The organism is Streptomyces sp. NPDC127177 (assembly GCF_042672475.1).
Lineage (GTDB): Bacteria > Actinomycetota > Actinomycetes > Streptomycetales > Streptomycetaceae > Streptomyces.
On record NZ_JBHXUW010000036.1, the window covers coordinates 1 to 56533 of the forward strand.

The 56533-nt window shown below is 72.4% G+C and carries 49 protein-coding genes (1 of these 49 cut by a window edge); 29 read left to right on the plus strand and 20 right to left on the minus strand.

Annotated elements, in window-relative coordinates; translation table 11 throughout:
* Window positions 1–49: 49 nt before the first annotated feature.
* Window positions 50–1033: a GDP-L-fucose synthase family protein gene (locus ACFVJX_RS22150; protein ID WP_384128898.1), complete on the minus strand. Its 984-nt coding sequence runs from the start codon at window positions 1031–1033 to the stop codon at window positions 50–52.
* 112 nt (window positions 1034–1145) lie between these two features.
* On the opposite strand from ACFVJX_RS22150, the gene gmd reads away from it, so the two are divergent.
* From gmd to ACFVJX_RS22175, 5 genes are read left to right on the plus strand one after another with little or no spacing between them, the layout of a single operon-like run.
* A complete protein-coding gene (gmd, locus tag ACFVJX_RS22155) occupies window positions 1146–2159 on the plus strand; it encodes a GDP-mannose 4,6-dehydratase (protein WP_384128900.1) in 1014 nt (337 codons plus the stop codon).
* Window positions 2156–4945, plus strand: coding sequence for a LamG-like jellyroll fold domain-containing protein (locus ACFVJX_RS22160; protein WP_384128902.1), 2790 nt, complete (start codon window positions 2156–2158; stop codon window positions 4943–4945). The genes gmd and ACFVJX_RS22160 overlap by 4 nt, the downstream gene beginning before the upstream one ends.
* Window positions 4945–7200, plus strand: coding sequence for a LamG-like jellyroll fold domain-containing protein (locus tag ACFVJX_RS22165; protein ID WP_384128904.1), 2256 nt, complete (start codon window positions 4945–4947; stop codon window positions 7198–7200). Before ACFVJX_RS22160 ends, ACFVJX_RS22165 begins: the two co-directional genes overlap by 1 nt.
* Window positions 7197–7895 carry a hypothetical protein gene (locus tag ACFVJX_RS22170; protein WP_384128906.1) on the plus strand — a complete coding sequence of 233 codons (699 nt, stop codon included), beginning with the start codon at window positions 7197–7199 and terminating at the stop codon, window positions 7893–7895. Before ACFVJX_RS22165 ends, ACFVJX_RS22170 begins: the two co-directional genes overlap by 4 nt.
* Complete coding sequence (locus tag ACFVJX_RS22175) at window positions 7892–8719, plus strand: glycosyltransferase family 2 protein (protein WP_384128908.1); 828 nt, start codon at window positions 7892–7894, stop codon at window positions 8717–8719. The genes ACFVJX_RS22170 and ACFVJX_RS22175 overlap by 4 nt, the downstream gene beginning before the upstream one ends.
* Window position 8720: 1 nt before the next feature.
* Here ACFVJX_RS22175 and ACFVJX_RS22180 read toward each other — a convergent pair whose 3' ends face one another.
* Window positions 8721–9881 carry a glycosyltransferase gene (locus ACFVJX_RS22180; protein WP_384128910.1) on the minus strand — a complete coding sequence of 387 codons (1161 nt, stop codon included), beginning with the start codon at window positions 9879–9881 and terminating at the stop codon, window positions 8721–8723.
* A 104-nt stretch (window positions 9882–9985) separates the two neighbouring features.
* Here ACFVJX_RS22180 and ACFVJX_RS22185 point away from each other — a divergent pair, with 104 nt between their 5' ends.
* Complete coding sequence (locus ACFVJX_RS22185) at window positions 9986–11503, plus strand: hypothetical protein (protein WP_384128912.1); 1518 nt, start codon at window positions 9986–9988, stop codon at window positions 11501–11503.
* Here ACFVJX_RS22185 and ACFVJX_RS22190 read toward each other — a convergent pair.
* From ACFVJX_RS22190 to ACFVJX_RS22200, 3 genes are read right to left on the minus strand one after another with little or no spacing between them, the layout of a single operon-like run.
* On the minus strand, window positions 11472–12716 hold the full coding sequence (locus ACFVJX_RS22190) for a hypothetical protein (RefSeq protein ID WP_384128914.1): 1245 nt from the start codon (window positions 12714–12716) through the stop codon (window positions 11472–11474). The genes ACFVJX_RS22185 and ACFVJX_RS22190 overlap by 32 nt on opposite strands.
* Window positions 12713–14479 (minus strand): lipopolysaccharide biosynthesis protein, encoded by a 1767-nt coding sequence (locus tag ACFVJX_RS22195; protein ID WP_384128916.1) that lies wholly within the window; start codon window positions 14477–14479, stop codon window positions 12713–12715. The genes ACFVJX_RS22190 and ACFVJX_RS22195 overlap by 4 nt, the downstream gene beginning before the upstream one ends.
* On the minus strand, window positions 14476–15738 hold the full coding sequence (locus ACFVJX_RS22200; RefSeq protein ID WP_384128918.1) for a glycosyltransferase: 1263 nt from the start codon (window positions 15736–15738) through the stop codon (window positions 14476–14478). Before ACFVJX_RS22200 ends, ACFVJX_RS22195 begins: the two co-directional genes overlap by 4 nt.
* Window positions 15739–15954: 216 nt before the next feature.
* Between ACFVJX_RS22200 and ACFVJX_RS22205 the strand changes: the two genes are divergently transcribed.
* Window positions 15955–16401, plus strand: coding sequence for an adenylyltransferase/cytidyltransferase family protein (locus ACFVJX_RS22205; RefSeq protein WP_362958911.1), 447 nt, complete (start codon window positions 15955–15957; stop codon window positions 16399–16401).
* Here ACFVJX_RS22205 and ACFVJX_RS22210 read toward each other — a convergent pair.
* Both ACFVJX_RS22210 and ACFVJX_RS22215 read right to left on the minus strand, forming a co-directional pair.
* On the minus strand, window positions 16370–17104 hold the full coding sequence (locus ACFVJX_RS22210) for a CDP-alcohol phosphatidyltransferase family protein (RefSeq protein ID WP_384128920.1): 735 nt from the start codon (window positions 17102–17104) through the stop codon (window positions 16370–16372). The genes ACFVJX_RS22205 and ACFVJX_RS22210 overlap by 32 nt on opposite strands.
* 168 nt (window positions 17105–17272) lie before the next feature.
* Window positions 17273–17977, minus strand: coding sequence for a ribonuclease H (locus ACFVJX_RS22215; RefSeq protein WP_384128922.1), 705 nt, complete (start codon window positions 17975–17977; stop codon window positions 17273–17275).
* 196 nt (window positions 17978–18173) lie between these two features.
* On the opposite strand from ACFVJX_RS22215, the gene ACFVJX_RS22220 reads away from it, so the two are divergent.
* The gene (locus tag ACFVJX_RS22220) at window positions 18174–18356 is read left to right on the plus strand and encodes a DUF6381 family protein (protein WP_384128924.1); all 183 of its coding nucleotides are present in this window, start codon (window positions 18174–18176) and stop codon (window positions 18354–18356) included.
* A gap of 89 nt (window positions 18357–18445) precedes the next feature.
* Here the strand turns inward: ACFVJX_RS22220 and ACFVJX_RS22225 are convergent, their stop codons facing one another.
* Window positions 18446–19279 carry an NAD(P)H-binding protein gene (locus ACFVJX_RS22225; RefSeq protein ID WP_384128926.1) on the minus strand — a complete coding sequence of 278 codons (834 nt, stop codon included), beginning with the start codon at window positions 19277–19279 and terminating at the stop codon, window positions 18446–18448.
* A gap of 174 nt (window positions 19280–19453) precedes the next feature.
* On the opposite strand from ACFVJX_RS22225, the gene ACFVJX_RS22230 reads away from it, so the two are divergent.
* The 3 genes from ACFVJX_RS22230 to ACFVJX_RS22240 all read left to right on the plus strand — a co-directional run bounded on the left by ACFVJX_RS22230 (window position 19454) and on the right by ACFVJX_RS22240 (window position 21807).
* A complete protein-coding gene (locus ACFVJX_RS22230; protein WP_384128929.1) occupies window positions 19454–20188 on the plus strand; it encodes an SDR family NAD(P)-dependent oxidoreductase in 735 nt (244 codons plus the stop codon).
* 26 nt (window positions 20189–20214) lie between these two features.
* On the plus strand, window positions 20215–21207 hold the full coding sequence (locus tag ACFVJX_RS22235) for a CehA/McbA family metallohydrolase (RefSeq protein WP_384128932.1): 993 nt from the start codon (window positions 20215–20217) through the stop codon (window positions 21205–21207).
* Window positions 21208–21279: 72 nt separating this feature from the next.
* Window positions 21280–21807, plus strand: a complete 528-nt coding sequence (locus tag ACFVJX_RS22240) for an HAD domain-containing protein (RefSeq protein ID WP_384128935.1) — start codon at window positions 21280–21282, stop codon at window positions 21805–21807.
* Between the two features lie 25 nt (window positions 21808–21832).
* On the opposite strand, the gene ACFVJX_RS22245 is transcribed toward ACFVJX_RS22240, so the two are convergent.
* Window positions 21833–22702, minus strand: coding sequence for a UbiA family prenyltransferase (locus tag ACFVJX_RS22245; protein WP_384128938.1), 870 nt, complete (start codon window positions 22700–22702; stop codon window positions 21833–21835).
* Window positions 22703–22820: 118 nt separating this feature from the next.
* Between ACFVJX_RS22245 and ACFVJX_RS22250 the strand changes: the two genes are divergently transcribed.
* From ACFVJX_RS22250 to ACFVJX_RS22275, 6 genes are all read left to right on the plus strand, one after another.
* Window positions 22821–23873 (plus strand): type III polyketide synthase, encoded by a 1053-nt coding sequence (locus tag ACFVJX_RS22250; protein WP_384128941.1) that lies wholly within the window; start codon window positions 22821–22823, stop codon window positions 23871–23873.
* 12 nt (window positions 23874–23885) lie between these two features.
* Window positions 23886–24413 carry an isoprenylcysteine carboxyl methyltransferase family protein gene (locus ACFVJX_RS22255; RefSeq protein ID WP_384128944.1) on the plus strand — a complete coding sequence of 176 codons (528 nt, stop codon included), beginning with the start codon at window positions 23886–23888 and terminating at the stop codon, window positions 24411–24413.
* Window positions 24410–25423, plus strand: a complete 1014-nt coding sequence (locus ACFVJX_RS22260) for an NAD(P)/FAD-dependent oxidoreductase (RefSeq protein WP_384128947.1) — start codon at window positions 24410–24412, stop codon at window positions 25421–25423. The genes ACFVJX_RS22255 and ACFVJX_RS22260 overlap by 4 nt, the downstream gene beginning before the upstream one ends.
* A gap of 140 nt (window positions 25424–25563) precedes the next feature.
* The gene (locus ACFVJX_RS22265; protein ID WP_384128950.1) at window positions 25564–26349 is read left to right on the plus strand and encodes an SAM-dependent methyltransferase; all 786 of its coding nucleotides are present in this window, start codon (window positions 25564–25566) and stop codon (window positions 26347–26349) included.
* 51 nt (window positions 26350–26400) lie between these two features.
* Window positions 26401–27033, plus strand: a complete 633-nt coding sequence (locus ACFVJX_RS22270) for a class I SAM-dependent methyltransferase (protein ID WP_384128953.1) — start codon at window positions 26401–26403, stop codon at window positions 27031–27033.
* Window positions 27034–27151: 118 nt separating this feature from the next.
* A complete protein-coding gene (locus ACFVJX_RS22275) occupies window positions 27152–27496 on the plus strand; it encodes a DoxX family protein (RefSeq protein ID WP_384128955.1) in 345 nt (114 codons plus the stop codon).
* A 142-nt stretch (window positions 27497–27638) separates the two neighbouring features.
* Here the strand turns inward: ACFVJX_RS22275 and ACFVJX_RS22280 are convergent, their stop codons facing one another.
* Window positions 27639–28772, minus strand: coding sequence for a DnaJ C-terminal domain-containing protein (locus tag ACFVJX_RS22280; RefSeq protein ID WP_384128957.1), 1134 nt, complete (start codon window positions 28770–28772; stop codon window positions 27639–27641).
* A 278-nt stretch (window positions 28773–29050) separates the two neighbouring features.
* Window positions 29051–29980, minus strand: a complete 930-nt coding sequence (locus tag ACFVJX_RS22285) for an SDR family oxidoreductase (RefSeq protein WP_384128960.1) — start codon at window positions 29978–29980, stop codon at window positions 29051–29053.
* Window positions 29981–30101: 121 nt separating this feature from the next.
* Between ACFVJX_RS22285 and ACFVJX_RS22290 the strand changes: the two genes are divergently transcribed.
* Together ACFVJX_RS22290 and ACFVJX_RS22295 are read left to right on the plus strand one after the other, a co-directional pair.
* Window positions 30102–30668: a TetR family transcriptional regulator gene (locus tag ACFVJX_RS22290; protein WP_384128963.1), complete on the plus strand. Its 567-nt coding sequence runs from the start codon at window positions 30102–30104 to the stop codon at window positions 30666–30668.
* A gap of 115 nt (window positions 30669–30783) precedes the next feature.
* Window positions 30784–31365, plus strand: a complete 582-nt coding sequence (locus ACFVJX_RS22295; protein WP_384128966.1) for a hypothetical protein — start codon at window positions 30784–30786, stop codon at window positions 31363–31365.
* A gap of 12 nt (window positions 31366–31377) precedes the next feature.
* On the opposite strand, the gene ACFVJX_RS22300 is transcribed toward ACFVJX_RS22295, so the two are convergent.
* The 4 genes from ACFVJX_RS22300 to lnt form a co-directional block, all read right to left on the minus strand.
* Window positions 31378–33990: an alpha-L-rhamnosidase C-terminal domain-containing protein gene (locus tag ACFVJX_RS22300; protein WP_384128969.1), complete on the minus strand. Its 2613-nt coding sequence runs from the start codon at window positions 33988–33990 to the stop codon at window positions 31378–31380.
* Window positions 33991–34140: 150 nt separating this feature from the next.
* Complete coding sequence (locus ACFVJX_RS22305; protein WP_384128972.1) at window positions 34141–35928, minus strand: serine/threonine protein kinase; 1788 nt, start codon at window positions 35926–35928, stop codon at window positions 34141–34143.
* Window positions 35929–36075: 147 nt separating this feature from the next.
* Window positions 36076–36555 carry an NUDIX domain-containing protein gene (locus ACFVJX_RS22310; RefSeq protein WP_384128975.1) on the minus strand — a complete coding sequence of 160 codons (480 nt, stop codon included), beginning with the start codon at window positions 36553–36555 and terminating at the stop codon, window positions 36076–36078.
* 31 nt (window positions 36556–36586) lie between these two features.
* On the minus strand, window positions 36587–38182 hold the full coding sequence (gene lnt, locus ACFVJX_RS22315; RefSeq protein ID WP_384128978.1) for an apolipoprotein N-acyltransferase: 1596 nt from the start codon (window positions 38180–38182) through the stop codon (window positions 36587–36589).
* A 219-nt stretch (window positions 38183–38401) separates the two neighbouring features.
* On the opposite strand from lnt, the gene ACFVJX_RS22320 reads away from it, so the two are divergent.
* Window positions 38402–39520 carry an O-antigen ligase family protein gene (locus ACFVJX_RS22320; RefSeq protein WP_384128981.1) on the plus strand — a complete coding sequence of 373 codons (1119 nt, stop codon included), beginning with the start codon at window positions 38402–38404 and terminating at the stop codon, window positions 39518–39520.
* 262 nt (window positions 39521–39782) lie between these two features.
* Here ACFVJX_RS22320 and ACFVJX_RS22325 read toward each other — a convergent pair whose 3' ends face one another.
* On the minus strand, window positions 39783–40346 hold the full coding sequence (locus tag ACFVJX_RS22325; RefSeq protein ID WP_384128983.1) for a hypothetical protein: 564 nt from the start codon (window positions 40344–40346) through the stop codon (window positions 39783–39785).
* 68 nt (window positions 40347–40414) lie between these two features.
* Window positions 40415–41200: a glutamate racemase gene (locus ACFVJX_RS22330; protein WP_384128986.1), complete on the minus strand. Its 786-nt coding sequence runs from the start codon at window positions 41198–41200 to the stop codon at window positions 40415–40417.
* 58 nt (window positions 41201–41258) lie between these two features.
* Here ACFVJX_RS22330 and ACFVJX_RS22335 point away from each other — a divergent pair, with 58 nt between their 5' ends.
* Window positions 41259–42431 (plus strand): glycosyltransferase, encoded by a 1173-nt coding sequence (locus ACFVJX_RS22335; protein ID WP_384128989.1) that lies wholly within the window; start codon window positions 41259–41261, stop codon window positions 42429–42431.
* A gap of 9 nt (window positions 42432–42440) precedes the next feature.
* Here the strand turns inward: ACFVJX_RS22335 and ACFVJX_RS22340 are convergent, their stop codons facing one another.
* Entirely contained in the window at window positions 42441–43766 is a 1326-nt protein-coding gene (locus ACFVJX_RS22340; protein WP_384128993.1) for a TerD family protein, read from the minus strand.
* A gap of 297 nt (window positions 43767–44063) precedes the next feature.
* On the opposite strand from ACFVJX_RS22340, the gene ACFVJX_RS22345 reads away from it, so the two are divergent.
* The 3 genes from ACFVJX_RS22345 (at window position 44064) to ACFVJX_RS22355 (ending at window position 48421) form a co-directional block, all read left to right on the plus strand.
* The gene (locus ACFVJX_RS22345; protein ID WP_384128996.1) at window positions 44064–44537 is read left to right on the plus strand and encodes a DUF6643 family protein; all 474 of its coding nucleotides are present in this window, start codon (window positions 44064–44066) and stop codon (window positions 44535–44537) included.
* 476 nt (window positions 44538–45013) lie between these two features.
* The gene (locus ACFVJX_RS22350; RefSeq protein WP_384128999.1) at window positions 45014–45622 is read left to right on the plus strand and encodes a hypothetical protein; all 609 of its coding nucleotides are present in this window, start codon (window positions 45014–45016) and stop codon (window positions 45620–45622) included.
* Between the two features lie 366 nt (window positions 45623–45988).
* Window positions 45989–48421, plus strand: coding sequence for a right-handed parallel beta-helix repeat-containing protein (locus ACFVJX_RS22355; RefSeq protein ID WP_384129106.1), 2433 nt, complete (start codon window positions 45989–45991; stop codon window positions 48419–48421).
* Here the strand turns inward: ACFVJX_RS22355 and ACFVJX_RS22360 are convergent.
* Window positions 48381–50771, minus strand: a complete 2391-nt coding sequence (locus tag ACFVJX_RS22360) for a hypothetical protein (RefSeq protein ID WP_384129109.1) — start codon at window positions 50769–50771, stop codon at window positions 48381–48383. The genes ACFVJX_RS22355 and ACFVJX_RS22360 overlap by 41 nt on opposite strands.
* 184 nt (window positions 50772–50955) lie before the next feature.
* Between ACFVJX_RS22360 and ACFVJX_RS22365 the strand changes: the two genes are divergently transcribed.
* From ACFVJX_RS22365 to ACFVJX_RS22380, 4 genes are all read left to right on the plus strand, one after another.
* The gene (locus ACFVJX_RS22365; protein ID WP_384129002.1) at window positions 50956–51798 is read left to right on the plus strand and encodes a DeoR/GlpR family DNA-binding transcription regulator; all 843 of its coding nucleotides are present in this window, start codon (window positions 50956–50958) and stop codon (window positions 51796–51798) included.
* Between the two features lie 52 nt (window positions 51799–51850).
* Entirely contained in the window at window positions 51851–52303 is a 453-nt protein-coding gene (locus tag ACFVJX_RS22370) for an SRPBCC family protein (protein WP_384129005.1), read from the plus strand.
* Between the two features lie 110 nt (window positions 52304–52413).
* Window positions 52414–54426: a hypothetical protein gene (locus tag ACFVJX_RS22375; protein WP_384129008.1), complete on the plus strand. Its 2013-nt coding sequence runs from the start codon at window positions 52414–52416 to the stop codon at window positions 54424–54426.
* 113 nt (window positions 54427–54539) lie between these two features.
* Window positions 54540–55019: an SRPBCC family protein gene (locus tag ACFVJX_RS22380; protein ID WP_384129010.1), complete on the plus strand. Its 480-nt coding sequence runs from the start codon at window positions 54540–54542 to the stop codon at window positions 55017–55019.
* Window positions 55020–55028: 9 nt separating this feature from the next.
* Here the strand turns inward: ACFVJX_RS22380 and ACFVJX_RS22385 are convergent, their stop codons facing one another.
* Window positions 55029–56180: a PLP-dependent cysteine synthase family protein gene (locus ACFVJX_RS22385; protein ID WP_384129013.1), complete on the minus strand. Its 1152-nt coding sequence runs from the start codon at window positions 56178–56180 to the stop codon at window positions 55029–55031.
* A 227-nt stretch (window positions 56181–56407) separates the two neighbouring features.
* On the opposite strand from ACFVJX_RS22385, the gene ACFVJX_RS22390 reads away from it, so the two are divergent.
* On the plus strand, window positions 56408–56533 hold the 5' end (the start) of the coding sequence (locus ACFVJX_RS22390; protein WP_384129016.1) for a hypothetical protein. The gene runs 192 nt beyond the window's last position; 126 of the gene's 318 nt are visible here — the first part of the coding sequence; it begins with the start codon at window positions 56408–56410; the stop codon falls past the right edge of the window.

Sequence of the window (56533 nt, forward strand, 5' to 3'; positions counted from 1 at the left end):
CCCCGGGGTGCCCGGCCACCCGGCCTGCCGGTCCGGCCCCGGTCGCCGGTCAGACCTGGGCGCCCTGCTGTTCGAGCCACCAGGAGTAGGTGCCCGCGATCCCCTCACGCAGCCCGATCCGCGGCGTGAAGCCGAGGGATGCCAGCCGGGACACGTCCAGCAGCTTGCGCGGCGTGCCGTCCGGCTTGCTGGTGTCCCACTCGACACGTCCCTGATACGCGGTCACCTCTCCTACCGTGGAAGCGAGTTCACGGATCGTCAGGTCCTCACCGGTGCCTACGTTGACGGGTGCGCCACCGTCGTACCGCTCCAGCAGCAGCACGCAGGCGGCGGCCAGATCGTCGACGTGCAGGAATTCGCGCCGGGGATTTCCGGAGCCCCAGAGCGTGAGTGTCGACGCCCCGCTCCGCCGCGCCTCGTGGAAGCGGCGGATCAGCGCGGGCAGGACGTGCGAGGTCTCCAGGTCGAAGTTGTCCCCCGGCCCGTAGAGATTGGTGGGCATGGCGCAGATGTACGAGGCACCGTACTGCCGGCGGTAGGACTGGGTCTGCACGATCCCGGCGATCTTCGCGAGCGCGTACGCCTCGTTGGTCGGCTCCAGCGGGCCGGTGAGCAGGGCGCTCTCGGGAATCGGCTGCGGGGCGTGCCTGGGGTAGATGCAGGACGAGCCGAGGAACAGCAGCCGCTCGACACCCGCCGCGTGCGCCCCGGCGATCACGCTCAGCTGGACCCGCAGATTGTCCTCGATGAACTGCACCGGGTAGGTGCTGTTGGCCATGATCCCGCCGACCTTGGCGGCGGCCAGCACCACCGCGTCCGGGCGCGCCTCCCGCAGGAAGGCCTCGGTCGGCTCGGCGTCGCGCAGGTCCAGGCGGTCGCGGCCACGGGTGATCACCTCGTGGCCTTCGGCGGTGAGACGGCGCACCAACGCCGAGCCCACCAGGCCGCGGTGGCCGGCGACGAAGACGCGGGCGCCGGTCCGGAGCAGGGACGGGACGGGTTCCTGGGAGGGGCCGGGGAGATCAGTCGTCATGGCTCGGATTGTGCCAGCAGCTCCATGGCGCGGTGACGTTTTACCGCAGATCGCTCAAACTCTGAAATTTCGGCGACCAACAGCCTCTCGGGCGACCACAGAAGGGGGAGACGTGACGAAGACAGCGCTCATCACCGGCGTGACCGGACAGGACGGTTCGTACCTGTCCGAACTGCTGCTCCAGAAGGGATACACGGTCCACGGACTCATCCGCCGCTCGTCGAGCTTCAACACCGAGCGGATCGACCACATCTACCAGGGCCCGGAGGAGGAGAACCGCTCCTTCGTGCTGCATCACGCCGATCTCGCCGACGGCGTCGCCCTGGTGAACCTGCTGCGCGACATCCGGCCCGACGAGGTCTACAACCTGGGCGCGCAGTCGCATGTGCGGGTCTCCTTCGACGCCCCGCTGTACACGGGTGACATCACCGGGCTCGGCACGGTCCGCCTCCTGGAGGCGGTGCGCGCCAGCGGCATCGACACCCGCGTCTACCAGGCGTCCTCCTCGGAGATGTTCGGCGCCAGCCCGCCGCCGCAGAACGAGCGGACCGCGTTCCACCCGCGCAGCCCGTACAGCGTCGCGAAGGTCTACTCCTACTGGTCGACGGTCAACTACCGTGAGGCGTATGGGATGTTCGCGGTCAACGGGATCCTGTTCAACCACGAGTCCCCGCGTCGCGGCGAAACCTTCGTGACCCGGAAGATCACCCGTGGGGTGGCCCGGATCAAGGCGGGCCTGCAGACGCGCCTGCACCTGGGGAACCTGGACGCGATCCGCGACTGGGGGTACGCCCCCGAGTACGTCGACGCGATGTGGCGGATGCTCCAGTGCGACACCCCGGACGACTACGTGGTGGCCACCGGAGAGGGGGTCAGTGTCCGGCAGTTCCTGGAGTACGCCTTCGAGCACGTCGGTCTCGACTGGCGCGAGCACGTCCGTCACGATGCCAAGTACGAGCGGCCCAGCGAGGTCGACGCGCTGATCGGGGACGCGTCGAAGGCGGCGGAACTGCTCGGCTGGAAGCCTGCGGTGAAATCGCGGGAGCTGGCCCGGATCATGGTCGACGCCGACGTCCGGCAGCTGGCCGACCAGCTCACCGGGGCTGCCGTGCGGGTGGACCGGTGAGGTGTCCCGGACGTCTCAGACGTGCCCGCGGCGGGGTGTTCGCCGCCGTTCTCGCGCTCACGGCGGGGGCGCTCACCACGTCCGCCGCCACCGCTCCCCCGGCCGCCGCGCTGACCCCGCCGGTCGGTTTCACCGCCGACGATCTCGCCACATACCAGACGAACGGCATCGTCTGGTCGCTCGCCGAGGCGAAGGGGGTCGTCTACGCGGGCGGCACGTTCACCGGTGTGCGCCCGGCCGGCTCCGCCGCCGGCAGCGACACCACGTCCGCGGTCAACTTCGCCGCGTTCGACGCGGCCACCGGAGCGCCCACCGGATGCTCACTCGCCTTCACCCGGAGCAGCGGCACGGCGACCGTGCGGGCGCTCGCGGTCTCCCCCGACGGGTCCACGCTGTACGCGGGCGGCTACTTCAACGCGGTCAACGGCGCGGGTGCCAACGGGCTGGTCGCCATCGACACGGCCACCTGCACGCGGCGACCGGGCTTCGCGCCTGCCTTCTCCGCGACGGTGCGCGCACTCGACGTGGCGGCGAACGGCACGGTCTACGCCGGCGGCGACTTCCAGGGCATCGACGGACAAACCCGGCGGTTCTTCGGCGCCGTCACGGCGGCCGGCGCGGTGACCGGCTGGAATCCGGACGCGGACGATCCGGGCAGGACGCTGAAGGTCACTCCGGACGGGCAGAACGTACTGATCGGCGGCGACTTCTTCACCGTGGGCGGTGCGAGCTCGCACGCCCTCGCGGTGACCAGTGCCTCCTCCGGAGCGCTGACCCGCGCCTACACCGGCAACTTCATCCCGGCGTCCGCCGTGATCAAGGACATCGTCACCGACAGCGCGTCCAACGGCTGGTACGCCGGTGGTGAGGGCGCCGGCGGCGCCTCCTTCGACGGCCGTCTGGCCATGGGGCTCGACACCTTCGACCAGCGGTGGCGGGACACCTGCCAGGGCGCCACGCAGGCTCTTCGCGTGTACCGGGGGGTGCTGTACGCGGGCAGTCACGTCCATGACTGCTCGACGATGGGCGGGTTCCCCAACCAGGTCCGCAAGCACCTCACCGCGCAGGCGGTCGGCGATCCGGCCATGCTGGGCTGGCTCCCGGACACCAATGACGGCATCGGTGAGCCGGTGGGGCCGCGCGCCCTGACCGTCTCGTCCCGGGGCGGACGCGACTTCCTCTGGGTGGGCGGTGAGTTCACGACGGTCAACGGAGTGGCTCAGCAGGCCCTGACCCGCTTCGCGAGCGCCCCGGACACCGGGGCTCCCTCGGTGCCCGTGGTGAGCCTCTCGGCACCGCGCGCCGGACAGGTGCGGGTCAGCTGGCGTTCGAGCCTGGACCTGGACGACAGTCTGCTCACCTACCGGGTCTACCGCGACGGCGGCCCGGTTCCCGTGTACACCACGACCGGTTCCTCGCTCTTCTTCAGCAGGCCGCAGCTCGGTTTCACCGACACCGACGTGGTGGCGGGCCGCAGTTACTCGTACCGGATCACGGCGAGCGACGGCACCAACACCAGTGCCCTGTCCGCCGGTGCCTCCGTCACCGCGACCGGCTCGTCGAGTCCGTACGCGGCGCGGGTGCTGGCCGACGGCGCGGACCTCTACTGGCGCTACGACGAGTCCGGGGGCGGGTTCGCCGCGGACGCCTCGCAGAACGAGGACGGCGGCGTCTACGTGAACGCCCCCGCCTACCGTTCGACCCCGTCCGCCGTGGCGGGTTCGGCGGCGCTCGCGCTCAACGGCACCGACGAGTACGTCTACAGCGACCGGCTGCACCACTACACGTCGCCGTCCCCGTACTCCATCGAGACGTGGTTCCGTACGAACACGGTCCGGGGCGGCCGGATCGTCGGCTACGGCAACAACACCGGAAGCGCGCAGGGGCACACGAGCAGCATCTCCGACAAGCTGCTCTACCTCACCGGCAACGGGCGCCTCGCCTTCGGCGTTCAGGTCGGCAGCACCAGCAACCGGCCGACCATCACATCGGCCGCCTCCTACAACGACAACGTCTGGCACCACGCGGTGGCCACGCAGGGGCCGGCCGGCATGCGGCTGTACGTGGACGGCGTGTCCGTCGGCTCCAACACCGCGGCGGGCAACCGCTCGTACAACGGGTACTGGCGGGTCGGCGGGGACGCCATGACCAACGGCTGGCCGAACCGTCCCACGAGCACCTACTTCGCCGGGCAGGTCGACGAGACGGCCCTCTACCCCTCGGCGCTGACCGCCGCGCAGGCGGCCGCGCACCACGGCCTCGCGGACACCCCGCAGGGCCCCGGGGACACCACCGTCTCCCTCACACCGACCCAGGACGCGTACGTCAACAGCGTCGCCGCGAACACCACTTACAACGACGCCCAGTTGGCCACCCGGGGCACGACGGCCTATCTCGCCTACCTCCGGTACGCGCTGCCCGCCGCGCCCGCCGGGCAGGCGCTCAGAAGCGCCCGGTTCGTCTTCCGCACCTCGTCGGACCCGACGGCGGGCTCGGCCGAGAGCCACACCCTGGTGCCGGTCACCGGCGCGTGGACCGAGTCGTCGGTCACCTACAACTCCCGGCCGTCGCTCGCCACGACGGTGCTGGGGACCATTTCCGGCGCGGCTGAGGTCTCCACCGGCTACTCGGTGGAACTGAACGCGCCGGCGCTGGGCGGGGCCCTGGGCTCCGCCTACTCACTCGCTCTCACCAGCGGCGGGACGGACAGTCTGCGCATCTGGTCGAGCGAGGTGGCAACCGCGGCCTGGCGGCCGCAGCTCGTTCTCACCTTCGGAGCTGAATGATGAACGAAAGTACGGGGCGCAGACGCGGGGGGCGCGGCCGGCTGCGCGCCGTGGCCGCGGCTCTCTGCCTGCTCGCCGGGGCCCTGAGCGCCGCCGCTGCCGGGGGCTCCCCGGCCACGGCGCTCACCGCTCCGGTCGCGCTCACCGCCGACGACCTCTCCACCTGGCAGACCAACGGCATCGTCTGGTCGATGGCCGCGACGGACGTCGGGGTCGTCTACGCGGGCGGCACCTTCTCCACCGTACGGCCGCCGGGCGCACCCGCCGGAACGTCGGAACAGCCCGCGGTGAACTTCGCCGCGTTCGACGCGGCGACCGGTGCGCCGACCGGCTGCAGTCTGTCGTTCACCCTGTCGTCGGGGACCGCGACCGTGCGGGCCCTCACTCTCTCCCCCGATGGCAAGACCCTTTACGCGGGCGGCCAGTTCGGGGCGGTGAACGGGGTCGGCGTGAGCAACATCGCGGCGATCGACACCGCGACCTGCACCCCGCGCACCAACTTCAAGGTCGCGGTCTCCGCCACCGTCCGGGCCCTCGCCGTCACCACCGACACCGTCTATCTCGGCGGTGACTTCAACAGCGTCGCGGGGCAGACCCGGAACAAGTTCGCCGCGGTCACCACGGGAGCGGCGCTGAAGCCGTGGACGGCCAACACGGACCAGGTGGGCCGGGCCGTCGAGGTCACGCCGGACGGACGACACGTCCTGCTCGGCGGTGACTTCTTCACCGTCAACGGCACCACGTCGCACGCGCTCGCGGTGGTGAACGCGACGACGGGCGCCCTGGACAAGAGCTATCCGGGCTTCATCCCGAACACCTCGACGGTGCAGGACCTCACCACGGACGCCACCCAGTTCTACACCGCCAACGAAGGCACCGGGGGCGGCGTCTTCGACGGCCGTATCGCCCTGGACCTGGGCACCTTCCAGCAGGTGTGGCGGGATACCTGTCTCGGTGCCACACAGGCCATCCTGGTGCACAAGGGGGTGCTCTACAGCGGCAGTCACGCCCATGACTGTGCCTCCATGGGCGAGTTCCCCGACCAGCCGCGCAAGCATCTGCTGGCTCAGTCCGTGAGCGACCCGAAGCTGCTGCCGTGGTTCCCGGACACCAACGACGGGATCGGGGAGCCGGTGGGCCCCCGTGTGATGGCGCAGACCGACAAGGGCGGGCATCACTATCTGTGGGTGGGCGGCGAGTTCACCACCGTCAACAGCGCACCTCAGCAGGGTCTGACCCGCTTCGCCGACGGCCCGGACACCGGGGCGCCCTGGGTGCCCAACGTCAGCGTCTCCACGGTCGCCCCGGACAAGGTGGACGTGAACTGGCAGACGAGCTTCGACACGGACGACGGGGAGCTCACCTACCGGATCTACAAGGACGGCGCGACCGCTCCGGTGCACACGACGACGGGCTACTCGGTGTTCTGGGACCGCCCGCAACTGCGGTGGACCGACACCGATGTGGCACCGGGAGAGACGCACACGTACCGGATCACCGCGAGCGACGGCATCAACACCAGTGCCAAGTCCCCCGCCGTGACCGCCACCGTGGCGGCGAAGGCCGAGGGCTACCCGGCCAGGGTGCTGTCCGACGGAGCCTCCCTGTACTGGCGCTACGACGAGGGCACCTCCACCTTCGCCGCCGATACGGGGGCGGGTCTCGACAACGGCTTCCTGCGCAACGCGCCCTCCTACCGGCAGACCCCGGCGGCGGTGGCCGGGCCCTCGACCGCCATCGGGTTCAACGGGACCACGCAGTACGCGTACAGCAACCGGAGCCGCGCCCAGACCGCGAAGTTCTCCGTGGAGACCTGGATCAAAACGACGACGACCCGGGGAGGGAAGATCATCGGCTTCGGCACCAACACCCTGGAACTCAGCGGCAAGTACGACAAGCATGTGTACATGCTCAACAACGGGCGCCTCACCTTCGGCACCCACAACGTCGGCGGCCAGACCGTCAGCACGACCGGGGCCTACAACGACGGTGCCTGGCACCATGTCGTCGCCACCCAGGGTTCCGGCGGCATGGCCCTGTACGTCGACGGACAGCTCCGCGCCTCGAACCCGCAGTACACCAAGAACGAGAGCTACACCGGGTACTGGCGGGTGGGCGGGGACAACCTGGCGACCTGGCCGAACCGTCCGACGAGCAACTTCTTCGCCGGGCAGATCGACGAGACCGCCGTGTACCCGGCCGCGCTGACCGCCGCACAGGTCAGCGCCCACTACGCCCTGAGGACGGGTGGATGAGGTATCCGTTCCTGGCCGGCGCCGTCGTCGTACTCACGACGGCGGCGCTGGCCGCCTGCGGCTCGTCGTCCGACCCGGGCCCGAGGAAGGCGGCGCAGACCGGCCCCGCTGCCTCGGCGGGGCCGGTGGCCGGCGCGCCGGCGGAGCCGGACGGCTCCGCCCCGGCCTCCCCGCGGGCCTCCGGCACCAGCAAGCCACCGAAGATCCCGACCGACGAACTCACCCCGGCCACAGGCACGTTCACCAAGAAACAGAAGGAGTACCTGGTCGACCGGGTGCCCAAGGGCATGGACCCGGCGGCAGTCCTCCAGACGGGACAGGAGACCTGTGACCGGCTGACGTACCTGGTCCGGGTCGACGCCGACACCGCGACAGGTGCGGTCGCCACGGGCGAGATCGCGAACGCGAAGCCCGCCGTCGCGCACCTGTGCACCCAGCACAAGGACCTCGTGGAGCGGGCCTCACGGGCGTACGCCGACGGCTCCTACAAGGGCGCGGAGGTCCGGCCCGGCCGCTACCGCGATGTCACCCCCACGAAGAACTGCAACTGGGAGATCAGCGGAAAGAACGGCAGGACCCTGGCATCGGGCTCGTCCGACGACGGGAAGCGCAGCGGCATCACGATCCCGGAGGCGGCCCGCGCCTTCACCTCCACAGGCTGCTACGCCTGGCTGCCCGAAGGAGACAACGGATGAACAAGCTGCCGATAGCCGTGGCGATCCCCACGAAGGACGAGGGGCTCAACATCGCCGAGGCGGTGAAGTCGGTCCTCGGCTACTTCGAGGCGGTCGTGGTGGTCGACTCGCACAGTACGGACGACACGGCGAAGATCGCCGCGGAGTGCGGCGCCGAGGTGGTCATGTACACCTGGGACGGCGGCCACCCCCGGAAGAAGCAGTGGTGCCTGGACAACGTCCGCACGGACCTGGACTGGATCCTGCTGCTCGACGGCGACGAGCGGCTCAGCCCCGGCCTGCTGGCCGAACTGCGGCAGGTCTTCGCCGATCCGCAGACGCCCAGGCCCGCCGCGTACGACATCCCGCTGGGGTACTGGTTCTCCGGGAAGCGGCTGCGGCACGGCTACACCATCCGCAAGCGGTCGCTGACCGACCGCACCCGCAGCCGGTACCCGGAGGTCGGGGATCTCGACGCGCCGGGCATCGGCGAGGTGGAGGGCCACTACCAGCCGGTCGCGGACAGTGCGGGGTCACTCCGGAACCCGATCGAGCACCAGGACCTCGACCCGGTGACCGCCTGGTTCGAGCGGCACAACCGGTACTCGGACTGGGAGGCCTGGCTGGAGCACCACCCCGAGGTCAAGGAGCAGGTGCGCAGGGTCAAGTCCCGTCAGGGGCAGCTGTTCCACAAGGCACCGTTCAAGCCGCTGGTGTCGTTCGCGTACATGTACGTGTACCGGCGGGGCTTCCTGGACGGCCGGGCGGGGTTCGACTTCGCGCTGGCGATGAGCTTCTACCGGTGGCAGATCGCGCTCAAGTCGCGCGAGGTACCGGGCCGTTGAGTCAGCGGCGCTTCCGGCGGACCACGTTCTCGTAGGTCCGCCGGAGCGTGCCGGTCACGACGTCGATGGTGAAGTGCTCACCGACCAGCTCCCAGGCGGCCTGCCCCGCCTCGGTGTTGGCCTTCGGCTCCAGGAGTTCCAGGACGGCCCGCGCGACCTTCCGGGCGTTGGCCGCGTCCTCGCCGACCCGGCTGTCGATCACGCGGCCCGCTCCGGCCTTCTCCACATCGGGCCCGAGGCCGCAGGTGCGGGTGATGACGACGGGCGTACCGACGGACATCGCCTCGAGGACCGATACGCCGAGGGGCTCCTCGATCGACGGCAGGACGTACACGTCGGCCTGCCGGCCGGCGGCCAGCACCTCTTCGTGGCCGAGCGGCCCGACGTGGTCGAGCGAGTCCAGCACGCCCAGAGCACGGGCCAGCCGGAGCGTGCCGTCGAGCGCCCCGGTGTCCGGGCCGGCCAGGACGAACCGGGCGTCCGGATGCTCGGCCAGCACCGCGGGCATCGCCGCGACGAAGTCCTCCGGCCGCTTGCGCTCCTGTATCCGGGCGAGGAAGAGCACCGTAGGCGGCCGCGCCGGGTCCCGTTCGGGCTTGCGCTCCTGCGGCCGTACGCCGTTGACCAGGCGTACGGTCCGGGTCAGCTCCACCGGGGCGGCGACGGCGTTGACGTCCAGCCGCTCGCTCTCGGTGAGGTGCAGCACCGCATCGGCGCCGCGCAGCACCTTCCGTACGCCCAGCAGATCCGTCAGCTGCGCCACCCGCTTCTCGGTCGGGTCCACCATGCCGTGCGTCTGGACGACCAGGGGGGTGCCGGAGGCCAGGGCCAGCAGCGCGGCGGGCAGTGTCACCAGATCACGCATCAGATGTACGTGGACGATGTCGGCGCCGCGCATCATGCGGCGCGCGGCGAGCAGCAGCGCACCCGATGTGATGCCGCTGACCTCGAACACCGGCAGCACGTGGCGGGCCTGGAAGAGATGGACGGGCACCCCCTCCACCTGACGCGGCAGCGGGCCGTCGAAGCCGTCGCCCAGGGCCATGATCCGGGCGTCGTCACCCGCGGCGCGCTGGACCTTCGAGAGATTCAGGGCGACCCGGGTCGGCCCGCCGAAGGCGTGGTCCGGGGTGTGCAGTGTGACGACGTGCAGGATCTTCACCAGGGTTCCCCTCGACCTCGGCAGCTGTTCACAGACTAGTCATCACATCACCCGAAGTGGGTTGATTCGTTAGAGTGTTCACAGGCTCACGGAACGGGGAACAGATGACGTCCGTGCACGGGGCGAGGCCGCCGGCCGACGTCCGGGAGGGCGGACGGCGCGGTCCGGCCGGGCCGTCCGCCGGGCCCATGTCCTGGGCGATGCTGTCGCGGGCGATGGCCGTGCCGCTCATCCTCGGTCTGGTCTGCTTCCTGCCCGCGCTGATCGCCGCGCAGCCCGGGACCGGGGTCCGGGACACCGGGTACTGGCTGCAACTGGTGCTGACGTGCTACTCGGGTGCGCGGCTGGCGACGATGATCCTGTCCACCCGGCGGCGGCTGCTGCAGGGTGTCTTCTGGATGTTCGTGTACATCGCGATGGGGGTGGCGCCGTTCGCCCAGGCCGTCATCGGGCAGACCCCGACACCGGTGGTCGGGCCGCGCTCCGACCTGGTGACCGCGATCGCGCTCGTCCTGGTGGGATGCGCCGCGTTCGACCTGGGGGCCCTGCTGGCGTCCCGGCGCCCGCTGCGCGCACGTGGCTCCGGGGGGCGCGGGAGCGGCCGTGCGGCCACCGCGCACCCGGTCAGGCTGCGGCTGCTGGTGCTGCTGGCGTTCGCGGCGAGCGGGTACTACGTGCTGAAAGTCGGCGGGCCCGCGGTGTTCTTCTCCAGCAGGCAGGAGATCAGCGCGTCGGTCGCGGACAGCGGGGTCGCGTCCGGCCAGTCCAACGTGGGCTCGGCGTTCCTCAAGGGGTTCGGCACGGTGCCGGCGCTGCTGGCGCTGCTCTTCTGCACCCGGCGCCTGGTGACCTCGCGCCGGGCCCGGCGCGCGCCGTCCACCGTACTGGTCTGGTCCGCGCTGGTGATCGTGAACCTGGTCGTGAACAACCCCGTCTCCAACGCCCGTTACTGGTTCCTGACGGTACTGGTCTCGCTCCTGTTCACCGCATTCCCGAGCAGCGCGGCGATGTACCGCTCGGTGCTGGCGACGGGGGTGGTCGGGGCCCTGGTGCTGTTCCCGTACGCCGACCGGTTCCGTTACGACGACTCCGGGTACCGGCCGGTCCAGTCGTCCTCGGTCTTCGAGCCGCTGGCCACCAAGGACTACGACCAGACGGTCATGTTCGCCAACACCATCTCCTGGGTCGGCACCCGGGGCCACACCTACGGCCGTCAACTGGCGGGCTCCGCCTTCTTCTTCGTGCCCCGGGCGGCGTGGAGCGGGAAACCGGAGGACACCGGGGTGCGAGTCGGGCAGTGGATGGGGATGAACATGACCAACCTCTCCGCGCCGATGTGGACGGAGCTCTGGGTCGACTTCGGCGCCCCGGGCATGATCGGCGGCTTCGCCCTGATCGGGTACGCGGCCGCGCGCACCGACCGGCGGTACGCGCGGGCGGTGTCCCGGGACGGCCCGGGGCCCGGCAGCGTCCTGGCCGTCGCGGCTCCGCTGGTCGCCGGATACACCTTCATCCTGCTGCGCGGCCCACTGCTCCAGGCGGCCGGGAAGCTGGCCATCGCGGCCTTGTGCCTGGCCCTGGTCGCGAGTTTCAGGGACCGGAACGGACAGCGGTCGCACTGACGGAGGCCGGGCCCGTCCCGGCGCGACGGGTCAGCCGCGCCACCCTGGTCCAGGTGGCGACCGCCTTGCAGACGGAGCCCAGGCACAGGCCCCAGGCGGCGCCCGGCACACCGCCGAGCACGTAACCCCCGGTCAGGAACGCGACGGCGGTGAGCGAGAAGACCACCTGGATGGAGAGCGTGGTGCGTGGGTCGAGCAGCCGCAGCGCCAGCAGTCCGCAGGTGCCGACGGCCATCGCCGCGTACTGACTGCCGGTCGCGGGGAGCAGCGCCGCAGCCGTGGGCCAGGTGTCGCCGAGCAGATGGCGGCCCACTGATCCGGGCAGCAGGGCGAGGACGGTGGCCCAGCCCGCGGCGGTCGCCGCCAGGACGGTGGCCAGGGCCGCGGTGGCCCGCACCCTGAGCCGGTCGGTGGCGAGCCGCCCGAGCAGCGGGGGGCCGAAGCCGGTGGCGGAGGTGAAGAGCACGTTGAGCGGGCCGAAGAGGGTGGTCGCGCCACGCAGCGCGCCGACGACGAGGGGGTTGCCGACCGCGCCGAGGCCGAGCACGGAGAGCTGGCTGGTCGCGTTGCCCACTCCGAACTCGACGACGAAGCGCCGGCCGAGGTGCCCCCGCCGCAGCAGGGGGGACAGCCGCACGGGGGTGCCGGCCGTCCTGCGGTGCAGCACGGTGACGGACAGCAGGAGCGCGGGCAGTGCGGAGAGGCCCCACAGGGTGACGAGCCGGGCGGCCGAGGTGCCGTGCGGCTGCACGGCCAGCGCGCCGAGCACACAGAGAAGCCGGAGCGTGTCGGCGGCCAGCGCCAGGTGCTGCGCGTGGAGCGTGGCGAACGCGTAGCGGGCCGTGTCCTGTGCGAGGACGACGGGCAGGACGAGCCCCAGCATCGCCAGGGCCCGTGCCGTGTCTCCGGGAACGGCCGCGCAGACGGCGGCGAGCAGTCCGCCCAGAACGGCCGAGACGAGCAGCGTGAAGGCGACCGCGGACCGGCAGGCGCCGCGGGTGTCGTCGTTCGCGCTCCGGCGCAGCACCAGCGGCTGTCCGGTGTAGGCGCCGAACACCCCGAGCAGCACGGTGAAGACGAGATAGACGCCGGAGAACCGGGCGAAGTCGGCGACGGTGGAGAGCCGGGCGGCCACCACCAGGACCAGGATGTTCGTGAGTGCCGCGACGCCCTGGTCCGCGACCGAGCAGACGATCGCGGTGCGTGCCCTCATCTGCGTCCGGCGGCGCTGTTGTGCTCGCTGTCGCCGCCGTGCCGGGTGCCGGGTGCGCCGTCCAGGGTGCGCAGGCCGAGCGTCTCGGCGGGGTCGCCCGCGCGGGCACCGCCGTCGGTCCGGCCGGGCCCGCCCGGCTGCCCGCGGCCGTCCTGCCCGTCTCGGTCCGGTCCCGCTGTCTGCCGGTTGCGGGCGCGGCGTTTGGCCGCCTTCCTGCGGGCCCGGCGCTCCATCCTGCCGTGGCCTGGGTGCAGCAGGGCACCGAGCACGGTTCCGCCGGCGGCGCCGATGATCTCGCGAATCCGCTCGAGGTCGCTGCGGTGCACCTCGCGCGGGTCGCAGACCACCACCACACCCTCCACCCGGTCGATGAGCGCGACGGCGTCGGCGTACGAGAGGACGGGCGGGGCCAGCACGATGACGACGGCTCCGGGCCGGCCGCCTTCGGCGACGATCCGTCCGACGGGCGCGGAGGTCAGGGCGCGCGGCACGTTGTCCATCCGGCGGCCCGCGATCAGGGTGAACGCCCCCGAGCCCGGCACGTCGACGTTGATGCGGCTGTCCGACGGCCAGCCCCGGCCGTCGCGCTCCGCGGCCCAGCGGGGCCGGGCGCCCTGCGCGGTAGCGCCGAGGTCCCTGGCCAGTGACGGGGTGCGCAGATCCGCCTCGAACAGCAGGACGTCGCGGCCCATCTCGGCGAAGGCCGCCGCCAGGTTGACCGCTGCCGCGGCGGCCGTGTCGTTGTCCCCGCGCGGCGCCGTCACCAGGAGCCTGCGGCGCTCGGCGAACGAGGGGTCGTAGGCGAGCCGGAAGGCGACGGCCCGGTACTCCTCGGCGAGCCGGCTGCCGCCGCGTCCGATGGCTAGCAGGGTGCCCGTCGCGGCGCGTTCCCTGGGCAGGGTGCCGAGCAGCGGGGCGCCGAGCGAGCGGACGAGCTCCCTGGTGGAGCGGACCGCCCGGTCGAAGACGAGCCGGACCCAGGAGAGCAGCAGACCGAGCGCCAGACCGACGACGCCGCCGAGCCCGAGGAGGAGGGGCAGTCCGGCACCGGTGGGACGCTCGGGTGCGACGGGCTTCTTGTTCAGATAGCCGGGTGTGGTGTCCAGGGCGCGCAACTCCGATATTTTCTGGCTCAGTTCGGAGATGGCAACGATGATGTTGGCGCGTGCGCTGGTCACGTCGTTGCCGACGGTGCCGGTCTCCTGCTCGGCCAGCCGGTCGCGCTGTTCGGTGAGCGGCTTCAGCTGGGCGCGGTAGCCGTCGACCATGTTGTCGATGCTGTTCTCGGTGCGCTCCCGGCGGATCTCCAGATAGGCCTCGGCGAGCGCCTCGGCCCGGGTCCTGGCCTGTTCGGGGGTGCGGGCGGTGTAGGCGAACCTGAGCACGAGGGTATTGGGCGGGTTGGTGACCTGGAGGCCGGTCAGCAGCTTCCCGACCTCGATCCGGTCGCCGTGCTTGACCAGCGAGCCGACCGCGACGGTGCCCACGGCGTCACTGACGGCGGTCTGGCGTTCGGAGCCGATGTTGATGCCCTTGTCGGCCGAGGCGCCCGCGGCGAACGGGTCCGAGGCGGCCGAGCGTACGGACACCTCGCCGGTCGAGGTGTAGGTGTCCTCGCCGCCCAGGGCGAGCCAGCCGCCGCCCAGCAGTCCGACGACCACGCCGAACACGAGCAGGGTGCGGTAGCGCAGGAGCTGCCGGAACTGGTCCCGCAGGAGGGCAGGTTCGTCCTGGTCCTCCAGGCTGCGGATCGACTCGGTCATCGGCGTGGTCTCCCTGGGTCGTCCTGAAGTACCTCGGTGAGCAGTGCGTCGAAGCGGGCCAGTCCGGCTTCCCGGCCGAGGTGACGCGCCACGTACCGGGGTCCGTGGGCGCCGAGTTCGTCGGCGGCGGCCGGCTGCTCGACGAGCTTGCGGACCGCCGCCAGTACGGCGGCCGGGTCCTCGGGGGCGACGAGGAGTCCGGCGCCGGAGCGCTGAACCTCCTGGGCGGTGCCCCCCTCGTCCGCCACCGAGGCGACGACGGGGCGGCCGGAGACGAAGTATGAGGTCAGCTTGGAGGGCACGCTCATGTCGAGCACGGACGCGCGCTGCGTCACGGCGAGCACGTCGGCGGCGGCCAGCACATCGGTGAACTCGTCCGCGCCCGCGGCCGGCAGGAAGTCGAGGTTGGGCAGACCGGCCGCACGGGCCAGCAGGGCCTCGCGCTGGTTGCCGTCGCCCATCAGCACGACACGGATCTCGGGGGCGAGCCTGGCCGCGTCGACCAGGACCTCCAGACCCTGCTTGAGGCCCATGTTGCCGGAGTGCAGGACCACCGGGGTGCCATCGCGCCAGCCCAGGCGCGCCCTGGTGGTGGCCCGGTCGGCCGAAGGGGCCTGCACATGGGTCCAGTTGGGGACCAGCCGGATGCGTCCGGGGTCCACCCCGTAGGCGGTGACACGGGGGACGAAGCTCTCGTGGATAACACCGACGAGCATGGCCCCGCGCAGGGCGTACCGCTCCGCCGCGGACGCCACCGCCGCCGCCCTGCCGCCGCCGCGGATACCGCTCTGCGCTGCGGCCGCGCCCATCAGGTCCTGTACGACGGGTATGTACGGGACACGGTGGCGGCGGGCCAGCCGCGCGCCCAGGACGCCGCCGGCGAGACTCGGCATCTGGGAGATCACCGCGTCCGGTCGCACCCCCGGCGGTGCGACCAGGCCGTGGGCGAGGACCGATGCCTCGAACGCCGCTCTGCGCAACGCGCTCTGCCGGGGCGGCACATAGTGTCTTCGCCGGTGGACCGTCACCCCCGAACGCTCCTCATCGGCCCGCCACACTCCCCGGTACGCGGCCTCGGTCCGCCAGGACGGGTAGTGCGGCATTCCGGTGAGGACATGCGTATCGGCCCCGGACGCGGCCCAGTGCTCCGCGAGTTGCGCGGCGTACGGGCCGATCCCGGTCAGCTCCGGCGCGTAGTTCGTCGACACCACCAGCAGACGGCGGTGCTGGAACGGCTGATGCGGATCCGTGTCTGGCATCGGACGGTCACCTTCTTCCCCCCGGAGCCACCTGTGTTCCCCCCAAGGAACAGCCCCAAAAGTGAGCTTATCCGTTCACGTGATGCGCAAGTGGTCTTCACAGTAAGGTCGTTGCACGATCAACACCGATGCCGATATCCCACCGGACCGGCCGCCATGTCCGGAAACCTGCCGGCGGGAGACGGGCATCACGTTCACCGTGGGGGGAGAGAACGGATGGTGCACAGGGTCGGCTACGCGCCGGGAGTCTACGACCTGTTCCACGTGGGTCACCTCAACATCCTGCGGCATGCCCGCAGTCAGTGCGACTACCTGGTCGCGGGGGTCGTCTCGGACGAGATGGCCGCGCTCGCCAAGGGCCACAGGCCGGTGATTCCGCTGCCGGAGCGGCTGGAGATCGTGCGGAGCGTGCGGTACGTGGACGCCGCGTTCGTCGAGACCGTCCCCGACAAGGTGGAGACCTGGCAGCAGGTCAGGTTCGACGTGATCTTCAAGGGGGACGACTGGCGGGACACGGAGAAGGGGAAACGGCTCGAACGCGACTTCGCCGAGGTCGGCGTGGAGGTCGTCTACTTCCCGTACACCGTGCACACGTCCAGCACCCAGCTGCGCCGGGCGCTGGACTCGCTGGTCAGCCTGCCCGGAGCGCTTTCAGCTCCCTGAACCACTTGACGAGGAACGCCGCCAGGAACAGCGCGTGCACGGCGGCGAGCACGGCATAGCCGACACGGAACGCCGTCTCGTCGCCCAGCAGCAGGAACACCAGGCAGAACACCCCGTAGTCGGCCGGGAGCAGCGCCACGGCCCGCAGCCGGGAGACCGGCTGCCGGGCCGCGGAGGCACCGTCCGGGCCCGGGCGTGCGGCGGCCTTGCCGAGCTGTTCCCGCAGCAGGCCCGCGCAGAAGGTCAGCACGGCCACGAACAGGAAGCCGAGCGGCAGGAGCAGCCAGCCGTCGGCGGGCAGGGCGAAGAAGCGGTGGAACGAGATCAGTACGGCGGTGTGGACGAGGATCATCTTGGCGCAGTCGACGACGTGGTCGAGCCATTCGCCGTCGGGGCCTCCGCGTCCGGTGAGCCGGGCGAGCTGGCCGTCGGCCGAGTCCAGGGCGAAACCCACGGCCAGCCCCAGGTAGACCAGGACGGCCAGCGGCCAGGTGGGTTCGGCCAGGGCCACGGACGCGACGGCGGCGAAGGTGAACGCCGCACTGACCAGCGTTACTTGATTGGGTGTCATGCCCAGCCGGAACGCGACGGCTGCGAAGATCCGGCCGGCCGGCCGGTTCACGTACCGCGAGTAGAGCGATACCCCCTTGGCCGATTTCTGCGCCCCGCGCAGTTCACGCAGCACCGTACCCGTGCTTTCCATACGCCCCCCAGCGTGTAGCCGTTGCCCACAGCCCCGGTGGCGTGTCGGCCTCTCCACCGGAGCCGCATCATGGCACGCGGGACCCACCGCGCGGGGCGGTTCGCCCCGGCCCGTACCGTCCACCGGCCGGACGGGCCGGCGGACGGCGGTGCAGCGGCGAGGGGCGGGTCAGGCGGAGGCGGTGCGGCACTCCGGGTGGCCCCAGCCCTGGTCGTTCTTCGCGATCGTGTCCTTCGCCGCGTACGGCTTCCCGCAGTGGCACCGGCCGGCGTACCTGGCGCGGATCGTGGCGCCCGAGCGTGCCGTACCCCCGCCCTTGGCCGCACCGCCCGAGCTCTTCGCCGTGCTGCCGGTCCGCCGCCCTTCGGAGGCACGGGCCGCAACGGGCACCGGCAGATCCGCGGAACCCTGCGAGGTGCCTGCCGCACGCTGCGCCACGGCCACCTCACTGGCGGCCTGGTCGGCGAGCGCGTTCAGCGGGTCGCCGTCCACCTGGTGGGCGGGCACGTAGACGAAGTCCACGGACCGGCCGGTCAGCAGGGCGTCGATGCGGACCACCAGCTCGCGGTTGGCGACGGGCTTGCCGGCCGAGGTCTTCCAGCCGTTGCGCTTCCAGCCACGCAGCCACTTGGTCACCGCGTTCATCGCGTACTGCGAGTCCATCCGCACCTCGAGCGGGACACCGGGGTCGACGGACTCCAGCAGCTCCTGCAACGCGGTGAGCTCGGCGACGTTGTTGGTGGCGGTGCCCAGCGGCCCGGCCTCCCAGCGGAAGGGCCTGCCCGCCGCGTCGGCCACCACATACGCCCAGGCCGCAGGCCCCGGATTACCCTTCGATGCCCCGTCACACGCGGCGATCATGCGCTCGTTCATACCCCCGATCATGCCAGCGCCGAGCAGCCCGGAGCCCCGGCGGTACGGGGGACGGCCCCCGCACCGCCGCGACAGCCCGCTCCCGGCACCCACCCCACCTGGCACCTTCACGGTACGTAGCGGTTCGGAATGCGTCGGCCCCGGAGCGCTGGTTCTCTGAGGGAGCCCGCTCTTCCCTACCGTCCAAGGAGCGACGATGAGCGTTGCAGGAGAAACCGGCCGTACCCAGCAGATCCGCGAGAAGGCCCGGCACATGACCGAGGCCGCGGAGCGCACCAAGGACCCCGAGCAGCGCCGGCGGCTCCAGGAGAAGGCCCGGAAGCTGCAGGAGCAGAGCGAGCAGCAGACCGGCCGGGGCGGCAGCGACCTTCCCGTGTAGCCACGCGTCAGCCGGGCGACCGATCGACCGCCGCTCTTCCATGAGTGGGTGGCGGCCATCGGTCGCTCAGTGCGTTCCGGGTGCCGCGGTCAGCGGAAGTCCGCGGCGTGGTCCGCCGCCCATCGCGCGAAGCCGATGGCCGGGCGGCCCAGCACGGCCCGCACGTCGTCATGGGTCGGCTGCGGTGTGCCGTCCTGCCCGGCCTGGTAGGAGATCACCGTGTCGGCGATCGGCGCGGGAAGGTGGCGCAACAGCGCCGCCCGGTACTCCTCCGGGCTGATCCGCGCCACGTGCACCGGTTCCCCCAGCACGTCGGCGATGAGCTCCACCTGCCGCTGCTGGGAGAGCGATTCGGGGCCGGTGATCCGGTAGGTCGCGCCGCGGTGCGCGTCGTCCAGGAGAGCCCGTACGGAGACCTCGGCCATGTCCCGTTCGTGGACGGGCTCGCTGTGGGCCTGCGGATACGCCAGCTCCAGCCGCCGAGCGGCCCGGATCGGGCCGGCCCACTGGAGGGCGTTGGAGGCGAACCCGCCGGGCCTGATGAAGGTGCGGTCGATGCCCGACGCGTCCAGTGCCTGTTCGACCGTCAGATGGGCCCGTGCGATCGGGTTGTCGCCGTGTCCGGGCTCGGCGGAGAGCGAGGACAGCAGCACCACGTGTTCGACGCCGGCCTTGCGCGCCGCCTCGGTGAAGCCCTCGACTCCCTCGGGCTCGGCGTAGAGGAAGACCTTGCGCACTCCCGCGAGCGCCTCGGGAAGCGTGTGCGGGTCGGACTGGTCGAAGCGTACGGCTGGCGCGCCCTCCACCGGCGGCGCGTCCCCCGGCCGCCGGCTCGCGGCCCGCACCGGCAGGCCCGCGTCGAGGAGGGCCCGCAGTACGGCGCTGCCCACCTGGCCGCGGACACCGGTCACAAGAATGGTCATGGTCGCTCCCCTGTGCGATACATCGGTCACGCGTGCAACACCCTCAAGCGGCCCCGCGCGAAGGGCATTCCGCGCCCGGGACAGATGCGCCTGATTCCGGCCATCGCCGGGCGGTCCCTACGATGGGCCCTCGGCCGAGGAACTCGGATCCTCGCACGGGAGTCAGGGGCGTTCATGAGCCGTCAACAGGTCACCGTGGTCACCGGCGGCAGCCGCGGAATCGGCGCGGCGGTCTGCGTACGCCTGGCGAACGACGGTCACGACATCGCGCTGGGCTACCGCTCGGACGCGGCGGCGGCCGAGTCCGTGGCCGAAACCGTAAGGGCGACGGGGCGGCGCTGTGTCACGGTGCGGCTGGACACGACCGACGAGGCAGGGGTCGACGGGCTCTTCGAGACCGCGTCCGCCGGGCTCGGCGCGGTCACCGGGCTGGTCAACAACGCGGGGGTCGGTGGCCCGACGGGTCCGCTGGCCGAGGCGGACGCCGCCGGGCTCCGGCGCGCCCTGGACGTCAACGTCGTGGGCTACCTGCTCTGCGCGCGGCGGGCCGTGCGTGACATGACCGGGACCGGGGGCGGGGCCATCGTGAACATGTCCTCGGCCGCCGCCACGCTCGGCAGCCCCGGTGAGTACGTCCACTACGCCGCCGCCAAGGCAGCCGTGGACACGATGACCATCGGACTGTCCAAGGAGGTCGCCGCGGCCGGAATCCGGGTCAACGCGGTGTCGCCCGGCGTCATCCGCACCGAATTCCACGAGGACCCCGACCGCCCGGACAAGCTCGCCGCGGGCATTCCGCTGGGGCGGCCGGGTCAGCCCGAGGAGATCGCCGGAGCCGTCGCCTGGCTGCTCTCGGACGACGCCTCGTACGCCACCGGCGCGATTCTGCGCGTGGCGGGCGGACGCTGAACCCGACGGGCGACGGGGGGAAGCGCATGCCGGAGCGGGCATCCTCGCCACCGCCTGCGGCCGGGCGGGGGCGCGGCTGGTACCGCGGCGACTGCCATGTGCACTCGGCGGTCTCCAACGGCGGTGAGCTGACGCCGGAACGGCTCGCGGCCGACGCACGCGCGGCGGGACTGGACTTCCTCGCGGTCACCGAGCACAACACCGCCGCGACGCATGACGTCTGGAGCCGGCAGGCCGACGACGGACTGGTGGTGATCCTGGGCCAGGAGGTCACCACGCTGACGGGACACTGGCTCGCGCTGGGTGTGCCCGCGGGCAACGTCGTCGACTGGCGCTACGGCGTACGGGACGGGGTGATCGGCCGGCATCTGGACGAGGTGCACCGGCTGGGCGGGCTCTGCGTCGCGGCCCATCCGCACGCGCCGTATCCGTCGGGCACCTTCATGTACCCGTTCCGGGGCTTCGACGCGGTCGAGGTGTGGAACGGGCCCTGGAGTTCGGACGTGCCGTGGCAGGCGGACAACGAGGCGGCCCTGGCCGAGTGGGGGCGCGGCCTGGCCGCCGCCATCCACGAGGGGCGGTGGCTGCCGGCCCTGGGGAACAGCGACGCGCACCTCGATGGCCAGATCGGCACCCCGCACACCGTGGTGCGGGCCGACGGGCTCCATGCCGAGGCCGTCCTCGCCGGGATCCGTGCCGGGCGGAGCTGGCTGGCCGGATCCGCCTCGGTCGAGCTGTCGTTCACGGTCTCGTCCGGCGGCCGGAGCGCCGGCATCGGCGAACGGCTGGACACCGGCGGCGGCCGGGCCGTGGCGAGGGTGGAGGTGCACGGTGTGCCGTCGGGAACGGTCGGCCTGCACACCGAACGGGGCAAGGCGCACCACGCGTCCCTGCCCGGCTCGGGCAGTGGGGTCGTTCAGTGGGGCCTCGACGCGGCCGACGCGGCGTTCGTCCGGGTCGAGGTCCGCCACCCCGGTGGGCACATGGCGGCGCTCAGCAATCCGGTCGTACTGGTCTGATCCGGCGTTGCCACCGGCCTCGCGCGGCCGGCCACCGAGTACCGCCGCGGCGGCCGGCGGTACATTGCCGCGGTGACCGGTTCCGGCGGGCTTCCACTGCTCTTCCTCGATGTCGACGGCCCACTCATCCCGTTCGGCCCGGCGACGGGCCCGGACGGCAGCCATCGGACGTACCCGGCGGGCCCGCTTCCGCCGGGTGCCCGGGCCAACCCGCTGCTCGCCAGGATCGATCCGGGACTCGGACCCAGGTTGGCCGCCCTCGGCTGCCGGCTGGTGTGGGCCACCACGTGGATGCACGAGGCCAACGAGGTGGTCGCGCCCCGGCTCGGGCTGCCACCGCTCCGCGTGGTGCTGTGGCCGGAGCCATCGGCCCAGGAGGACCGGGATATCCGGGCGGGGCTGCACTGGAAGACCCGCACACTCGTGGAGTGGGCGGCCGGACGCGACTTCGCCTGGGTCGACGACGAGATCGGTGAGGCGGACCGCAGGTGGGTGTCCGCCCACCACGGTGCGCGGGCCCTGCTCCACCGCGTCGACCCCGGGCGAGGCCTGACCGGCGCCGACTTCCGCCTGCTCGACGCGTGGCTGCGCACGGCGTGAGACCCGGTACGGACCACCGCCCGGATCACACCGGGGCGGCGCCGCGTACCAGCAGCAATGCCACGTCGACGGCCGCCACGACCACGGCGGCGGCGAGGGGGGCCTTGCGGCGGTAGCGGCCGATCAGGAGCCCGGCGAGTGCCGTCGGCGCCGCCACCGCCGGGGCCAGCGCTCCCCACCAGCCGGGTGGCCCGGCCGGGCCGAGGGCCAGGACCGCCGACGCCGCGACCAGTGGCACCGGCAGCAGCAGCCCCGCGCGGGTGGCGCCCATCCGTTGCGGAAGGCCACGCACTCCGTGGCGCAGATCGTCCTCGATGTCGGGGAGCACATCGGCCAGGTGGGCTGCCAGTCCCAGCAGCGCCCCGGCCGTCACGACCGACCAGGACGGGCCCGGGCCGCCGGGCAGGGTCAGCGCGGCCACGGCGGGCAGGGCGGCGAACCCGATCGCGTACGGGAGCCAGGACAGCAGCGTGGCCTTCAGCCGCAGGTTGTACGCCCAGGCCGCCGCCACCGCGGTCAGGTGCACCGCACCGGCGAGAGGGCCGCAGGCCAGGGAGAGCGGCACGCACAGCAGTGCGGCTACGAAGGCCGCCCTCCACACTGCCGTACGGCTCACGGATCCGTCGGCAACCGGTTTGCCGCGGCGGCCGGCCGAGGCGTCCCGGTGGGCGTCGAGGGCGTCGTTGCACCAGCCCACCGAGAGCTGACCGCTCAGCACAGCGGTGACGAGCAGGGCGCAGCGGACCGCGTCGAGGCCCGCGCCGACACCGAGCGCTCCGGCCAGTGCGCTCACCGCTGCCACCGGGCCTGGGTGACAGGAGCGGGCGAGTGCCACCGCGCGGCGCGGGGGCCACGCGGTCGCCGTGTACACGCGCGGCGGGTCGGGGGTGCCCATCACGTGATCGTAGGTACTCCGTGCCGGACCGACATGACAGCCACACGGGCTGTTTGCGGCGTTTTGTCCATCGAGTGGGGCAGGGTTGGGCCATGACGCCTCCGAAGCAGGACCCGGGATGACCCGGATCGCCGCCGTGCACGGCACCCCCGCCCCCCACCGGCACACCCAGCGCGAGGTCACCGACATGGTGGCCCGCACCTGCCTGCCGTCGGGGGCCGACCGGCGGGTGCTGGACCGGCTGCACGAGAACGCCCGGGTGCGTACCCGCAACATGGTGCTGCCGCTGGAGCGCTACGCGGAGCTGGACGGATTCGGGGCCGCCAACGACGTGTTCATCGGCGCGGCGGTGGAGATGGGCGCCGATGCGCTGCGCGGGGCGCTGCGGACGGCGGGGCTGCGGCCGACCGATGTGGACCTTCTGATGTTCACGTCCGTCACCGGGGTGGCCGCCCCCTCCGTCGATGCCAGGCTGGTGGGGCGGATCGGTCTGCGCCCGGACGTGAAGCGGCTGCCGGTCTTCGGTCTGGGCTGTGTCGCCGGGGCCGCCGGAGTGGCGCGGCTGCACGACTATCTGGTCGGTCATCCCGACGACGTGGCGGTGCTCCTCTCGGTCGAGCTGTGCTCCCTCACCTTCCAGCGCCAGGACGCGTCGACCGCCAACATGGTGGCGACCGCACTGTTCGGTGACGGGGCCGCCGCCGTGGTGGCGCTCGGCGAGGACCGGGCGTCCGGGGCCGGACCCGAGGTGGTGGCGACGCGCAGCCGCATGTATCCGGACACCGGGCACGTGATGGGCTGGGACATCCGCAGCTCCGGCTTCAAGGTGCTCCTGGATCCGGCCGTCCCCGATGTGGTGCGCCGGTATCTCGCCGACGACGTACGCGACTTCCTGTCGGAGCACGGGCTCAAGCCGAAGGACGTGGCCCACTGGGTGTGCCATCCGGGCGGGCCCAAGGTCCTGGAGGCCGTGTCCGAGGTCCTCTCACTCCCCGACGGCGCTCTCGACGTCACCTGGCGCTCGCTGGCCGAGGTGGGGAACCTGTCCTCCTCGTCCGTGCTCCACGTACTGCGGGACACGATGGAGCGCAGGCCCGAGCCGGGGTCGCCCGGTCTGCTGATGGCGATGGGGCCCGGATTCTGCTGCGAACTGGTGCTGCTGCGCTGGTAGGTCGGAGGACACATGATCTGGTACACGGCGCTGGTGCTTGCCGTGGCGGGCGAACGGCTCGCCGAACTCGTCGTCGCGCTCCGCAACACGCGCTGGGCGATGGCCCGGGGCGGCGTGGAGACGGGCCGCGCCCACTACCCGGCGATGGTCGCCCTGCACACGGCGCTGCTGGTGGGCTGTCTCGTGGAGGTCCGGCTTGCCGAGCGGCCGTTCGTACCGCTGTACGGCTGGGTGATGGTGGCCGTGGTCGTGGCCGCGCAGGCCTTGCGCTGGTGGTGCATCCGTACGCTCGGACACCGGTGGAACACCCGCGTCGTCGTCGTCCCGGGTCTGCCGCTGGTGACCTCCGGGCCCTACGTTCTGCTCCGCCACCCCAACTACGTCGCCGTCGCCGCCGAGGGGCTCGCTCTGCCGCTCGTGCACGGGGCGTGGGTGACCGCGGTGCTGTTCACCGTGCTCAACGCGGGCCTGATGGCCGTCCGCGTCCGGTGCGAGGAGGCGGCTCTGACCGCCGTGTCGGCAGCGGACGTGCCGGCGTGATCGATCTGCTGGTGGCGGGCGGCGGTCCGGCCGGTCTGGCGGCGGCGATCCGGGCGGCCCGGCTGGGCCTGGAGACGGTCGTCGTCGAACCCCGCGTCTCCCCCATCGACAAGGCGTGCGGCGAGGGCATCATGCCCAGCGGGGTGGCCGCGCTGCGCGCGCTGGGCGTCGAGGTGTCCGGGCACCGGCTGCGCGGGATCCGCTACGTGGACGGTGCGCGCAGCGCCGAGGCCGCGTTCCGGGGCCGTACGGGACTCGGCGTGCGACGGACCGAGCTGCATGCCGCCCTGCACGGCCGGGCGATGGAGCTCGGCGTCCGGATCGTGCCGGGCAAGGTCACGGGCGTCCGGCAGGGCCATGACCGGGTCGACGCGGGCGGGCTGACGGCCCGCTGGCTGATCGCGGCGGACGGACTGCACTCGCCGGTCCGGCGCGAGCTGGGGCTGGACGGCCCGGGTTCGGCGGTGCGCCGTTACGGGCAGCGCCGCCACTACCGGATCGACCCGTGGACGGAGTTCGTGGAGGTGCACTGGTCCCGCTGCGGCGAGGCGTATGTGACACCGCTCGGGGACGGCCTGGTGGGCGTGGCCGTGCTCAGCCGGGAACGCCGCTCCCATGCGGACCACTTGACGGCCTTTCCCCGGCTGGCCGCCTCACTGCTCGGCCGGGACGCCGGCCCGGTGCGCGGCGCCGGGCCCCTGCGCCGGAGCGCGCTGGACCGGCGGGCGGGGCGGGTGCTGCTGGTGGGTGATGCCGCTGGCTATGTGGACGCGCTGACCGGCGAGGGGGTGGCACTGGCCCTGGCGACGGCCGCGGCGGCGGTGGACGCGCTGGCCGCCGGCCGCCCGCAGGACTATCCGGGCCGGTGGAAGTCCCTGACCAGACGTCATCGCTACCTCACCGAGGGCCTGTTGATGCTGGCCCGGCGTCCCTCGACCGCACGCCTGGTCGTCCCCGCGGCACAGCGCGCCCCGGCCGTCTTCGGCGCGGCGGTACACGCGTTGCAGTAGCCGCCGGTCCCGTGGCCGGGGCGGGAGGCGGCCGCTCGCACACTCCAACACACCATGATCATCAGCGGGTTGCTGTGGCAGACTGCGAAGCAGGAGCGGTTCACCTCATCTGCGTCGGATCATCTGCATCGGAGCTCGTCATGACGACAGGGACGTCCCAGCCCCCCATAGACACCGGCAGGCCCCAGTCGGCGCGGGTCTACGACGCGCTCCTCGGGGGCAAGGACAACTACCCGGTGGACCAGGCCGTGGCCCAGCAGTTGCCGGTCGAGGCGAAGACCGGCGCCCTGCAGAACCGTGCGTTCATGAACCGTGCCACGGCCTGGCTGGCCGCCGAGGGCATCGACCAGTTCCTGGACATCGGCACGGGCATTCCGACCGCGCCGAACCTGCACCAGATCGCCCAGGAGATCAACCCCGCCTCGCGGGTGGTCTACTGCGACAACGACCCGATCGTCCTGCGCCACGCGGAGGCACTGCTGGTCAGCACTCCGGAGGGAGCCACGGACTACGTCCCGGCGGACGTCCGCGAACCGGAGGTCATCGTCCGGGCGGCCAGGAAGGTGCTGGACTTCGAGCGCCCGATCGCGCTCTCGATGCTCGGCCTGCTGCACTTCCTGCCCGACGACATGGACCCGCAGGGCATCGTCCGCACACTGACCGGCGCGCTCGCACCCGGCAGCCGTCTCGTGCTGTCGCAGGGGGCGTCGGACGTGAACCCGGAGCGGGGCCGGCAGGGAGCCGACGAGTACGACAAGGGCGGCATCCGGCTGGCCCTGCGCACCCGCGCCGAGTTCGCCCGGTTCCTCGACGGACTGGAGGTCGCCGAGCCCGGTCTGGTGACCGCCCCGGAGTGGTTCCGCGGTGCACCAGCCCCGAAGCCCGAACCCAGCGGCCTGTACGTGGCCGTGGCCCGCGTTCCGTAGCCGGGCGCGTCCACGGACAGGGACAGCAGCCGGCGAAGGAGTGGATCAGCGATGGAATCAGGTAAACAGCCCACTGCGGCGTCGGTGTTCGATGCTCTCGGTGTCGAGTACGAGCGGTCGTTCGCCGGATCGGCCGCCCACCGCGCCTCGCTGGAGCTGCTGCTCGATCAGCTGGCTCCGCACAGCCGGGTACTGGATGTCGGCAGCGGTACGGGGCGGCCTACCGCGCAGGTCCTGACGGACGCCGGTCATGAGGTGCTGGGTGTCGACGTCTCCCCGGTCATGGTGGACATCGCGTCCCGGCAGGTCCCCCGGGCCGAGTTCCGCTGCGCCGACATCCGGGAACTCCCCCTGGAGGAAGAGGGTTTCGACGCCGTCTGCGTGTACTTCTCGCTCCTTCAGATGTCGCGCTCCGAGCAGTCGGAGGTTCTGCGTCTGCTCGGCCGGTCGCTGCGGGCCGGCGGCCATCTGGCCGTCGCCACGGTGCCGTTGGACCTGGAGGGCGTGAGCGGCGAGTTCATGGGGCAGCCGGTGCTGTTGACCAGCTTCGGCCCGGCCGAGTTCACCGCGATGGTGGCCGGGGCCGGCTTCACCGTCCTCTCGGAGCACAGCAGTGTGTTCACTCCCGCCCATCCGGCGGCCGTGCCGGAGCCGCACCTGTTCCTGCTCGCCCGGCGGGCCTGACCGCGGCGGGCGGCAGGAGACTTTCCTCTCCACCTGTGTCACGTTCACTCGTCGAGGCGTGTCAGTGCAGTACCGGTGCGGTACCGCACCGGCTTCCGCCTGACGAGGAGTCCTCACCATGTCCATCGCTCACGTCGTCGTCACCGTCATCGCCGCCGCCATGGCGGGCTACTCGGGCGGCGCCCTCCTCGGCCGCGCCCAGTGGGTCGTCCAGGCCCTGACCGAGTACCGCGTCCCCCGCTCCTGGTGGACGTGGCTCGGGGCAGCCAAGGCCGCAGGGGCGGCGGGTCTGCTGGCCGGCCTGTTCGTGCCCGTCATCGGCGTCGCGGCCGGGACCGGTCTGGTGCTGTACTTCGCCGGGGCGGTCGTCACGGTGATCCGGGCCCGCCGGCACTCGCACATCCCGTTCCCGCTGGTGTACGTGGCGCCGGTGGTCGGCGCCATGGTGCTGGGGTTCGCCTGACGGGCGAACCCCAGGGGCCGGGGCTGTTCGGTACCCGCTCCTGCGTGGTCCGGTGGCAGGTGGCCGGCGGCGACGCTCAGCAGCCGGTTACCGGCCGTCCGAGCCGCTCGGTGTGCCCGCCCAGCCCGGGAAGCCTGCTTGCTCAGGAGTCGCGCAGGCCGCCCGGACTCCGAAGGGGAGCCGTGTCGAGGGCAATCCGTGCGTGGCTGTGGCGCTCGATACCGCCCGCCAGCGCCGCCCAGTCCGAGGCCGTGAACTTACGTGCGTCGACCAGGTGCAGGCGTCCGTGTCCGGCACGGGCGACATCCGACGGGATGGCGTACAGGGCGACGACCGGATCGTGCCTGTCGCTGTCGAAGACCAGCAGCGCGATGTCCGGCCAGTGCAGCTCGTGGGTGGTGACCCAGGAGGTGCGGCCGGTCGGAGACCTTCGTTCCTCGTGAACGGTGACGGACGCCTGGTCCACCGTGATCCGTATGCCGTCGGCACGGACGCTGACGGATCCGGTGCCCGCACCCCGGGAAGGGGGCTGCGCGCGTGGCGCGCCGCGCTCCTCGGGTACTGACCGCGCGGCGCCCGGCCGCTGCCGCGGTGGCGGGGTGCCCGCCCTCGGGCCTGTGGTGGCGTCCGCCGCCGCCTGCCCCGGCCCGGAGATCCGCACGGACAGAAGCAGGTCCCCCGCGGGTCCACCGCCCCTGCCTGGAGCCCCCCTGCCGGGGACCCTCAGTGTGCCCCCGTCCTTCACGCCCGCGGGGACACGCACGGTGGCCGAGCGCCGGACCCGCCTCCCGAGGCCACTGCTGTTGCACCACAGGCAGCGCCGGCGGCTGCCGTCGGCCCGTACGGAACGCGCCCCCGTTCCCGCACAGTGCGTGCAGTGGGCCCAGCCCCTGAACCGGACGGTCTCCGTGCCACCGCCGTACGCCTGTTGAGAGGTCAGAAGGAGGCGGGCACGGACCGGCCGCCCCGACCGGATACCCCGGACGGTGAACCAGCAGGCCCCGAGGATGAGCACCGGACCGATGGCCATGCCCGCGACACCCAGGATTCGGCGGTTCCGCTCCCCGACATCGAGCGTGTGCTGGTCGTACGTCTGGGACGAGGACGAGACGTGCCCCCCGGACACGGAGGTCGTGACGCAGGTGTCGCCGGCGGTCACATCGGCGCTGCCGCAGGTCTGGGCCGGATCGAGGAACGTGGTGACTCCCAGGCCGAGCATCAGGACTCCCGCGACGAACGCCCCGAGCCTGCCCCAGTACGTCCCGCTGCTGCTCACGGCCGCCCCCCACCCCTCGCGTATGCCTCGTCGTCCAGTCGGCGCGCCCCGCGGCCCTCGCACCCGGACGAACCCGGTGCGGCGCGGGACCTGCTCCTGTTCCGACGCGGCATCCCTGTACCGCAGTTCCGGTCCGGGCACAGTCGGCACCACGGGGCGGGCCGGCGCGGCCGGACGCACAGCGCAGCGCCGGTCGGCCGGCTGCCGGTGACACCCCCGTCGCACAGGACGACGGGGGTGTCACCACGCCCGGCAGCGGCGGCGGTCCGCCCAGGGCGTCACACGGAAGGCGCGTCGAAGTAGTGCCCCCTGTCGAGGTCCTCGATGAGCCCGGGGTGGGTCGGCTGCCACCCGAGCAGCTCACGGGTGAGCGCGCTCGATGCCGGACCGTCCAGGCTCAGGAGGCTGCCCAGCCAACCGAAGTGCTCGTCGGCCTTCTCCGCGGGGACGGAGACCACGGGCAGGCCGAGGTGGCGGCCGATCACTTCGGCGACGGCGCTGATCGGGACCCCCTCGTCCGCGACCGCGTGCAGCGTGGATCCGGCGGGGGCCTGCTCGATCGCCAGACGGAAGAGACGCGCGGCATCCAGCCGTGCCACGGCGGGCCAGCGGTTGGCACCGTCGCCGACGTAGCCGGACACGCCCTTGTCGCGGGCGATCCCGGTCAGGCGCGCCATGAAGCCCTGGTCTCCTTGGCCGTGCACCGTCGGAGGGAGCCGCAGCACGGACGAGCGGACGCCACGGGAGGCGAGGGAGATCGTCAGCTGCGCGTTGGCCAGACGGGCCTGCGCACCGGTGAAGGGCGCCTCACCGCCGGAGCTCTGCCCGTCCCGCTCGGTCGCGACCCGGCCCGGCGCCAGCCCCATCGTCCCGGAGGCGATGACGAACGGCCGGTCGGAACCCTCCAGCACCTCGCCGAACGCCTCGATGGCCGCACGGTCCGCGTCGGCGGCACCCTGGAAATCCCCCGAGAAGGCGATGTCGTGCTTGAACGCGAGATGGATCACGCCGTCCGAGTCGGCGGCCGCGCCGCGCAGGCCGTCCAGATCGTCCAGAGCACCACGCCGCACCTCGGCCCCGGCCGATTCGAGCGCGGCGGCCGAGGCGTCCGAACGGGCGAGCCCGACAACCTGATGCCCCGCTCCGACGAGCTCGGGGACAACGGCGGAACCGATCCAGCCCGATGCTCCGGTAACGAATACACGCATGGGAAACCTCCCTGGTAAGCCGACCGCCCGGGCCGCGGCGAACGCGACGGACCATCGATGTCAGTGACTGTCATCGAGCCTACACCTGATGCCAGTCACTGTCATCGCATAGAATCGCGGCATGGGTCGATGGGAGCCGAACGCACGCGGCAGGCTGGAACAGGCCGCGATGAATCTCTACAGCGAACGCGGGTTCGAGCAGACGACCGTGACCGAGATCGCCAAGCGGGCGGGGCTCACCGAGCGGACGTTCTTCAGGCACTTCGCCGACAAGCGGGAGGTCCTCTTCGCGGGATCCTCGATCCTTCAGGACCTCTTCGTGAGCACGCTCGCGGACGTACCCGGCTCGGCGACGCCGATCGACGCGGTGGCCGCGGCGCTGGACGCGGCCGCCACCGCCTTCGAGGGCCGTCACGAGCGTGCCCGGCAACGCCAGATGATCATCGCCGCCAACGCCGAGCTCCAGGAGCGGGAGCTGATCAAGCTCGCGAGGCTCTCCACCGCGATCGCCGACGCGCTGCGAGGGCGGGGCGTCGCGGAACCGGCGGCGAGTCTCGCCGCCGAGGTGGGGATAGCCGTCTTCAAGGTCACGTTCGAGCGTTGGATCAGCGGGACCGACGGGCCGGACATGTCGCTGCTCATCCGTGAGTCGCTCGACGAGCTCAAGGCCGTGACCGCGGGCCGTTGACCACCGCCTCGGGCCGGCCTGCCACCCGCCCTTACCGGTGCCGGCGCCGAGATGCCGGAACACCCGGGAGCACATACCTTCCATCTGGCCGGTACGTGTACTGCGGGAGGTGCTGATGCGGAAGCCCGGGCGCATGCGGCGCCGCGCGTCCGGCGCCTCCGCGCCGGGGCCGGACAGGACTTCGGGCCGCGCGGCGCCGGCCGGCCTGCTCCTCGCCGCGCTCCTGCCGGCGGCGCTGCCGTCACCCGCGTACGCCGGGCAGGGCCCGCCCCTGCCGAACCCGCTGTACCGGTACGGCTACTCGCTCGGCTTCCACCCCTTCACCAGCCCACACGCCGTGCGCGCACAGCTCACGGACAACTTCTGGCTGTTCCCGGTGCGCGGTGACTGCCCGTCCCGGATCCGCCTGCGGGACGTCTGCGAGCTGCTGGGCGGCAACCCCGTCCGGGTGGAGGCCGTCGGGCAGGACAGCCTCCAGATCGCGACACTTCCCGGCCATGACCTGGGCGAGGGGCTGCACATCCGGTTCCTGTTCACGCGCAGCCTCGGCCTCCACTGCCTGGTGGTGAGCGCCTGGCAGAACAGGCCGACCGCGTGCACGGAGAGGACGCTGTGCAGGGCGGCGAGCCGTGCGGGCGCCCGGGCCCTGTGGCGCGTCCTCTCCGAGACCCTGACGATGTCCGCGTACATCGCCTGAGGGGTGCGGACCTCAGTGCTCGCTCACGACGGTGAGGTGGTGCGTGCCGTGGCCGAGGCCGGTGACCGTCACACGGCTGCCGTCACCGTGCACGCCGGGACCGAAGGCCCGGCCCGTCCTCCATAGCGTCCGCCGCCCGGAGCGCACGGTGACGGACCGGCCGTCCGCGGGCAGGGCGACCGATCCGCGCGAACCGCGAGGGACCCGTACGGTCAGCGAGAAGGTGGCACCGTCCCGGTTCCACTCCACACCGAGCGGCCCGTGCGGTGTGGGGAGTTGGCCCTGTGCCCAGCGCACATCGCCGGGGTTGGGCCGCACCTCCCAGGTGGCGTAACCCGGGGACGTCGGCTTCGCACCGAGCAGTTGGTGGGTGAGCGCGGGCAGGACGCCCGTCGACCATCCGTGCGCCATGCTCGTATAACCCTGTTCGTAGAGCGAGCCGCCCGGGCCTATGCCCTCCCAGTGCGTGATGCCGGGGTCGTGGCTGTCCATCCAGCCGTAGGTCCGTTTGATCTGGTCGATCGCCGAGTCCGGCCGGCCGGTCTCGAAGCGCGCCACCAGCTCCGGGTAGGACGTGAAGGCGTACACCCGCTGGGACGCGCCGCCGAACAGTGTGTCGTTGTCCATGAAGGCGTTGCCGTACCTGAGCTTCGTCGTCGCGTCGAGGTGGGCCAGCGCCGAGGCCGCCCGCTCCGCGTCGGCGACACCCGAGGTGATGGCTATGGCGTTGCCGTCCTGGGCGTGCCTGACCGGGCCGGTGGCGGAGTCCAGGTAGGCGCCTGCCGCCGGGTCCCAAAGATGGTCGTTGATGGCCCCGGCAACGTTGTCGGCCCGCTCCGACCAGCGCCGCGCGTCCGCGTCGTGGCCCAGGAACCCGGCGATGCGTGCCGCGTCGCGCAGCGCCTGCACGTAGTTGGCGTTGTAGTACGTGACACGGCCGGTGCGGCCGAGGAACGCGTAGTCGCCGTAGTCGGCCGTGCCGTTCAGCCCCTTGCTGAGCAGCCCGGCGTCGTCCGTCACGCTCGGGTACCAGGTGTCCAGCACCTTCACCAACTGCGGGTAGTAGCGCGCCGCGTAGTCCTGGTCGCCGGTGTACAGCACGTAGTCCCAGCTGCACGTCACCCACCAGAGCGGATAGTCGAAGAGCGGGAGGGTGTAGTTGTTGATGGACGCGGGTGGGATCCAGCCGTCCTCGCGCTGGTGCTCGGCGAGGTCGGCCAGCACGTTGCGGGCGGCCTCGGCCGCGTCGTCATGGGTGAGGTAGAGGGTCCGGCCCGCCACCGCGACGTCCCCCACGTACGGGTCCCGGTCCCGCTTGGGGCCGTCGTGCAGCACCAGCTTCCCGTCCAGCGAGGGGCTGAAGGCGTTACGGGGGTCGACGTCGTCCCGGCGGAAGGTGTCGACGACGAGTTCGTTGGTGTACGAGGCGCCGTACCAGTAACGGTTCAGCTCCTCGTCGGAGCAGAGGAACCAGCCCCGGTAGGAGTCCGGGGTGCCGAGGTAGGCGGTGAAGTCCAACGACACGGCGTCGATGGCCACTTCGCCCCACGGCTGGGCGGCGGGCGCGTCGGACGGCAGCGCGTCCAGTGTGATCTTCAGGTAGCGGAAGCCGTGCAGCCCGTCGGCGTAGACCTTGTCGCCGCCCGAGCCGAAGCCCTTGGTGTCGGTCCACTTGCCGCCGCCGGCCGGTACGGCGTACTGGTCGGTGCCCCGGCCTGCGCCGCCCGCCTGGTCGCTGCGGGTGAAGTCGGAACGCTCGGTCAGGTACTGGAGCGTCTCGGAGAACGCCAGCCGCACTCCGGGGCTGTTGTCGGAGGCACGGGTGAAGTCGACCTCCGGGTAGCCCACGACGACCTTGCCGAAGTCGATGGTCACGCTGGGGGCGGTCACCGGGGCCACCGCGTCCGGCCAGACCTCGTTGATCCGGGTGAACACCCCCTGCCCGGTGTCCTGGTCGGCCGTGACCGCGATCCGCACCCGGTCCGTCACGACCGGTGCGTCGAAGCGGACGGCGCGCTGCACGTCGGTGTTGCCGGTGACCGTGCCGACGCTCCGCCACGCGCCGTCCGCCCGGACCTCAACGGTGAAGTCGGCCGGAACGCCGTCGGCGTTGGACACCACCGTCACACCGGGCAGTTGCCGCGCCTCGGGCAGGGTGATGGTCAGCGTGTCGGGGAAGGCCCGTTCGGTGTCGTCGTTCCAGAAGGTGTCGGGGTCGCCGTCGATGGCGTTGTCCGCGCCGTAGGTGCGGGGCCGGCCGTCGCTCCCGTTGTTGCCTGCGTGCGTGGACGAGGCCTCCGCGGTGGTGCCCTGCGGCCAGCGGGGAGCGGCCGGCGGCTCGGGGCGCCGCAGAACGGTGGTCCCGCCGCCGGGTGTCAGCAGCGCCTCGGGCTCGGTCACATCGCCCGTCGACCGCACGATCCCCACCGGACGCACGGTCCGCTGCGGCGGCGCCTGCACATAGCGGTGCCAGGATTCCCCGCGCCGCGGCGCCGCCCCGGCGGCGGCGGCCGTGCCGCCCGCGACGAGCGGCAGTCCGGCCGCGAGCGAGGCCGCCGTGCCGACGCCCGCCCCGAGCACCGTGCGCCGCTTCGGACCCGGCCTCTTCTTGCCCTCACTGGTCACGTCTCGGCGTCCTTCCGTAGGTGCGCAGCGCTGGGGAACGCGGGCATGAATCGTTTCAATTCCCGACGTCAGGGCGACGTTATACGAGGCGGGGCGAGCCCGTACAGGGTTGCGGAGGCCCGGAATCGGACGTGTCGGGACGCCGGTGCCTCAGGCGTGGAAGCCGTTGCACGTGACGGGTCCGTACTCGGTGGGCCCGCCCTCGACGTGGTAGATCACCACGGTCCAGTCGCCCGGGTCGTCCCCCACCGGGATCGCGCCGACGGCCTTCTCACCGAAGTGAGCCCTGAAGTCGGCGGGGTACTGGAGCCTGACGGTTCCGCCGGACGACCACCGGGAGTAGAGGTCGACGGGCCTGCTGGTGAAGCCGATTCCGTCGGACTCGGACCGGAGCGGGCGTCCGGTGGCACGGTCGGTCGCGTGCGGGGGCCGCACCCCCACCGAGACGTAGTAGGGATCGGGCCGCTTCCCCTTCCCGGCGCCCTCGACGCGCATCGACACCGAGGCGGTTCCGGAGCCGGTGGTGTGGGACACGGTGGACATCAGACCCGCCGGTGGCAGGTACTCGGGGATGTTGCCCGGATCGCAGGAGCCGCTGCGCAGGGCGGCCTGGTCGGGATCGTCCGAGAGCGTCCAGCGGTCGTCCAGAACGCGGTCGTTGACGATGTGATCCGGCGGACGCACCTCCTTCTCCGCGGCTGCGGAACCGGTCGCGGCCGGTCGGCCGGACGTGGCGGCGGTGTCCCCGGGCCGGGGTGCGGCACCGGTGTCCCCGCTGTCCGCGCCGGGGAGCAGCCAGACGGTCAACGGGACCGCGACCGCCACCGCGCACACGGCGAGCCAGATCCTCCCGCGCCCTGTGCGGACGGGGCTCCGCTCCCGCTCCGCGCGGTCGTAAGGGGTGGCTCCGGGCAACTGTCCGGAGCCGGCCTGCCCGGGTCTGTCCTCGACGCGGTCGGCGGGTTCGCTCTCCTCCTGCCGGGCCCGGACGGCGGTGTTCGCCCGGGGCACCGTGTCCTGTTCCGCGCGGATGCCCGACGAGGTGGGTGACGGGGGCGGCGCCTGTGGGCCGCCGGGGACGAGGACGGGTCCGGCGGCCCGGACCAGCCCGTCGTAGTGGGCGTCCGAGGCCAGTGGCGAGTCCACCGCGCACAGGGCGATCACCGAGGCCGGCCCGGGCCGCTCCGCCGGGTCCTTGGCGACGCACATCCGGATCAGACCGGCCAGGTCCGTCCGAACCCCTGAAATATCGATGTCCTCGTGCACGGTCCGGTAGCTGACCGAGGCGGCGTCACCCGTGCCGAACGGGGGCCGGCCCGTCGCCGTGTACGCGAGGGTCGCGCCCAGCGCGAAGACGTCGGCCGCCGGACCCGCCTCGTTGCGCAGCAGCACCTCGGGGGCCGCGTAGCCGGGCGTCCCCGAGGCCATGCCGTCGCGGGTGAGTACGGACTGGTCCAGGCCGCGCGCGATCCCGAAGTCGATGAGCTGCGGTCCCTGCGGCGAGAGGATGACGTTGTGCGGTTTCAGGTCCCGGTGGGTGACTCCGTGGACATGGACCGCGGCCAGTCCCTCGGCCAGCGCCGCCAGCAGCCGCAGGGCACTGTCCGCCGGGAAGGGGCCGCCCGCGCCGACTGCGGCACGCAGCGTGGGCCCTGCCACGTACTCGGTCGCCAGCCAGTACGGGGACGCGTCGAGCGATGCCTCGATCAACTGGGCGGTGTACACGCTGCGCACGGTCTCGACGGTCGCGGCCTCACGCCGGAACCGGGCCAGTGCGTCGGGACGGTCGCTGATCTCGTCGCGGATGACCTTCACGGCCACCAGCCGTCCGCCGGGCGACCGGCCGAGGTACACCTGCCCCATGCCACCCGCGCCGAGGCGGCCGAGCAGCTGGTAGGTGCCTATGCGCGCGGGGTCCTGGGGCCTCAGTGCGTCCACCGGGCCGACTGTGCCACACATCCGCACACGCCGGACCACAACTCCATCCGGAACGCCCGGAGTCGGCGCGGCTGAGCGGCGACCGGGCCGGTCCGGCCGCCTTTCGGGCCGGACCGGCGGGGGCGGGCCCCTCCGGGCCCGCGACGTTCACGGCGCCGGGGTCGCCTCGAACCAGGTGGACTCGTCCGTCAGCGACTGCTTGATACGCAGGAGCGCGAAGTCGTTCAGCGGCGGCAGCGCGTCGACGTCGAACCAGGCCACCTCCAGCGACTCGTCGTCGTTGACGCGTGCCTCGCCCCCGGTGGCCCGGCAGCGGAAGGTGACGTCGAGGAACTGGCAGTTGTCGCCGTTCTCGTACCGCACGGGCGGCAGGGCCTGGGTCAGTACGACACGCTCGGCCACGCAGTGCACCGCCGTCTCCTCGTACACCTCGCGCTCCGCCGTCGCCGCCGGCTGCTCCCCCGGCTCGCAGATGCCGCCGATGACCGACCACTCACCGGTGTCGGAACGCCGTCCGAGCAGCACTCTGTCCTCGTCGTCGAAGACGACAGCGGTGACGCCGGGCAGCAGGAGCAGCTGTTGGCCCGCGGTGGCGCGGATCTCACGGATGAAGTCAGGAATTGCCATGGGTCCGACCCTACGTGGCGTGCGGAGCCGGTCAGCGGGTGCGTCGGGCCCGTACCGCCCGCGTCGCCACCCAGCCGATGCCGACGACCGCGAGCAGGGACAGCACGCCTTCGGGCAGCGGTCCCATCCGGGTCGCGGGGGTCAGCGAGGAACGCAACGGCACCTCGTCCACCAGCGCGTCCGGAGTGAACATCCTCGTCTTCTGCACGATGGTGCCGTCCGGGCGGATGACCGCGCTGACACCGCTGGTGACCGGGACGACGACGGCCCGGCTGTGCTCCACCGCGCGCACCCGGGACATCGCCAGCTGCTGGTAGGTCATCTCGCTGCGGCCGAAGGTGGCGTTGTTGCTGGGCACCGCGATCAGCTGGGCCCCGTGCTCGACCGTGTCCCTCACGGCGTCGTCGAACGCGGCCTCGTAGCAGGTGACGAGTCCCACGTCGGTGCCCGCCAGGTCGAAGACGCCGACCTTCTTGCCCGGTCCGAAGTCACGCTGCACCCGGTCCACGTCCGAGCTGAAGATGCGCACGAAGGAGCGCATCGGCATGTACTCGCCGAACGGCTGGATGTGGCGCTTGTCGTACGTGGCCACGGGGCCCTTGTCCGGGTCCCACTGGATGAGGGTGTTGCGGAGGTCGCCGGTGTCGGGCTCGACGACCGCGCCGACGACGGTCGGCACCCCGATCGCCTTCGCCGCGTCGTCGATGACGATCCTGGCGTCGGCGTTGCGGTAGGGGTCGAGGTCGGAGGAGTTCTCCGGCCACAGGACGAAGTCGGGCTGGGGCACCTTGCCCGCCTTCACGTCCCGGGCGAGCTGCTCCGTGCGCTTCGCGTGGTTGTCCAGGACGGCACGGCGCTGGGAGTTGAAGTCGAGGCCGAGCCTCGGCACGTTGCCCTGGATCGCGGCGACGGTCGCGGTGCCGTCCTCAGCGGAGTCGTCCACCAACGGCAACGAGGCGAGTGCCGCTGCCACCGGCACCAGGACGGCCGCCGCGGTCGCGGCGGCGGCGAGCCGGGGCAGTTCGTTCGTCGCACGGCGGATGCGGAACCGGCGCACGGCCTCGAAGAGCCCGAAGCCGCACAGCACCACGGCGAAGGAGAGCAGCGGTGTACCGCCGAGCGCCGCGAGCGGGAGGAACACGCTGTCCGCCTGACCGAAGGCGATCCTGCCCCAGGGGAAGCCGCCGAACGGCACCCTGGCCCGCAGCGCCTCGTCCAGGGTCCAGACCGCGGCCGCCCACAGCGGCCAGCCGGCGAGCCGGGACACGGCGGAGACGCCGATGCAGCCCACCGCGATGAACAGTGCCTCGGCGGCGGCCAGGGCCAGCCACGGCACCGGGCCCACCTCCTCGCCGGTCCAGTGCAGCAGCGGCAGCATGAAGCCGAGACCGGCGAGCAGCCCGAGTCCGAACGCGGCGCGGAGCCGACGCTCGAACAGCACCCAGCCGAGCAGCGCGAACCCGGGCAGAACCAGCCACCACAAGGGCCTGGGCGGGAAGCTCGCGTAGAGCATCAGCCCGGAGAGCACGGCTGCGCAGGGGCGGGCGAGTCGAGGCAGCAGACGCCTGGCTCGGGGGGCGGAGGCGGGCTGCTGCGGGTCGCCGACCGGGGCGATGGTGGTGCTCACCAGGCGGAGTCTACGGTGGCGGGCTGTGCGGCCGGCAGCCCTGTCGTGGTCGCGGAACCGCCGATGCCGGACGGTGGTGGAATTCCCGTCGTCGGATCGATTCTTCGCATCTTCTGCACATATGGCGGCCGTGGCCGTTAGCCTGTGCGCCAGTCCCCCGCCGACCGGCCGGATCCGGCCGTCGCGCACGGGACCGTCACAGGCCGGGGGACGGACGTGATGACTGCATCCGCAGGGCGGGAGCCACAGGGCGGCAACGCCTCCGACGTCGCGGGGGCGGTGATTCTCGCCGCCTGCGCGATCTGGTCCCTGATCAGCGCCGCGGGCCGGGAGACCCGGCCGGAAGGGGTGCTGCTGGCCCTGCTCGCCGTGGCGGCGGGTTTCGCCTGCGGCCGCGTCTGCGGAACGCTGCTGCCGGTGGCCACCGCGACGGTCGCCGCGCTGGCCGCCCTCGTCATGGCGCTCGTCTGGCGCCACGGAATACCCGGCGCCACGGCCACGACGGACACCGCGCCCGGCTACGCCGGGGCGGCCGCCGCTCTGCTGGTGCTCGCCGCCGGGGCCGCCTGCTGCGCGGCTGCCGCGGCCCGCCGGGAATCCCTGCGCTTCGCCTTGCGGCTGACGGCCCTGGGAGCGGCCTGCGCATCTCTGGCGCTCGGCTCGGTGGCGGGGTGCGCGGCGGCGCTCGGAGTGCTGCTGTGCTCGCTGGCCTCGGTCAGGATGCGCCGTCGGCTGCCCGCTCTGACCGGTCTCGCGCTGACCGCCGTTCTCGTGGTCGGCGTCTCCTGGGCGGTGGCCGAGGACGCTCTGCCCAAGGGGCTCACCGTCTCCCTGGCGGGCCAGCTCAGCAGCAACCGGGTGCACCTCTGGCAGGACGCGGCGCGGCTGACCGGGGAGCACCCGGTACGGGGCATCGGCCCCGACCGCTTCGCCGAGCTGAGCCCCACCGCGCAGCAGACGCTCCACTCCGACGGCAAACCGCATTCGGCGCCGCTGCAACAGGCGGCCGAACAGGGGGTGGTCGGGCTGCTCCTGCTGGGCACCGCGTTCGGATGGCTGCTGTACGTGCTCTGGCGCTCACCGTGCAGCACCCCGGTCGTACTGACGGCCGCCGCGGCGCTCACGGCACTGGCGGCGCTGGCGGGTGTCGGCAACGCGCTGAGCTTCACGCCGGTGACGGCGGGGGCCGGTCTGCTCGCGGGGCTGGCGTCCGCCAGACGGCCGATCGGGGACGGGGGCGGGGGTGCGGAGCGCGGCCTCGGTACCGAGCGGCTGCCGCGCGGCGGGGCGGAGGGTGTGCCCGGACAGGACCCGCGAGGGGACCGTGCGGGACTGTGAGACGGGCGCGGGGGCCGGGGGGCCGGTCGGCCCGGTCGGCCCGGTCGGCCCGGGGGCGGTTACGGCTTGCCGGCGTCGCGGCGGTCATGGGGAGCTGCGGCGGCTGTGGCTCGGCGTGCGTGCCGGGGTTCGGCGTGCGTGCCGGGGTTCGGCGTGCGTGCCGGGGCGCCGGTCCTTGGCTCCGGTGTCTTCCGGGCCCGGCGTGGGCGCCGGTGTGCCTTCGGGGCTCGGGGCTCAGGGCTCAGGGCTCAGGGCTCGGGGCTCAGGTACCGGCGGGCGCGCCCTTGGCCGGCAGGTGCAGCCGGTCGCGGATGAAGCGGACGCCCGCCTCCGCGTCGTCCACCGTGACGGTGAAGGTCCTGCCGTCGCCGAGCCGGAGCACCAGTCCCTCGCCGCGCCGCACGACCACGGCGGTGCCCTGCTCGGGGCGCCAGCGGTAGCCCCAGCCGCCCCACTGACGCGGAGTGACCCGGGGTGCGAACTCCGCGCCCACCACATGGGTGAGCAGGATCCGGCGGCGCGGCAGCCCCATGTGGCCGCAGCGCACTTCGAGGGCGTCGCCGTCGACCCGGACGGCCACGTTCACGAAGGCGAGCGTGCCGAAGAGCATCAGGAGGCCGGCCGCCATGCAGCCGATCACCGACATCAGCAGCGGGACGATGCCGGAGGCCCAGTCGGAGCTGACGGCGAGCTGGATGCCGAGCGCCAGGCAGGCGGCGCCGACTGCGGCCAGCACCCACTGCGTCCGGTTGGTGGCCCGGCCGGTCCAGACAGCCGTGTGGGAGCCGGATCCGGTCTGCCTCGGTTCTCGGGGATGGTCCCTCATGCCAAGCAGCGTACTGAAGAAACCGCGCGGCGGAACGGGTCCAACGGCTCCCGTCGCGTCGCCGGACGTCAGCGGGCGGGGCTGACCGCCTTGAGACCGCGCCCCTCCGAGTAGGCCAGAGCGGCATCGGGCATCTCGGCCACCCGGCCGCCGAGGAGCACGACAAGTCCGGTGGCGGGTTCGGCCGACGGAGCGGGTGCGGCCCCGATCCGGCGCAGCGCCTGGGCCGCGACGGCTCCTGCCGAGCCGTGCAGCACCACGGGCGGCCGGCCGGGCTGCTGGACGGCGCCACGGATGCGTTCGGCGACCAGCTCGTAGTGGGTGCAGCCCAGCACGACGGTCTGTACATCGGGCGGGGTGAGCGCGGCGGCCGCGGCGATTGCGCGGTCGATGGCCTCTTCGTCGGCGTACTCCACGGCGTCGGCGAGGCCGGGGCAGGGCACCTCGGTGACGGCCGCGGCCCCGGCGAAGTCCCTGATGAGCCCTTGCTGGTACGGGCTGCCCGTCGTCAGCGGGGTGGCCCAGATGGCGACGGTGCCGCCGGCCGCCGCGGCCGGCTTGATCGCGGGGACCGTGCCGATGACCGGCAGGGCGGGTTCGAGGTCGGCCCGCAGGGCCGCCAGTGCGTGGACCGAAGCGGTGTTGCAGGCGACGATCAGCGCGTCGGGACGGTGGGCGGCGGCCGCGCGGGCCACCGCGAGTGCGTGCGCCGTCACGTCTTCGGGGGTGCGGGGGCCCCAGGGCATGCTGTCGGGGTCCGAGGAGAGCACCAGATCGGCGTCCGGCCTCAGCCGTCGTACTGCGGCGGCGGCGGCCAGCAGGCCGATTCCCGAGTCCATGAGCGCGATCTTCACCCGGTCACCATAGTCGACGGCCCTTGCGGTCCCGGCTCAGTGGGGCAGACTTCGGCCAATGAGCGCCGTTGCCTGGATCGCCGTTGGTTCACTTGCCGCATGGGTGTGGCTGCTGCTGGGACAGGGGTTCTTCTGGCGGACCGGCCAACGACTGCCGGAGCGGGCGGACCCCGCGCACTGGCCGTCCGTCGCGATCATCGTCCCCGCACGCGACGAGGCCGACATGCTTCCGGTGAGCCTGCCGTCGCTGCTGGCGCAGGACTATCCGGGGGAGGCCGAGATCTTCCTGGTCGACGACGGCAGCCGGGACGGCACCGGGGATCTCGCCCGTGCGCTGTCGGTACGGCACGGGGGTCTTCCGGTGACTGTCGCGTCGCCCGGCGAGCCCGAGCCCGGCTGGACGGGCAAGCTCTGGGCCGTGCGGCACGGCATCGCGCTGGCACGGGCCCGGGAGCCGGAGTACCTGCTGCTCACCGACGCCGACATCGCGCACGAGCCGGACAGTCTGCGGGAGCTGGTGGCGGCGGCCGGGCCGGGCGGGTTCGACCTGGTGTCGCAGATGGCACGGCTGCGGGTGGAGAGCGTGTGGGAGCGGCTCGTCGTACCGGCCTTCGTCTACTTCTTCTCGCAGCTCTATCCGTTCCGGTGGGTGAACCGGGCGGGGACGCGGACCGCGGCCGCCGCGGGCGGCTGCGTACTGCTGCGGACCGAGGCCGCGGTACGGGCACGGGTGCCGGAGTCGATCCGGCAGGCGGTGATCGACGACGTCGCGCTGGCCCGCGCGGTACAGGACAGCGGGGGAAGGATCTGGCTGGGGCTCGCGGACCGGGTGGACAGTGTGCGGCCCTATCCGTGCCTGACCGACCTGTGGCGGATGATCTCGCGGAGCGCGTACGCCCAGCTGCGGCACAATCCGCTGCTGCTGCTCGGCACCGTGCTGGGGCTGGCGCTGGTCTACCTCGCTCCACCCGTGACGCTCGTGGCGGGGCTGCTCGCGCCGAACTCCGCGGCGGCCTGGACGGGGGGTGTCGCCTGGATCGTGATGGCCGTCACGTACATGCCGATGCTGGGGTACTACCGGCAGTCCCTGTGGCCGGCACCGCTGCTGCCGTTCACCGCACTGCTGTACCTGCTGATGACGGTCGATTCGGCGGTGCAGCACTACCGGGGCCGCGGTGCGGCCTGGAAAGGGCGTACCTACGCCCGTCCCGAGGCCGCACCGGACCAGTGACCGGTGGCCTCACTTGCGGCCGGGGGTCCAGTTCATTCCCCAGCCGTAGGCCTGGTCGATGGTGCGCTGCGGGCTCACTCCGCGCTGCGGCACGAGGTAGTGGGCCTCACGCTGCACGGTGAGGTCTCCCCCGTTGTTGGTGATGAGCGCGAGTGCGCAGACCGTGGAGGGGACGGTGCATTCGTCGAGCGAGAAGTCGATCGCGGCACCGTGCTGGGGCTGCAGGGTCACGGTCGCGTGCAGATCGGCGAAACTCCGGGCGCCTTCGTAGATGGTGACGAAGATCAGGATCCGGCGGATCCTGGCCGTCTGGTCGAGGTTGATGGTCAGGTTCTCACCGGACTCGACGGCACCGGTCCGGTCGTCGCCGTCGAGGTGGATATAGGGCGGCTGCTGAAGCGCCCCGAAGGCGTTTCCGAGTGCCTGCACGACTCCCTTGCGTCCATCGGCCAGTTCGTACAGGGCACAGAGATCAAGATCGAGATCCGCGTGGTTCGCGACGGCCCTGCCGAGTTTGCTCCCCCACCCCTTGAACTGCTTGCGCACTTCCCAGTTGAGATTGACGCGCATGGAACCCGTGGTGCCGCCCTGTTTCGCAAGCGAGACGGACGGCGCCTCCTTGGTGAGCGTCACCTTGGAGAGCCGGACGGGCTGGGTGACGGGCGGTGCGGGAGGTGCCGGAGGGGCAGGAGGCGTCACCGGCACCGGGACTGTCGGCTGCGGATACTGCGGCTGTTGCGGCGGCGGCATCGAGGCCACCCGGGTTGCCGGATCAGGCTGTTGGGGTTGCGGAGGCGTTTGAGGCTGCGCGGCTTTTTGTGGTTGCTGTGGTTGCTGTGGTTCGTCGACGGAAATCCCGAAGTCCGTGGCAAGGCCTTCCAGGCCGCTCCCGTATCCCTGGCCCACGGCCCGGAATTTCCAGGAGCCCTGACGCCGGTAGAGCTCACCGAGGATGAACGCGGTCTCGACCGTGGCGTCGGCGCTGTCGAACCGCGCCAGTTCGGAGCCGTCCGCCGCGTCCGTGATCCTTACGTACAGCCCCTTCACCCGGCCGAACGTCCCGCCGTCCGCCGAGGCGGCCAGCACGATCCGGTCGACCACGGGCTCCACCCGGGCCAGGTCGACGGCGAGGGTGTCCGTCGCGGTGTCGCCGGCATTCCGCTTGCCCTCGTGGCGCACCGCGCCGGATGCGTGGCCCGGCTGGTTGTAAAAGACGAAGTCCGCGTCGCTGCGCACCTTTCCCGACGCGAGGAGAAGGAGCGCGGAGGCGTCCACGTCCGGTGTCCCGGGCGAGGTGTGCCACCCCATTTCGACGCGCACGGCCTGAGCCGCCACTGGAACATTGGTTCCTTTTAGCATGGTCATGCTCGCCCCCATCGTGAGTCCGGCTGCCGAGACCTTTCCCGGTCAACCTAATGCCCGTCCCGCCGGAGAACCCACAGCGGTGTCTCAGCCACCCGCGCACCCGCCGGTAACCCCCCGTGAACTCGCTCTTTACACGATCAAGACGCGCCCGGGCGCCCTTTTTTCCCAAGTTCGCTCGCATTGGGGATAGTGGTTCACTCACAACACGTAAAACAACCCTCTTATCGGGCTCCCCAATCAGCACATCGTGGGCTTAACTTAGGTGCCATGACCTCCCCCCGCTCCACCTACGGCGGCGGCTACTACGCCGCACCGTCGTTCCCCGACACTCCGATCTACGACTCGCTCGTCGCGGAGCGGGGCACCCCTCAGATCGCACCGATACGAGTGCCTGCCGCCTATGACACCGGCAACAGCTATCTGCCGGCGCTCCCGTCGGCCCTGCCGGCCCTTCCCGCGGCGCCTTCGCAGCCCGGCCCCGCGTACGGGTACCCGCAGCAACCGGCCCAGCAGGGCTACGCGCCGATGCAGCCCGCGCATCTGCAGCACGCCCCGGCGCCGTACATTCCGCAGCAGCCCGCCGCGGGCCGCGGCGGCTACGCGTCGCCGCAGCAACAGCAGCAACGGCCCGCGCCGGGCACGGGCTACGAGTCGATGCGTCCCGCGTCGCCGCGGCCGGCTCCGACGCAGTCACCGTACGAGGACCCCTACAACCGCCCGTACCAGGGCCGGGGATACTAGGGGCGCGCTGCGGCACGGTCGGCGGGCTGTCGGCGGAACGGGCGCATGCGCCATGCTGCACCCAGCGCCGTCCACACGTGTCCGGCAGGATCGCCGACGGCACACGCGACCGGCGGGATGGTGGTCGAGCCATGGGGACTCGATCGCGGCCCCGGCCGGATGCCGGCCAACACCGGCAGGACAGTCACGCGACGTCGGCAACTGCCCGTGCACAGGGGTCCGTCGCACCCCCTCGGCGTGACGGTGCCGGTCGGCGGGCGCAGGTGAACGCGGTTTCGGCCATGGAGGTCCCGGAACCGCGCAACACCACGGGCCCGACGCAGCCCGGATCGGGATTCCGGCGCGCACCCGGGCCGGGAACTCCTGCGGGCGGCCGGTGCGTTGGGCGGGGAGAAAACGCTCTCTCCCCGTCTTCTTCGCGCCACGCGGACCGCACCGTATCGGGTTGAGACGGATACGGAAGAGGGGTGCACGCTGTGCGAGCACTTTCGGGAGTCTGGCGCTGGCGGCACAACCCCCTGCGCCGTGCCACGGATCGGCACGAGGCATGGGTGGCCCTTGTCGCGTTCGTGCTGTTCGTGCTGGCGGCGCCCGCGATCGGCTGGGCCCTCGGGGCCCGCACCGACGACGCGTTGCAGCAATCCGTGCGGGCGCAGCAGGCCCGGTGCCACCTCACCACCGCCTTCGTGGTGCGCCGGGCCACAGGGACGCGGCACTTCGTGGCCGACCCCGAGATCTCCACCGACCGGTCGCCGCAGACCCTGGTGCTGGCCCGTTGGCGTGCTCCGGACGGCACGGCCCGCCACGCCACGGTGTCGACGTCCTCGCGCAACACCGCGGCCGGGGCCGAGCTGCGGATCTGGACCGACCGCGACGGCCGTCCCGTGCTGCGCCCGATGGACGCGCCGACCGCGCACACCCATGCGGCGCTGGCCGGGTTCGGCGCAGCGATGCTGGCCGCCCTGCTGATCGAGGCCGGACGGCGTCTGATCGTATGGCGCATGGTGCAACAGCGGTACGAGCGGCTCGACCGGGCATGGGCCAAGGCCGGTCCGGACTGGGGCCGGGCGGGCGCCGGCAGTTAGGCGCGTTCCGAAAGCAGCGCCGTCCGGGGGCGGGCCCCGCGGTGTCCGGTGCGCGCGATCGCAAGGCACGGAAGTGGCCTCGTAGCGGAGCTGCCAGGCCGTTTTCAATGCGCCGCGAGCATACGTGCCGGGCCCCGCGGGACAGGCGGGAGTTCCGAAACACGCCCCGGGAGGTGTCCGCCGGATCACCGCGGACACGCCCGGGGTGGGGCCCCGGAGCTGCTGATCGGGTCAACTCCCGCCCTCCGCGCGCGCTACGGTGGACCGGCCCGCCCGTCACTCCGGCAGGCGGACCCTGGATGGTCACTGCCGCGAGGCCGGTGAACCGGGCATCACACACGCACGAGGCGGGGGCACGACAGCGCCATGGCACAGGGCACGGTCCAGGTGACGCACACCGGCACATCGCGGTGGCGGCGCCGCACTGGCGAATACGCCTCCCTCACCGCGGCGCTGGAAGCGGCGGCGGACGGTGATGTGCTGACGGTCGCGCCGGGCACCTACCGGGAGAATCTGGTCATCGCCCGCGCGGTGACGCTGCGCGGCCCCGAGGGCTCACTCGGATCCGTCCGGATCGCACCCGTCGACGGCGTACCGCTGACTCTGCGGGCCTCCGCGGTCGTACAGGATCTGCATGTGGAGGGCCAGGACTCGGCGGCCCCCGCCCTGCTGATCGAGGAAGGCGCCCCGGACCTCGCGGACCTGCGGATCGTGACCCGCTCGGCCGCCGGGATCGAGGTGCGGGGTGCGGCACGGCCGACCGTGCGCCGCTGCACCGTCGACAATCCGGCCGGTGTCGGCATCGCCGTACTCGACGGCGCGGGCGGTGTGTTCGAGGAGTGCGAGATCGTCTCGGCCGGGCAGTCCGGCGTCTCGGTGCGCGACGGTGCGCACCCCCGGCTGGAGCGCTGCCGCGTCCACCACTCCTCCGGCGCGGGTCTGTCCGTCACGGGTGAGGGCAGCGGACTGGAGGCGGTCGGCTGCGAGATCTACGAGATCAAGGGCAGCGGGGTACAGGTGGCGGCCCGCGCCTCCGCCCACCTCACCGACTGCACGGTGCACCGTACGTCCGCGGACGGCGTCACCCTCGACACGGACGCCGTACTCACCCTGGCCGACTGCGACATCCACGACATCCCGGAGAACGCGGTGGATCTGCGTTCGCGCGCGGTCCTCACCCTGACCCGTTCCACGGTGCGCCGGTTCGGCCGCAACGGACTCTCGGTCTGGGACCCGGGCACCCGTGTCGACGCCAACCAGTGCGAGATACACGACAGCACGGGCGACTACCCGGCGGTCTGGGTCAGCGACGGGGCGACGGTGATACTGGACTCCTGCCGCGTCCACGACGTCCCGGACGCCATCTTCGTGCTCGACCGGGGCTCGCGCGCCGACGTCGTGGACAGCGATCTCTCCCAGGTCCGCAACACGGCGGTCTCCGTCAGCGACGGAGCGACGGCGCAGCTCGACGACTGCCGCATCCGGGAGGCCTCCACCGGCGCCTGGTTCCGTGACCACGGGAGCGGCGGCACGCTGAACAACTGCACCATCGACGCCGCGCAGACCGGCGTGATCGTCACCAAGGGCGCCGATCCGACGATCGAGCGCTGCACGGTCACCTCGCCCGCCGAGGCCGGCTTCTACGTGTCGGCCGAGGGCCGCGGCACCTTCCACGGCTGCCGGGTCACCGGCAGCGAGGGGTACGGCTTCCATGTGATGGACGGCTGCCGCACGACGCTCACCCGCTGCCGCACCGAGCGGTGCGCCCGCGGCGGTTACGAGTTCCCGGAGGGCGGCGCGCAGGGCGACGGGCCGGGTACCGGTCCGGTGGTGGAGGACTGCACCAGCGACGAGAGCGCGCTGCGCACCGCCACTCCCCCGGCGCCCGCGGTCCTGACGGCCACGCAGACGTCTCCGGGGCTGCTCGGCGGTGTCCCCGCGCCGCGCGCGGTCGAGCCCGCGGCCGCGGAGCCGCCGGCCGAGCCGGTGCGCACGTCCGGTGCGGTGCTGGGCGAACTGGACACACTGGTCGGCCTCGACAGCGTGAAGCGCGAGGTGCGCGCCCTCACCGACATGATCGAGGTGGGCAGGCGGCGGCAGCAGGCCGGTCTCAAGGCCGCCTCGGTCCGCCGCCACCTCGTCTTCACCGGCTCCCCCGGCACCGGAAAGACCACGGTGGCCCGGCTGTACGGCGAGATCCTGGCATCACTCGGCGTGCTGGAGCGGGGTCACCTGGTCGAGGTGTCCCGCGTCGACCTGGTCGGCGAGCACATCGGCTCGACCGCCATCCGTACCCAGGAGGCATTCGACCGGGCGCGCGGCGGGGTGCTGTTCGTCGACGAGGCGTACGCCCTGTCCCCCGAGGACTCCGGCCGGGACTTCGGCCGCGAGGCGATAGACACGCTCGTGAAGCTCATGGAGGACCACCGGGACGCGGTCGTCGTCATCGTCGCCGGGTACACCCATGAGATGGAGCGCTTCCTCACCGTGAACCCCGGTGTGGCGTCCCGGTTCTCACGGACCATCACCTTCAGCGACTACGAGCCGCAGGAACTGCTGCGGATCGTCGAGCAGCAGACCGAGGAGCAGGAGTACAGCCTGGCCTCCGGGACCGACGAGGCGTTGCTGAAGTACTTCACCGAGCTCCCCAAGGGGCCCGCCTTCGGCAACGGCCGCACCGCCCGTCAGACCTTCGAGTCGATGGTGGAGCGGCACGCGGGCCGGGTCGCCCAGCTCGCCGAGACGAGCACGGACGACCTCACCCTGCTGTATCCGGAGGACCTTCCGGAACTCCCTTGAGCTGCGCGCGGGGCTCGTCCGCCTGACGGGGAAGGAGCGGTTCGAGCCGCTCCAGGAGGGCGGCCCGTTCCTCGGCGAAGACCGGGTCGGCCTGGTAGTCGGAGTGGCCCAGGACCGGTTCCGGCAGCGGGTGTTCCGGGGTGCGGCCGTAGACCAGCGGGTCCTTCAGCGGGCCGCGGTCCACCTCGGGACCGGACTCCTCGCCGAGCCGGATCTCGCCGCCGATCGGGTCGGTGGCCCGCCACAGATTGCGCCAGCAGTGCACCGAGCGGTGCAGCCCGTGCAGTTGCGCGGGGCCGAAGTAGGCGGGGAACCAGCGCCCGTAGAGCCGCTCGATCGGTGAACCGTAGGTGAGCAGGGCGACCCTGCGGCGGGTCCCGGCGGGCAGTTGCCAGACGGCGGACGCAGCGAGGACGCTGCCCTGGGAGTGGCCCGAGATGACGAGCCTGCCACGGGTGCGCGCCGTCCAGCCGGACATGCGGGAGGCCAGGTCGGGGACGGCGCGCTCCGCGTAGCAGGGCGGCGCGAAGGGGTGTGCGGCGCGCGGCCAGAACGTACCGACGTCCCAGAGGATGCCGATGGTGCGCCGGGCGGAGGCGTCCCGGTAGGCGCGGCGTCCGCAGGTGACGAAGACCAGGAAGCCGAAGCCGATCATCCAGGAGCCGGTCGACTGTGCCGCCTCGGCCACCGATTCGATGAAGGGGCCGCTGCCGTCCATCGCCAGGCCGGGCACCTGTCCGCTCGCCCAGGCCCCGCCGACCGCCGCGGCGCCGAGCAGCAGGGTCGCGCCGGAGACCAGGCCGAGCATGCCGGGCGCGGAGTCGGTGAGCGCGGCCGTGGCCCGGGTCCGGGCGATCTGCTTGGTACGGGAGGGATCGGGTCGCTCCTCCTCGTACTCGGAGTCGACCACGGGCTCCAGCCGGCGGGCGGTGCGGTACGTGCGCACCCCGAGTGCGATGCCGGGGACCAGGAGCAGCACCAGCAGCACGGGGATGACGGAGGCCTGCCAGCTGAGCAGCACCGGCGGTCCGTCTATGACGGCGCTGCGGCCCATCCCGGGGCTGCCGGGGCCGTCGAGCCAGTCGGCGACCCGCTGGGCCACCCCGCCGGTCATGACGCCGCCGAGCGCGCAGGCGAGCATGGCCACGGCGGGGCCGCCGAGTCCGCGCATCACGGTGCGCGGTTCGGGGCTGCGCCGGTACAGGGTCCACGCCACCGCGGCGAGGAGGACGACGAGGGCGCCCTGGGCGAGTGTGACGAGGCGGAACGTGATGTCGCCGGGGAGCGTGCCCGACGAGACCCAGCCGGGGCGCGACCAGGCGGCGTGCAGCGAGGCGAGGACGAGCAGGATCAGGGCGGCCCCGGGCAGATAGGTGATGACGGCGCGGTCGAGCCGGTTGTCGAGGCGCCGCTCGCTCCGGCCGCGCCGGCAGACGACCCAGAGCACCACGAGCATCCCCAGGACGAGCAGCGCCTCGATCACCCGGCCGTACACCGCGGGGACCGGCCCCGCCGCGGCACGGTCGTGCCGGGCCGCGGCGCCCGCGACGGAGGCGGTGACGGTCAGGAACCCGGCGGCGGTGTGGGCGGCTCGAAGCCGGGCGACGAGCCGTCGTCCGAACCAGAACCCGGGGCGTCCGAGCGCGGGGCGCAGAGGTGCGGCGGGAGCGGACCCCGCCCCGGGGGCCGATTCCGGTTCGTCGTCGCCCGGGTCCGTGCCGGTCAGCGGGCGCTGGGACTCGTAGGCGCTCCAGGTGCGGTTGGACAGGTACCAGAGCAGCCCGACCAGGGCGGCCGGCACCAGCGCGGCGAGCGCGAGCCTGCGGCCCGGCTGGGACCACCAGCCGCCCTGTGCCGCGGAGAGGAATCCGAGCCAGGACCGCTGGTCGGAGCAGTCCGGCACACCGGCACACTGCCAGGCCGTCAGGTCGAGCGCGACCTCGCAGGCAGCTGCGGTCAGCAGGACGGTGAGGCTCAGTGCGAGAAGCCGGACGAGCGCGCCGTAGAGCCGGATGGTCCGGGGGCGGCCGGTGGCGGCGGGGCGCATCCAGTGGGCGAGGTTGATCACCATGAACGGGAGCAGCAGGAGCCACAGCGCCCGGGAGCCGTTGCCGGATGTGAGGTTGGACCAGCAGTACGCCTCGGCGATGGGCCGGTCCCGGTAGTCCTCGGGGTGCGCTTCCGCGTCGACGTCGTCGGAGCGCCGGTATATGGCGGCGGTGGCGTCCCCGGTGACCCGGACCGTACGCGGGTCGACGAGCATCTCCTGTGGGGTGGTCCCGCCCACACCGTGGACCAGCAGTTCCAGCGCTGGCCCGGTGCTCTGCGGGGCCTGGGTGGCAGGTGGCACTGGGGTGACTCGCTCTCGAAGGGGGAAGGCGGCTGATGTCCGGTCACCAGAATCCCGGGTGGGCGACGGTGTCCGTGCCTCTCTCACCGAATCTCCCCAGTGCGGCGCCCCGCGACACCGCGTGGCAGGATGAGCCCGTCCGAACGGACTCCTGTACGGCCAGAGGGAAGGAACGGACCCGGCGTTGAGCGAGAATCAGAATCTGCTCGCGGAGCAGCGGCGTGCGCTGATCCTCGACGAGGTACGCCGGCGCGGCGGGGTCAGGGTCAATGAGCTGACCCGGAAACTGAGCGTCTCCGACATGACCGTCCGCCGGGACCTGGACGCGCTGGCCCGGCAGGGTGTCATCGAGAAGGTGCACGGCGGCGCCGTACCGGTGGTCGAGGCGAGTACGCACGAGCCCGGTTTCGAGGCGAAGTCGACGCTGGAGCTGACCGCCAAGGAGGACATCGCTCAGGCGGCCGCCGCGATGGCCGTGCCCGGCAGCGCGATCGCGCTCTCCGGCGGCACCACGACGTATGCGCTGGCCCAGCATCTGCTGGACGTACCGGACTTGACGGTGGTGACGAACTCGGTGCGGGTCGCCGATGTGTTCCACTCGGCACAGCGTCCGGGATCGCCGGGCGCCCGGCCGGGTGCCGCGACCGTGGTGCTCACCGGCGGGGTGCGGACGCCGTCCGACTCGCTGGTCGGCCCGGTCGCCGACCAGGCGATCGTCTCGCTCCACTTCGACGTGCTCTTCCTCGGTGTGCACGGGATCTCGGTGGAGGCAGGCCTGTCCACGCCGAATCTGGCGGAGGCGGAGACCAACCGCCGCTTCGTCCAGTCGGCGCGCCGCGTGGTGGTGGTCGCCGACCACACCAAGTGGGGGACGGTGGGGCTGAGTTCGTTCGCCACACTGGAGCAGGTGGATACGTTCGTCACGGACGCGGGCCTGGCCCAGGAGGCCCGGGAGGAGATCGAGGAGCACCTGCCCGGTCTGGTCGTGGCGGGCCGGGACGCGGGCGGCGAGCCCGCGCAGGGCTGAGCCGCGGTTCCGCTCAGCGGGCGTCGGGGCCGCCACGCTCTAGGATCGTGCTGTGGCCGTCTTCCGGATCGAGCGCTTCACCCCTCTGCCCGCAGCCGAGTCCTGGCGCCGGGTGACGGACTGGGAACGGCACGCCGCGCATGTCCCGCTGACGACGATCACGGTGCCCACGGGACTGCCGACCCGGACCGGGACGGTCTTCGTGGCGCGTACCGGGGTCGGTCCGCTGGCGTTCGACGATCCGATGGAAGTGGTCCGCTGGTCGCCTCCGTCGGGCAGCCGGGCCGGGATGTGCCGGCTGGAGAAGCGTGGCCGGGTGGTGCTGGGCCGGGCGTCGATCGATGTGTATCCCACCCATGCCGGCTCCCATGTGGTGTGGGTGGAGGAGCTGAGTGTCCGGCTGCTGCCGAGGTGGGGCGACCCGCTGATCTCAGGAACGGGCCGGCGGGTCTTCGGCCGGGTACTCGACTCCATGCTGGACCGGCCGGCGCAGCCGTACCGGTGACCGGGAGCGGGATGCGCGCGGGCACTTCGAGCAGGTGATGTGACCGTCACACCATCGAGTCGTTTGTCGGTGTGACGGTTTCCGCCTCTGGCTCGGAAGGCCCCGAATTCATGCCGATCCACCAACCGCAGCAGCGGTCCTCCGGCAGCAGCGAACGCCCCGGCGTCCCGCAGGCCGAGGCCGCGCTCGTGGAGCACTATCCGCGTCTCGTCCGGCTCGCCTATCTGGTGCTGCCGCCGGCCCTCGGCCGGCACCGCAGGGTGCTGGCCGCGCACGCGGCGGTGCAGCGGGCACTGCCCGGGGCCCGTACGGCGCCCGAGGCGCCGGCTGCCGCCCGGGTACCGGCACAGACCCGCGGGACCGCGCGCAGGCCCGCTCCGGGCGGCGGTGCCCCGTCCGCGTACGCCTGGGTGCGGCTGCGGGTGCTGCGCAGCGCGCTGGCCCACGAGCGGCGGCCCCGCTGGTGGCCGGAGCGGCTGCCTGCACCCGCCACGCTGCGTCCCTCGCTCCCGGCCGTCTGGGGTCTGCGGCTGTTCCCACGGGCCGGCGGGGCGGCGGAACTGGCGCTGGACCAGGCGCTGTCGGCGGTTCCGGCGGCTGTACGGGCGGCGTTCGCGCTGCGCCTGCTGGAAGAGCTGGAGGACCCCGAGGCGCAGTCACTGCTGGCGCGGGCGGGCGCCGCTGACCCGGCGGGGGCGGTACGGGCGGCCGGTCGGCTGGGGACGGCCGACGGTGCGGGCGCCGACGCGTTGCTGCGCTCCGGGGAGTTCGACCCGTGCGTGCTCCAGACTCGCCCGAGCGATCTGCTGCGGCGCAGGCACCGGATGCGGGTGGTGGCGGGTGTCGCCGCACTGTGCGTGGTGGCGGGCGGGGTGGTCGCGCTGGCCAGGGACGACTCGGCGGTCCGTCCCCCCGACGGCGCAGCCGGGCGGGGCGTCTCCGCCCCCGCTCTCGATCCGGCGGCGCTGTTGCGTACCGCCGCCGAGGAGTGGGCGGACACCTCGCGCGTCGACTTCACCGCGTGGCCGGCCCGCGGTGACCGCACCGACGACCGGGAACTGCTCGGCCGGGCGCTGCGCGCGTGGGGCCGTACCCCGCAGGACGTGGCCGTCTCGACGACGCCCGGGACGCTGCCGGTGCCCCCGTCCCAGCCGCCCAGGCTGCTGTACGCGGGTGAGGTCGACGGCGCCGCCGTGGTGCTGTTCCACGACGGCGGGGTGCGGGTGGTGCGCTACGCGGAGCCGCTGTCCGGGCCCGGCACTCCCGCGCTGGACTTCGCCCGGACCGATGACGCGGATGTGACGACGGGCGCGGCCGTGGTCGTCAGCCGCAGCGCGGACCGTGCCCGCTTCCTGCTGGCGCCCTGGATCTCGCAGACCACGACGCGCGATCTGCTGAGGCCGGACACCGCGGCGAGTGCGCTGAAGGTGGGGGCGGACGGCGTCACCGCCGCCGTTCCGCGCCCGTCGCCCGCCGGCAGCTGTGACTCCTGGCCGGTCATGCAGCTGCGGTCCTCCGAGCGCATCGTGGAGAAGCACGCGTTCCTCGTCACCGACCTCGGCGATCTGACACCGGCCCATCTGACGTTCACGCCGAAGCCGGGCGGCGGCGCGCCCGCACGGCAGCCGAGGGAGGCCACCGGCACTCCCGCGCTGCTGAGCTGGGCACGCACGGCGTGCTCACTGCAGGCGCTGCGTGGCACCGGCGTCCGCGCGGTCAACAACTGGGACTTCGCCGAGCAGCGCCTCCCGGAGAGCGGCTCCCGGGCCCAGTGGGTCTGCACCCGGGCCGACACCTGGCGGGGTCCGGGACGCGTTCTGGTGCAGTTCCTGGGCCCCGACCCGTCTCCCACCGCGCCGGCGACCGTGGTGGGCGACGAGAGCGACACCGCGCTGTGCAGCAGGTTCGGACAGCACGTCCTGGCGGGAACCCACTGGAAGGCCTCATCCGGACAGTGGTACGTGCTGGCGGCGGGGAGCCGTGCGGTGAGCCGGATCGAGGCGACCGGGGCGGTCCGCGAATCGGCGGAGGGCACGACGCTCGCGGTGCGGGCGCCGCAAGACGCCCCGGTGGAGCTGACGGCCCGGCTGCGGGAGGGCGGTTCGCTCACGGCGGTGCGCTGACCGGTCCGGCGTCCATGGGTGGTCCGTCGTCGCCGCACCGACGACATCTGACGGCCCGACAGCTAGGGTGAGCCGCGGTCCGTCCGCCGCCGACCGCACGGGAGGTGCGTTCCATGGCACGCCGACTCCGCTCCGTGGACCTCGACTTCGTCGAGACCGCTGCACTGCGACTGGTCTTCACCGCCGAGGTCTCCGCGCCGCCGGATGCCGTGTACCGCGCGCTGGCCGACGATGTCGAGGGCTGGCCCGACTGGTTCACGCAGGTGGCGGCGGCGCGGCCGGCCGACGACGGCGCGGGGCGCGTGGTGCGGCTGCGGGGCGGGATCGCGTTCCGGGAGACGGTCGTCGCGGCGGAGCCCGGCCTGCGGTACGCCTACCGGGTCGACGAGTCCAACGCGCCCGGCGTGCAAGCCCTGTTGGAGGAGTGGCTGCTGACCCCCGCCGGTACCGGAACCCGGGTTCGCTGGACCTTCGCCACTGACGGTTCGCCGCTGTTCCGGTTCGCGTTGCGAGGGGCGCGGCCGGTACTGGGCAGGTCGTTCCGGGACGCGGTGCGCAATCTCGGCCGTCGGCTGTCCACGGCCGCGGCCTGAGCCGGCCGTTCAGACCGTACTCACCTGTCCGCCGGGCCAGTTGCCGCTCTCCAGGAAGTGGTCGATGGTCCGGGTGTACGGGGCGATGTCCAGACCCTGTGCGGCCAGCCAGGAGTCCGAGTAGTACTTGTCGAGATAGCGGTCGCCCGGATCGCAGATCAGGGTGACGATGCTGCCCGTGACGCCCTGCGCGAGCATCTCGGCGACCAGTTTGAACGCACTCCACAATCCCGTCCCGGTGGAACCGCCCGCCTTGCGGCCGATGGACCGCTCCAGGGCGCGGACGGCCGCGACACTGGCCGCGTCCGGGACCTTCATCATCCGGTCGATGGCTCCCGGGACGAAACTCGGCTCCATCCGCGGTCGGCCGATTCCCTCGATGCGGGAGCCGCAGTCGCTGGTGGCGTCGGGATCGTGGCGGGTCCAGCCGTCGAAGAAACAGGAGTTCTCCGGGTCGGGCACACAGATCCGGGTGTCGTGCTGCATGTAGTGCACGTACCGCGCGATGGTCGCCGAGGTGCCGCCGGTGCCCGCGGTGGCGACGATCCAGGCGGGTTCGGGGTACCGCTCCAGCCTCAACTGCTGGTAGATCGACTCCGCGATGTTGTTGTTGCCCCGCCAGTCCGTGGCCCGCTCGGCGTAGGTGAACTGGTCCATGTAGTGGCCGCCGGACTCCGCGGCGAGCGCGGCGGACTCCTCGTAGAGCCTGCGCGAGTCGTCGACGAAGTGGCAGCGTCCGCCGTGGAATTCGATGAGCCGGCACTTCTCGAGGCTGGTGGTGCGGGGCATCACGGCGATGAAGGGCACCCCGATCAGCTTGGCGAAGTACGCCTCCGAGACGGCGGTCGAGCCGCTCGACGCCTCGATCACCGGCTTTCCGGGCCGGATCCAGCCGTTGCAGAGCCCGTAGAGGAAGAGCGAGCGCGCCAGCCGGTGCTTGAGACTGCCGGTGGGATGCGTCGACTCGTCCTTGAGGTAGAGGTCGATGCCCCAGCTCTCGGGCAGCGGGAAGCGCAGCAGATGGGTGTCGGCCGAGCGGTTGGCATCGGCCTGGACCTTGCGGACGGCCTCCTTGAGCCAGGCCCGGTACGCCAGGTCGGTGCGGTCGACGTCGACGGTCGCCACGGCTTCGCCTTCGTGTCTGTGCTCACTCGTGTCCATCAGCGCGCTTCTCCTCGTACGACCGGTCCGGGCGCGCTCCACGATATGCCCCCTACCTGGGCAAACATTGCCTTTGATGCTCCATAGCGCTGCCTTGGTGTTGCGGGCGGGGCGCCTGGGGCCGGTCCCGCCGCCCAATGCGCCATTGCGCCCCTTTACGGTCTGGTGCGACGGCTCCCGGATGTGCACACTTTCCCTGGGGGCGTGACGAAGGGGGCGAAGGGGCCATGTCCGAAACGGAGTTCAGCGAGACGGGCGTACGGATCGACCGGTGGGCGCGTTCGCTCACCCGGGCCGGGCAGGTGACCGTGAAGGACGGCCGGCTGGCACTGCTGACCAGTTACGGCCGGGAG

Bases quoted from the DNA above. Each gene is read 5' to 3' on its own strand.
- ACFVJX_RS22150 (WP_384128898.1), bottom strand. From the start codon at position 1,033: ATGACGACTGATCTCCCCGGCCCCTCCCAGGAACCCGTCCCGTCCCTG.
- ACFVJX_RS22220 (WP_384128924.1), top strand. From the start codon at position 18,174: ATGAGCGTTGCAGGAGAAACCGGCCGTACCCAGCAGATCCGCGAGAAG.
- ACFVJX_RS22310 (WP_384128975.1), bottom strand. From the start codon at position 36,555: ATGGCAATTCCTGACTTCATCCGTGAGATCCGCGCCACCGCGGGCCAA.
- ACFVJX_RS22285 (WP_384128960.1), bottom strand. From the start codon at position 29,980: ATGCGTGTATTCGTTACCGGAGCATCGGGCTGGATCGGTTCCGCCGTT.
- ACFVJX_RS22205 (WP_362958911.1), top strand. From the start codon at position 15,955: ATGGTGCACAGGGTCGGCTACGCGCCGGGAGTCTACGACCTGTTCCAC.
- ACFVJX_RS22230 (WP_384128929.1), top strand. From the start codon at position 19,454: ATGAGCCGTCAACAGGTCACCGTGGTCACCGGCGGCAGCCGCGGAATC.
- ACFVJX_RS22225 (WP_384128926.1), bottom strand. From the start codon at position 19,279: ATGACCATTCTTGTGACCGGTGTCCGCGGCCAGGTGGGCAGCGCCGTA.
- ACFVJX_RS22185 (WP_384128912.1), top strand. From the start codon at position 9,986: ATGACGTCCGTGCACGGGGCGAGGCCGCCGGCCGACGTCCGGGAGGGC.
- ACFVJX_RS22245 (WP_384128938.1), bottom strand. From the start codon at position 22,702: ATGGGCACCCCCGACCCGCCGCGCGTGTACACGGCGACCGCGTGGCCC.
- ACFVJX_RS22190 (WP_384128914.1), bottom strand. From the start codon at position 12,716: ATGAGGGCACGCACCGCGATCGTCTGCTCGGTCGCGGACCAGGGCGTC.
- ACFVJX_RS22295 (WP_384128966.1), top strand. From the start codon at position 30,784: ATGCGGAAGCCCGGGCGCATGCGGCGCCGCGCGTCCGGCGCCTCCGCG.
- ACFVJX_RS22250 (WP_384128941.1), top strand. From the start codon at position 22,821: ATGACCCGGATCGCCGCCGTGCACGGCACCCCCGCCCCCCACCGGCAC.
- ACFVJX_RS22235 (WP_384128932.1), top strand. From the start codon at position 20,215: ATGCCGGAGCGGGCATCCTCGCCACCGCCTGCGGCCGGGCGGGGGCGC.
- ACFVJX_RS22385 (WP_384129013.1), bottom strand. From the start codon at position 56,180: ATGGACACGAGTGAGCACAGACACGAAGGCGAAGCCGTGGCGACCGTC.
- ACFVJX_RS22380 (WP_384129010.1), top strand. From the start codon at position 54,540: ATGGCACGCCGACTCCGCTCCGTGGACCTCGACTTCGTCGAGACCGCT.
- ACFVJX_RS22320 (WP_384128981.1), top strand. From the start codon at position 38,402: ATGACTGCATCCGCAGGGCGGGAGCCACAGGGCGGCAACGCCTCCGAC.
- ACFVJX_RS22275 (WP_384128955.1), top strand. From the start codon at position 27,152: ATGTCCATCGCTCACGTCGTCGTCACCGTCATCGCCGCCGCCATGGCG.
- ACFVJX_RS22290 (WP_384128963.1), top strand. From the start codon at position 30,102: ATGGGTCGATGGGAGCCGAACGCACGCGGCAGGCTGGAACAGGCCGCG.
- ACFVJX_RS22325 (WP_384128983.1), bottom strand. From the start codon at position 40,346: ATGAGGGACCATCCCCGAGAACCGAGGCAGACCGGATCCGGCTCCCAC.
- ACFVJX_RS22335 (WP_384128989.1), top strand. From the start codon at position 41,259: ATGAGCGCCGTTGCCTGGATCGCCGTTGGTTCACTTGCCGCATGGGTG.
- ACFVJX_RS22375 (WP_384129008.1), top strand. From the start codon at position 52,414: ATGCCGATCCACCAACCGCAGCAGCGGTCCTCCGGCAGCAGCGAACGC.
- ACFVJX_RS22215 (WP_384128922.1), bottom strand. From the start codon at position 17,977: ATGAACGAGCGCATGATCGCCGCGTGTGACGGGGCATCGAAGGGTAAT.
- ACFVJX_RS22195 (WP_384128916.1), bottom strand. From the start codon at position 14,479: ATGACCGAGTCGATCCGCAGCCTGGAGGACCAGGACGAACCTGCCCTC.
- ACFVJX_RS22270 (WP_384128953.1), top strand. From the start codon at position 26,401: ATGGAATCAGGTAAACAGCCCACTGCGGCGTCGGTGTTCGATGCTCTC.
- ACFVJX_RS22345 (WP_384128996.1), top strand. From the start codon at position 44,064: ATGACCTCCCCCCGCTCCACCTACGGCGGCGGCTACTACGCCGCACCG.
- ACFVJX_RS22265 (WP_384128950.1), top strand. From the start codon at position 25,564: ATGACGACAGGGACGTCCCAGCCCCCCATAGACACCGGCAGGCCCCAG.
- ACFVJX_RS22175 (WP_384128908.1), top strand. From the start codon at position 7,892: ATGAACAAGCTGCCGATAGCCGTGGCGATCCCCACGAAGGACGAGGGG.
- ACFVJX_RS22165 (WP_384128904.1), top strand. From the start codon at position 4,945: ATGAACGAAAGTACGGGGCGCAGACGCGGGGGGCGCGGCCGGCTGCGC.
- ACFVJX_RS22355 (WP_384129106.1), top strand. From the start codon at position 45,989: ATGGCACAGGGCACGGTCCAGGTGACGCACACCGGCACATCGCGGTGG.
- ACFVJX_RS22210 (WP_384128920.1), bottom strand. From the start codon at position 17,104: ATGGAAAGCACGGGTACGGTGCTGCGTGAACTGCGCGGGGCGCAGAAA.
- ACFVJX_RS22170 (WP_384128906.1), top strand. From the start codon at position 7,197: ATGAGGTATCCGTTCCTGGCCGGCGCCGTCGTCGTACTCACGACGGCG.
- ACFVJX_RS22200 (WP_384128918.1), bottom strand. From the start codon at position 15,738: ATGCCAGACACGGATCCGCATCAGCCGTTCCAGCACCGCCGTCTGCTG.
- ACFVJX_RS22255 (WP_384128944.1), top strand. From the start codon at position 23,886: ATGATCTGGTACACGGCGCTGGTGCTTGCCGTGGCGGGCGAACGGCTC.